The following is a 57,671-nucleotide window of genomic DNA, read 5'->3' on the forward strand; positions in this document are numbered from 1 at the left end:
TCGACCGGAGCAACCGGCTCGACCGGCGCCACAGGTGCAACCGGTAATACCGGAGCAACTGGCTCGACCGGATCGACAGGTTCGACCGGCTCTACTGGGGCAACAGGCTCTACAGGTTCGACAGGCTCAACCGGAGCCACCGGTCCGACAGGTGCGACTGGCTCGGGCGGCGGGACCGGTGACCGCGACCATGGCAATAACGGTGGCGGCAACGATCCTGATGGAAGCGACAGCAGCAACCCAGGCAAGGGGCATGGCAATGACGGGTCCGACAACGATGGTTCGCCAGGTAACGGCAACCACGCCAAGGTCTCGGCCGATACGCTCGGACTCAAGGACTCCAAGCAGTTCTTGCAATCGGGCCCGACCACCAGCAGCGACACCGATAGCCAAGCCTCGTTCCGGCAGCTTGTTGGCCTGGCTGGGGGTTCGGTGACGAGCGATCTCTTGAACGTTCTCAATACGATCAAGGGCCTTAGCCCGAACCAGAACAAGACATCCGGTGCAACGTCCGACTTGACTTCTGACAAGGGCAAGCAAGGCGCCGGATACGCTAACACCGACGACACGCTGAAGAAGGCAATGAAGGATATTCTGAAACCTAATGACTGAGTCCAGGTTGAAGAAAGAACGCGCGGCCCTTGCGGGAACGCAAGTGCCGCGCGTTCACCATTTCCAGGCGGGCAAAGGGCCCGTGCGGCTGGCCTATTTGGAATATAGTGCGTTTTGTCAGCAGTCCCGGCTGGGACGGCTTGCCCGGAGCATCCTTGAACCCTCGCTTGTGGGCCGGAGGGGAAGTGCATGGTGAGCATACCTCTGAACGCCGATGCACGGCCAACCTCGATCCGCGTGGACGCGGAGGCGACGGGCAAGGTTGGCAGCCAGAGCGAGGCGGGGAGGGCACCCGGCGGACCCGCCGAGTTCGACCGGATTGCCCCGCGCCTCAAGGCGGTGCTACGCGTCGCCCGCTACCATGGCGTCGAACTCGACCCGAACGAGTTCAAGGTGGCGAGCGCAAGCCCGGTTCCAAACGCGACCGATCTCTCGCAATGGGCCCAGAACGGCGGCATGTGGTCGCGTGCGCTCCGCATCCGCTGGTCGCATCTTCTGCGCTTCGAGCACACGGGACCGGTCGTCCTGCTGTTCAATGACGGTGGCGCAGGTCTCCTCACCGGGGCCAGTCCAGAGCGGAATGTCGTCTTCCTCAAAAGTGCGGATGCGCCCGAGGATGCCGAAGCCATCGCCATCGACGAGTTGCGGCTGTCGCAGGTGTGGGCGGGTGAGGCCGTGCTGTTGCGTCCAGCGCGATCCTATATCGCGGCCGATGCGCCTTTCACCCTCGGTTGGTTGATCGACCTGGTACGGTTCGAAAGCCGTTCTATGCGTGACATCGGTATCGCCTCGTTCACGCTCAGCCTCCTTACCGTTCTGCCGCCTCTCATGGTCATGACACTGGTCAACAAGGTGCTGCAGTTCAACAGCGTTTCAACCCTCGTGCTCCTGTCGGCCGCAATTGCCGTCCTGTTCGTTTACGAGACGCTCCTCGGTCACGCCCGACGGCTGATCATCAACGTCGTCGGCGCCCGCCTGGATACCAAACTGAACTTGCATGTTTTCAGCAGGCTCCTGCGTCTGCCACTTGATTATTTCGAGCGTCATCCGGCCGGCGAGACGATGTACCATCTCGCGCAGATCTATCGCATCCGCGAATTCCTCACCGGAAAACTCCTCAGCACGTTCCTGGATCTGATCACGCTCTGCGTGCTGATCCCGGTGATGTTCTATATCAACGCCACGCTGGGCTGGATGGTGCTTGCCTGCGCGGGCGTGATTATGTTGATCATCTTCGCCTTTCTCGCGCCGTTGCGCCGCCGCTACCAGCAAGTGGTCGATGCCGAGACCTGGAAGGCGGCGGCGCTCGGCGAAACCGTCGTCGGCATCAAGACGGTGAAGGCGCTCGGTCTCGAACCGCAACGCAGGGCGCTTTGGGACGAGCGGGTGGCGGAAGCGGGCAGGGCGCGCCTTGCCTTCGGGCAGCTTGCCAACTGGCCGCAGACGCTTGTCACGCCAATCGAGCGTGCGATGGTCCTCGGCACCATGCTGATCGGAGCTTATCTGGCGATGAGCGACACGTCTGGCTACATGGTCGGCAGCTTGTTCGCATTCATGATGATCGCCCAACGCGTCGCACAGCCTCTCGTCGGTCTTGCTCGACTGGTCGAGGACTTCGAGGAGGTAGGGGCGGCAATCAGCGAGGCAGGATCCGTCCTCAACCGGCCCCTGGAAAGCAGTTCGAATTCCACAGGTCTGAGACCGAAGCTCGTTGGCGAGATCAGTTTCCGTGATCTGACCTTCACCTACATCGGCACCAACACGCCAGCGCTTGACCGGGTCAACTTCGACATTCCAGCAGGGACGATGTTCGGCATCGTCGGGCGCAGCGGTTCGGGGAAATCGACAATTGCGCGGCTTCTGCAGGGGATCAATCGCGATTACAGCGGTTTTCTCAAGCTGGATGGCGTCGACCTCAAGGAAATCAACCTGCGTCACCTTCGCCAGGGGCTCGGCGTGGTCCTCCAGGACAATTTCCTTTTCCGCGGGTCGATTCGAGACAACATCATCGCCGGGCGCCCCGGCCTGACCCTTTCCGACGCCATGCGAGCCGCTCACCTTGCCGGCGCCGAAGAATTCATCGAACGCATGCCCAACGGCTATGACACCTATATTGAGGAAGGTTCGCCCAACCTGTCGGGTGGTCAAAAGCAGCGGCTGGCGATTGCGCGCGCGCTCATCCACGATCCGACCGTCATGATCCTTGACGAGGCGACCAGCGCGCTTGACCCGGAGAGCGAGGCGGTGGTCAGCGCCAATCTCATGCGCATCGCCAGGGGCCGCACGATGATTATTGTTTCGCACCGGCTTTCCTCGCTGACCGAATGCGACCAGATCCTGGTCATGGATCAGGGCCAGGTCCTCGATGTCGCGCCGCATGCGACCCTGCTCGAACGATGTGCGCTCTACCGCCAGCTTTGGATGCAGCAGAACCGGCATCTTGACAACCGCCAAGCTCGTCTGGCCGCTGTGCCGCCGAGACTTGTGTGAGCATCGGCTTCGGGGCGCCCATGAGCAGCATCACCCATTCCAGTCTTCCCGTCCGGCGCCGGACAGAGCCGAGCGATCCGACGATGCCCGTCATCCTGGAATTCCAATGGCCGTCGACGGCCATCGCCAATGCGCCCGTCCCACGAATGGCGCGCGGCATGGTCTGGATCATCTCAAGCATGGTCGTTGCCCTGATAACACTCTCAGGGCTCATACCGGTCGATCAGGTCGTCTCCACCAGAGGGCTCGTGGTGTCGCAATCGCCGAATATTCTGGTGCAGCCGCTCGAGACGGCGATCGTCCGCTCGATCGAGGTGCGCGAAGGACAGCGCGTGCGAGCCGGTCAAACGCTTGCTCGCCTCGACGCGACCTTCGCCTCCGCTGACCTTGCTGCGCTGACGACACAGGTCTCGACACTTGAAGCCGAAGTGGCCCGTTTGAAAGCGGAAGCCGACGGAAAGCCCTTCAGCTATGACGGTCTGGACCCGAGTTGGACCCTGCAGGCATCAATCTTCGATCGTCGAAAAGCCGTCTACGACGCCAAGCTGTCGAGTTTTGACCGGCAGAGCGATGAACTCAGTTCCGTGATCTCGCGTTCCCGGTCCGATGCTGACGGCTACCGCCAGCGACTGGCCGTCGCGGCTTCGATCGAACGGATGCGCAAGCAACTGGAAGCAAGACAGGTGGGCAGCCGCCTCAATACGCTTCTGGCCGAGGACAACTGGGCAGAGATGTCCCGGGCGCTCGGCAACGCCGAGCAGACATCGGAAGCTGCCAAGCGACAACAGGCGACGGTGGCCGCCGACCGCGATGGCTACATCCAGAGCTGGCGCGCGGAAGTCTCGCAAGGCCTGTCGGAGGCGGGCTCGCGTATGTCCGATGCCCGTGAGCTTCTCAACAAGGCAAAGCTGCGTAAACAGTTGGTTGAGCTGAAAAGCGATGCAAACGCCATCGTTCAGTCAGTGGCGAAGGTTTCCGTCGGGTCGATCCTGCAATCGGGTGATCGGCTGATGACCCTGGTGCCGGACGACGCGGTGCTTGAAATCGAAACGAACATTATCGGCCGTAGCAGTGGGTTCGTCCACGTCGGTGACCCCGTGGCCATCAAGTTCGACACCTTTCCATATTCGCAATATGGCCTCGCGCATGGCACTGTGCGCACGGTGAGCCCGGATTCCTTCTCGGCCCGGGAACAGGCGCGCGACCCGAACAGCTCGTTGGCCATGCTGCCCCCGGACGCTGACCTGTTTTACCGCACGCAGATTTCCATCGACGAGGTCGCCCTCCATGGCGTGCCCGCAAGTTTCACGATCGTCCCTGGCATGCCGGTAACCGCTGACGTCAAGGTCGGCCGCCGTACCGTGCTCAAGTATATTCTCGGCGCCATACTCCCCCTAGGCCAAGAAGCGATGAGGGAGCCATAGGCTCGGGCGCCGTGCGCGACAAACGGAGGTATGCGTTCTCGCATCGATGGCAATCCTTGACCGCCTGACTGCTTACGGTCCACCAGCGCTGGTATTGCGCCGGGCGATCCAGCTTTCTGACAGCGGCAAGCCTTTAGAAGCCTTTCCGCTGCTGGCAATTGCGGCACGCGCCGGGATTGTCGAGGCCGAATACCGCGTCGCTCGTTGCTATCTCGAAGGTTTGGGTGTGCCGCCAAGCCGGTCGGAAGGCGCGCGTTGGCTGCGGCGAGCGGCCGATCACGGCAGCCCCGATGCCCAGTCGCTCCTCGCCGCGCTTTACGTGGCTGGACTGGCGGCGCAGGAGCCCGACGGCAATGGCTTGGAATCGCAAAGCTTGTTCGAACGGGATTCCTCGCGGGAGCCGGAATTCGCGGCAGCGTTCGGGCTCGCGAAAAAGGCAGCCGAAGCTGGCTCCGCAACCGGGCAGGCAATTCTCGCCTATATCCTTAGCAGAGGCCCCGAAGCGATGCGGGACCTGGATGCGGCGCATGGCTGGTATGAGAAGTCTGCGGCAGCCGGCTGCCCTGAGGGATGCCTGGGCCTTGCTCTTTCCCTCGCCCGGCGCGGGCAGCCTGCGCAGACGGCCAAAGTTGCCGCCGAGGTTCGACGCGCTGCCGACGCCGGTCTGCCAACCGCAATCTACCTTCTTGGGGTCCTGACTGAGCATGGACGCGGCATGCCAGCTGATCGACCGGCAGCCGCGCGACTGTATCAGCTTGCCGCGGAGAAAGGCTTGCCCTCAGCCCAATTCCGGTTCGGATCGGCTCTCATCGAGGGTGGCCTTGCAGGTCAAGATATCGCCGCCGGCGAGGCGTGGATGCGGCGGGCCGCATTGGCAGGAAATATTGAGGCAGCCTATCGTCTGGGCGATCGGCATGTGAAGAGATCGCCGCCAGACTATGCGGACGCCGCAACATGGTACCGACGGGCGGCAAATGCCGGCCATCAGGCTGCTGCCCGTGCGTTGGCATCGCTTTATCTTTCCGGAAACGGTGTCGCACGGGACGTCGAAGAGGGAGCGCGCTGGCTGCGTACGTCCGCAAATGCGGGAAATCAGCAAGCGCAGGTCGACTTTGCCAATCTGGTTATCGAAGGAGCAGGCGAGCCTGGCGACCGCGCCAGCATCGCTGGATGGTTCGAGGCGACCGCCTCATCGGGCGATCTGATTGCAGCGTTCAACCTCGGCCTCTGCTTTGCCGAGGGCGTCGGCGTGCGAAAGGACGAGGAGCAAGCTGCCCGATGGGTGAGGCGGGCAGCCGAAGGCGTGGCCGATGCGCAATATGCCTACGCGCGAATGCTTCAGGATGGGCGCGGCGTGGCTGCCGATCTGAAACAAGCCCGTTGCTGGTTTGAGCGGGCGGCCAATGCTGGCATGGTCGACGCGCAGGTGGCATTTGCCGAAATGCTTCTCAACGGACGTGGCGGCGCCTGTTTGCCTCAGGCTGCCGCGCAGTGGTTCAAGCGGGCAGCCGCAGCCGGGCACGCCGGGGCTATGTTTGCGATCGGTGCCCAGTACGCGAATGGCCAAGGTCTGTCCTTCGACCCGGTCGCAGCGCAGAAATGGTTCGCGGCCGCCGCCGAGCGGGGACATGCCTATGCCCAACTCATGCTCGGGGGCTATCTCTGCAATGGTCGTGCCGGGGAACACAACCCGGTAGCAGGCCGCCTTTGGCTCGAGCGAGCATTTGCGCAGGGTGTTCAGGAAGCCGCGAATGAACTCTCATAGTTTGCCTCGAAGGCTGGCTCTGCGGGGGCCATAGGTCTGGTGGAAGAGCTACGCTCTGTTTAGGATCCGAGCAGCGAGCACCAATTATCGCTCCTGATTGTGGTCCTCAAATTGTGCCGAGCGGACTCGCCGCTGCAGCGGAACGCCAAGGACGGTATCGCTTAGGCAACCGCGAAGAGATCGCGCCAAGAAACCGAGATTGAATTGGCCGGCGCCTGGCCGGCGGACGCCAGTCGGGATAGGGAGCGGGCCAGACGGAACAGATCCGCCGCCGGAAAGTGGATGCTGCCCGGGAAAGCCCGTCCTCGATCTTGCCCGATGGCCGCTACCGGGGAACAAGATTTGCCGGGACGTCTCAACCGTCGACATATTCCTGCTCGAATCCAGCAAACTTAGTCAGGCCCTGCTGATCGAGCACACGAACGTGGCCCTGCCGAAATTCGAGAAACTTGCGCTCGCGCAGTTCCCGCAGCATCCGGTTGACATGAATGGGAGTGAGTCCCAGTGCGTCCGCCAGATCGTACTGCGTGAGAGGGCATTCATAGCTGTTGCGCGTGACAGAGCCGATTCGTTCCAGACGCGTCATCAGTTCGAGGAAGAGATGCGCCGTCCGCGCCAAGGCGCTGCGTCGTCCCACATTGGTGAGATGTTGAGCGACAACCGCTGCATTGTGCACGAGGGTTTCGAGAACAAGGGAGAACAGATGGGGCGACTGCATGGCCGCAGCGGTAAATGTCTTGGTCGAAGCCACCAGAACTGAAATTTCGGTTTGAGCCACAAACGTTTCAAGAGCCCTGCCCGAGTAGGACTGAGGTAGGACGATGTCGCCTTTCAGTGCAAAATCTAGAATCTGTCGCTGCCCGCCGGCAAGTTCATGAGAAAGGCACCCCCAGCCCGACTCGACAATGAACATGCGATCGCAATCCTCGCCCTGATTGACGATGACCGTCTCCGCCAGATAGCGCTTCGGCGTGAATCCCAGCCTTTTGATCAGCGCCGTATCGTCCTCATACGACAGGCTTTTTTCATTCACGCGCAAAAATGGATGTGGCATCATTCAGAAGCAACCCCGCCCAACTACTGCCCGAACTACCTCCCTCCCATACACCGTATATTAAAATTGATGTGAAGAGTATCCTCCAATGCACTATCGATGACGTGGCAATTTCGGTTGAAGATAACAGGTTTCCCGGTCGGCCAATGGGCGACCGGTTTAAGTCTTATTTCTCTTGAAATTTTCCCGCATGGAATCAACTATTTCGCTGGCGATGAGGCAGCTACGATTGTCCACTTGCTCGGCGGCATTTCGTAACGTCATCGACGCGTCCTTAAGTAGCCCTCTAATCTCTGCTGCTGACAACAGCTCGGATGCTTCGAATTCCAGCAGCATGGATTCACTCACGTGCAGCGCGGCAAGCGCCACCGCTCTTGGCCTTGTGGCAAGCAGCTTCAGAAGGTCACTGCTGGGTCTGGCACGGACTTTTTTTTTGCCCATCGCTGGTCTCAACCGTTCGGACAAGATGGTTCATGTCTCAAGTTACATGCCTTGACGAATTAACCGCATTTCCATGATCGGGAGAGGTCGTTCAATGTCGCGTCAGGCATCTTCCCAAAGCATACTATCCCGCTTTGCGGCAGCGACACAGAGGCAAGGGCTACCGAATTTGCCGTAGCTACCATCACCTTGGGTACCTTGCTGATAAGCGGCGCAGGAAGAAGCATGTCTATGACCGAACCGTGGGGGGCATGATGGCAGGAATGCGCATGCGGGGGTTGTGTGCGGGCAATTTGCTTCGGTGGTAAGCCGGCCTGGCTACTCCCTAAGGCTGTATGGAGATTGGTGCACCCTCAGGTGATACTGCGACGATGAACCGGACGTTCTACGCCAAGCTCTATCACATTGACGGCCTCGCGCGCGCTATCGGCTGGAGGAAACTGGTCTCAGTACTGCTTCGCCGCGCACTCGGGATCGGCTCGGCGATGAAAGTTCGCTGTGGCGATCATGAATTGCTGATCAGGCCTACCGACAGCGACTTGTTTGTCATGTCACAAATTTTTGGGCACGGCGAATATGAAATTGGAAAGGGTGGACAGAGCGCGCTCAACCGGCTCGCGGCAGGATGGAGACGGAGGGGGATCATACCCGTTATTGTGGATGCCGGCGCTAACGTTGGCTACTCGTCGATTTTCCTCAGAGACCAGTATCCTGATGCTGTGGTGATGGCCATCGAACCGGATCGCCAAACGCATGAAGTCTTACTCTCGAACTGCGCCGGTCTAGAGCGGATCATGTCTGTCTACGGCGCACTCTGGTGCCACGAGGGCGAAGTTGCACTTGTCAACAGCGAGCGCCCATCGTGGGCACGGGGCGTGGCAGACGGAGAAGGCGTGCCGTCGGTCACCTTACGGGGCCTTCTTGCCAGACTGCCCAAGGCGAAATTGCTGATGCTTAAGATGGACATTGAAGGCGCGGAGCTGGAGGCAACGCGAGACTGCGGCAAGGTCCTCAAGCATGTGCCGTGCATCATCGTGGAACCACACGACTTTATGTTTCCCGGCCGAGGCTGCCTCACTTTCGTCTACTCGCTTTTGAGCGGAAGGAAGATCGACAGCCTCGTCAACGGCGAGAACCTGATATTCATTGCCTCGGAACTCCTGGCGGCACCGGCAGCCTCACGGCGGCCGACGACCGGGGGAAAGCGAGCGTTGCCGGTGCGCGCGGCCAAGGCTGTGCCTTAGCGGCCACGCCAGGGGCCGATATCTGCGGTCGTCAAGGTTCGGTGCAGACGACCTTCGCCAACCACGGTTCGGCACGAACACCGTATCTCAGGATCGTCGCATCAGGAGCGACCCAGTACCTGCCTCAAACCCGTCTTGCTCACGTCCGAAGCAGGAAGCGGGAAAGGTTCGACTTGGCCTGCGGTCTTGTCCAGATACTGCATCAATGCCGTCACCAGATGGTAGAAGATGCTCGCCGGCACCTCCGTTGCCAGTGACCTTCCGCGCTCGTCAATCCTGTCGATCCACAAGCCAAGCGGCGCGGGATCGATGTGCCATCTGAACAGGCGCGCGACACGGGCTTCGATCTCAGCTTTCAGGTCAGGCCCGCCAATGCCATCCAAGGCTACGGCTGCCTTGACGGCTTCGCATTGCGGCCAGCTGCGGGAGAGCCGGTCGAGAGGGATTCCCTGCCGCGATACGGCAGCAAAAGCCAGACCTGTTGTCCGGTTCAATCCACTGGCGACCGCCGATGAATAGAGCTTCCTTGCGTAGGCGACCAAGTCTTTCTGGCCGCTCGCTCGTGCGAAATCGACAAGGAGCGAAGCCCATTCGAAGTGATGCCCCGGTTCGGTCCACTGTCCTTCATCTCCCTGCGACGGCAACCAATCGGCGTCGAAATGTTCCCCAACCGTCCAGCTTTCCTGGTCGAAGAAATGGCTCCGGAAGAGATCGATGATGCGTGCTGCCCGACGCAGATATTCACGGTCGCCCGTGGCGCCATACCAGGCAAGAAATGATTCCAGCATGTGCATGTGTGGGTTCGAAGACCGCGCACCGTTCCAGCCGGGGCTCTCGAGGAACCCGGTCAGACTGTCGTGCTCGAGATGGGCGTCGATGAAATGAAACGTCTGTTGTGCCAGTTCCAGGGCATCGTGATGTCCGCATCGGTGAGCTTGAGCCAGCGCCAGGAGCACGCAGGCATGGTCGTAGGCGTCCTCGGTCGGGTCGGCCACGCTGCCGTTGGCATTGAGAGTTCGCACCCACCCGCCGCGGTTCGTGCGGCCGAATCTTGCGATGAAGTCGATACCGTGGTCGATGAGCTTGTCCGCCGGACCAGTCCAGCCACGTTCCTTGGCGACTGCGAAAGCGTAAATCTGGCGAGCGGCAGTGCGCATGCGCTTGGGTTTGCCCAATGGCCTCGCATCGAAGCCCAGGGCCTCATGGAAGCCGCCGTAAACATCGTCGACGCCAGCGGTGGACCACAGCGGCAGGGTTTCCTCGAAGAGCCAGTGCTCCACGCGCCTGCGCCATGAGCCACTGATGATGATCCGGTCTTCGGAGGCAGTAAATTTCGTTTCGAGGCGTCCGCTCTTCTCCAGCTGTTCGACGATTTTTTTCACGTTCTGGCTGTGGCTGACGGGTGCGACGAATACCGCATCTGGCGTCGCCACGATCGCAACATCCTTCATCCCGACGACGGTCAGCAGTCTGCCCTGGCTTCTGAAGTAAGAGTCCTGGCAATCGATGGCGACGATATCGCCCATTGTGACATTGCCGTTGCTGTCCGTGGGGCTGGCCTCCATTAGGGATTGCCATGAGCCAAGGTCGGTCCAGCGGAACGAGGCCCTAACCATTGCGATGTCGCGCGCATGCTCCATGATCGCGTAGTCGATCGAGGTCGAGGGGACGGCCAAGTAGAAGCCTTGTGTCAAATAAAGGCCCGAGACGTCGGTCCGCGCTCCCTTGTAAGCCCGTTCCGCGGCGTCCCAGATGTCGGGCTGGAACTCGAGAAAAGCCTCCCGCATGGTGTCGGCACGAAAGAGGAAAATGCCGGCGTTCCAGTAGAATTGTCCCGAAGACATGTATTTGCGAGCCGACTTGGCGTTCGGCTTTTCGACAAAGCGCGAAACCGAGGCTACTGCGTCAGCATCTGCCGTAGTCTCAATGTAACCATATCCGGTTTCGGGATGCGTCGGCTTGATCCCGAACACGATGATCTTTCCTGAATCGGCGGCAGGCACGCCGGCCTTGACGGTTTCCCAGAATTGCGTTGTCGTCGAGATCTGATGGTCGGAGGGGACCACGAGCACAAGGGCGTCGGCTCCATATTCGGAGATCGTTTGCAGGGTGGCTATGGCGACGGCGGCCGCGGTATTGCGGCCGACCGGCTCGAAGATCGGTCTGCCGCCGTTCAGGCCGAGCGCAACTAGGTCCGAGATAACGCGCTCGGCATGCCGTTCGGAGGCTATCAGGTAGATCGGCGTCTCTCCGTCCGGCCGCGCCTTAAGGCGACGAACAGTCTTGGCAAGCATAGAGCCATCCCCCGAAAGATCGTGGAATTGCTTGGGGTTGTCTTCGCGCGAGAGCGGCCACAGCCGGGAGCCGACCCCCCCGCTCATGACAAAACTTACGATCCGGTCAGACATGGTCCAATTCCTCTCAGAATGTCTGGTTGTAGGCTCCGACCTCTGGATTGCGGCGCAGCACGCCATCGAGAGCCTCGAACATCTCGCGACGCCGCTCTGGCGACACAGGGCTTTCCACAACCACGACGATCTCCGGTTTGTTCGACGACGCCCTGACGAGGCCCCAAGTGCCGTCCTGGGCAACGACACGCACCCCATTGACCGTGACCAGATTTGCCAGGGGTTGGCCGGCGAACGCGGTGCCGTCCGCCTTCATTTTCGTGAGTTCCCCGACAACGTTCGCGACCACGCCGTATTTTACCTCGTCCGGGCAGTGGGGCGACATGGTCGGAGTACCGAAGGTCAGCGGCAGATCGCGGTAAAGATCCGCGAGTGTCTTGCCCTGGTTACCGTCGAGCATCTGACAGACGGCGGTCGCCGTGACGAGCGCATCGTCGTAGCCGCGTCCAATCGGCGGATTGAAGAAGAAATGCCCCGACTTCTCGAAACCTGCGATGGCATCGAGTTCGGCAACGCGCCTCTTGATGTAGGAGTGCCCGGTTTTCCAGTAATCCGTCCTTGCACCGTTTTGCACGAGGATGGGATCGGTCATGAAAAGGCCTGTCGACTTGACGTCAACGACGAAGACGGAGTTCGGATACAGCCTGGAGATGTCGCGTGCCAGCATGACGCCGACCTTGTCTGCGAAAATCTCGTTGCCCTCGTTGTCGACGATGCCACAGCGGTCACCGTCGCCATCGAAGCCGAGCCCCACATCGGCACCCGTTTCCCGAACCTTGTCCCGGATCGCGTGCAGCATCCGCATGTCTTCGGGATTGGGGTTGTAACGCGGAAACGTGTGGTCGAGCTCTGTGTCAAGCGGGATGACTTCGCAGCCGATTCCTTCCAGCACCTGCGGTGCAAAGGCGCCCGCAGTTCCGTTGCCGCAGGCGGCTACCACCTTCAGACTTCTGCCGAGCCTCTTTCCGGCGGTCAGATCTTCGATGTATCTTTCGCGAAATCCGGGCACGAATTCGTAGCTTCCCCCGCTCATGAGATCGAAATCGCCGTCGAGCACAAGCGCTTTCAAAGCTGTCATCTCCTCAGGCCCGAAGGTCAGTGGCCGTTGCGCTCCCATCTTCACTCCGGTCCAGCCGTTCTCGTTGTGGGAGGCCGTCACCATGGCGACCGAAGGAACGTCGAGCGCGAACTGGGCAAAATAGGCCGTGGGCGAAAGCGCCAGGCCGATATCCTTGACGCGCGCCCCGGCCGCCATCAAGCCGGAGATCAGCGCCATCTTAATCGCCATCGAATAGCTGCGGAAATCATGGCCGGTGACGATGTCGGGGCCTACACCCATTCGGTGGATCAAGGTGGCGAGCCCCATGCCGATCGCCTGCACGCCCATCAGATTGAGTTCTGGTTCTGTCTCGGAGCCTTGCCGCCCGAACCACCAGCGCGCGTCATATTCTCGAAAGCCTGTGGCTTTGATCAGGGCACTGGTTTCGAAGGCGAATGTGTTTGGACTGGCCTGTCCGACTATGTTCACGGTCACGATTTCCGCTCCGCAGTTGCGCAACAGTGGTAACACGCGCCGGACGCGGCCGCCTTCATGAATTCGAGTAGCCCTAACGGCCTAGTTGCCACCCCCTCATCCAATATGAGCATGCCCGCCGATGACCGAAAGGATGTCTCGTCCAAGCATGAAGGTCTTGTATTCTGCAAGGTGCGTCCGCTCGGGCGCAACGAGAAGATGGGCTGCAACATGGCGCTGACCGCATTCAGGTTCCCGTTCGGCCAGAATGTTGACGAAAGGCGGTTCAGTCGCCTGACCCGTCTTCTCGAGGTTATTCAGGTGGACATCGAGAAGGAGGTCGCCGCACTGCGTCCGTGCATGGAACGGGTGACGGACTGTGCCGCGTTCGCCCTTGAAGCGATGGAAAATGGCGAGAGTCCCGAATGCATGTCCGCGAAGATCGATACTCTCGAACAGAACCTGGCGATCATCCGCGGACGGCAGGCCTTGCTGGAACAGGAGACGTCATTTGTCGATGCGGCGAGAGCAGCGCTGCCGCGCGTTCTATCGCCCCACGGGTCCTAAGTTCCGCAACGCCAATTGGCGGCATTTATCGCCCGGAGCACCTTCCGCAGGAGTGGGATCGCGGGCCTCGGTTTTCAATGCAAAGCCTGGCCGAAAGACGGCGCCTGCATTGGGCGGGCTGCTCTGGGTTTATGCCTGCAGGAGAAGCTGAATGAATCGCATGTTCACCAATCAATGGCCCTCGACGACGGACCAGCAGGCTTCCGCCGGCCAAGAGTTCATTGGCCTCTCAGACATTGCCGAATTTCTGCGCCGCTACGCTGGAACTATCATTGCCTGCCTTGCCATGGCTCTCTTGTTGGGGGGGTTTTACAATTCGAGCACCGACCCCACTTTCATCGCCAGCGCGCAGATTCTGATCGAGCCGAAATTGCCGCAACACCTGCAGGAGGGCGGCGAAGTGAATCTGTCACTGGATACCGCCCAGGTGGAAAGCCAGATCGCTGTAATGCAGTCGGAAAAAATCGCAGCGATGGTGCTCGACCAGTTGAAACTCGTCGACGATGCGCAGTTCAATCGTTCCCAGTCTCCGACTTTGCGGGACAGATTGAGGAAGACCGGAGCTGTCCTGCTTGACGCCTTAGGGCTGCGGAAAAGCGCCTGGCTGCAGCATTTCGCTCTTAGCGAGCCTGCCGCACCCCCCATGCTGACCGATTTTCAGAAGTTCCGTCGGAGCATGTTGGTTTTCCGCAACGGCCTCGACGTCCGCAGAGTCGGCGTTTCCTACGCGATTGACATATCCTTCACTTCTCCTGATCCCGAGGGCGCAGCCAGGATTGCGAACGCCACGGCCGATGCCTTCGTGCGTGAGCAGATCGAAACCAAGACTGACGCAGCCAAGGAAGGAGGCGCGTGGCTGGAAATGCGGCTTCAGCAGCTGCGAACTCAAATGAATGAGGCCATGGCAAAAGCGCAGCAGTTCCGGTCACGGCACGACTACAGCGTCGGCATTGAAGCCAAAGCAGACGGGACGAGTGCTGAGCCGACGCTCGAAGAACTTGAGGTGACGGCTGAAACCTACCAGAAGATGTACGAGAGCTTCTTGCAGGCCTACACCAACTCGGTAAGCCAACAGTCGTATCCGGTTGCCGATGCAAGGGTCATCACAGCTGCGACGGCGCCGCTCAATCCGAGCGCTCCAAGGCCGAAGTTGATGCTGGCCTTCGCGGTGGTTGCCGGTCTCATTTTCGGTATTGGACTTGCGTTTGTAAGGCACGCGTTTGACTGGACCATAAGGTCGCCACGACAGATCCGCGACAATCTGGGCGTCGAATGCCTCGGAGAACTGCCACCGATCGGCAGAAGATCGGGCCTTGTCGACCAAGTGGCAAGATCTCCGCAATCCCGATACAGCCATAGCCTGAGAAAAGTGCGAACCGAGATAAGCCTTGCGGAAACCAGCCGCCCGATCAGGTTTCTTGGGTTGACTGCCGTATCCAACGACGGTTCGAAGAGTTCGGTGGCCAGCAATCTCGCTACGCTCTACTCGATGTCGGGCCTGAAGACGCTGGTGATTGACGCCGACATCCGGCGCCCGACCATGATCCCCTCTCGGCTTCTGAGCCAGTCGGGAGCCCTCGACCTACCGTGCCAGGACCCTGTCCGTCTCAACATCGTTCGTGCTGCGGGGCGGCCGTTCGACATCCTTTCCAGTTCGACCGTGGACGCCAGACACCTCCTGGCGCCTAGCAAGATGGAGGCGTTCCTCTCGGAGCTAGCCGCTAGTGACCTTGCCGCCAACGGACTTCCTGCCTACGACATTGTCATACTCGACCTGCCGACGCTTGCCTCGGGTGCCGACGAACTGATTGTCGGATCTGTCCTGGACGGCGTGGTGATCGTTGCCGAGTGGGGCAAGACACAGGTCCAGACGCTGCAGGAACTTGTCAAGACGTTGCAGGCCTGCAGGACCCCGATACTAGGCGTACTCTTGGCCAGGGTCCGCGCGCCCAAGCGCCGCAAAGCATGAAACCGTAGCGAGACATTCTCCTTCGGAAGTTGCAAAAAGTCTAGGAGGATCATTCCTTGGGATTAGGGGGATAGCCCCTGAGCGTCACGCTACCTCCTTTGCCCTTCTTGTCGACAACCTCCGACCTTGGAAGAGTGCAACAACAAGTCGAAACAGCGATTGTTCCATGACAACGAACGCCTTCGAGTCACATCAGGCAGCCCCGATCTGGGTTCAGCCATCTCTGCCCCCGTCCGACAGCCGAACGGCAGTCCTGCACGTCCTTCCCGCATCCGACAACAACGGTGCCGGGGCAGTGTTGACGGACCTTTCGCCCGCGCTCAGCTTGGGAACGACGAACCCTCCTGTGGGCGGTCTCCTGAAGCGCATCATGGATCTGGTAGTCGCATTCACGGCGCTTATGGTTGCCGCGCCGGTAATGATTGTCGTTGCTCTGCTGATCAGGATGACGGCAGGAGGCCCGGCAGTGTTCTCGCATAGCCGCATCGGCTTTGGCGGAAAGCCATTCGATTGCTACAAGTTCCGCTCGATGGTCACCAATTCGGACGAAGTTCTGAAGTCATTTCTCGACAGCAACCCTCAAGTCAGGTTGGAATGGGAGGAGACCCGCAAGATCAGGAACGACCCCCGCGTCACGGTGCTTGGGTGGATGCTGCGTAAGTCGAGCCTCGACGAACTCCCGCAATTGTTCAACATCATCCGCGGCGACATGAGTTGTGTGGGTCCAAGGCCCATCGTCAAGGACGAACTAAAATGCTACGGCGACCACTTAGGGGAATACCTTCGGGCAAAGCCCGGGCTCACCGGTCTGTGGCAGGTGAACGGAAGAAGCAGCATGGACTACGCCAACCGCGTGAAGCTGGACTGCCAGTATGTGCGGAACTGGTCGGTCTGGCTCGATATCGTGATCCTGTTCAGGACGGTTTTCGCAGTCATACGTTTCGACCGGGCTTCCTGAAGTCCCGCCGTGTCACCTTTCCTTGCGCTTCCGGTGGACGGACAGGGACAGACCGATGATATAGGCGCCAGCCAAGACGAATGACAGTATCAGGAACTTAGTGACGGTCACGTAGCCCGGCAACCCGAGCCCATTCCAGGCAAAGCTTCCGACCACAAGCAGCGCAGTCGCCGCGATCAGCGCAGGAGCCTTGAAGCGCAGTCCCATCAGAACGCCTGCCGCCGATATAGCGATTACACTCATGAGCACCGACATCTCCAGTGATACCCGCAGGAACTGATCGCCTCACTGCGGCAGGGAAGGCATCGTCAGCGTGCCCACTGATATGCGGCCTCAAAGTGCAAGGCAAGTGCCGCCGGAAATTGCTAGCATGGTCGGCCAGATCATTGAACTTGAAGCGAACCAGTTCAAAGAAAGGTGCGCGGCGGTTTTCCGTGTGGAACAGCAGAAAAACAAGCACCTGCAGCGAGCTGGCAGCTCCGCCCACTCTGAACCGCTCTGGCCATGACGCCGGCGCGTTCTTTACCCGTCCAGGCGGCCACCAACGGTCTCGGGTTCGGAGGTCATGTCGAAGGCGTTGCGAGCCGGCACCCGCGCCAATCATGAAGCCTGTCAATTGGTACCTTGAACAGAAACCGACCCTGCCTGGACGTCGTCCTCTACAGGTAGAGCAGCCAAGCCGGACGGCGGGGCGGGGATATCGATCTTCACGGTATCGCCTGGCTCGATCGGCGTCGTTTCCTCAGCCGTGAGTTCTTGCGAGCCGCTGTCCGTCGTCCTCACGATCTTGAAGATGGGCTTGGCCCTTTCGGCGCGCTCTCTAAGGGCGAGCAGAGCAGGGGCCGTGACCTCGGTATCGTGCAACAACTGCACCGCGGTGTTGGCCTTGCTGGTCACTTCATTGAGCTGCAGTTGCGTCTCGCGCAAGGCAGCAGCGACTTCGCTGGCTTGGCTATTGCCGAGGTTGAGGATCTCGATGTCGGTCTTGCTTATCTCCTGCCTGACTCGCAAGAGCGAGGTCTCGGCAACCAACCTGTCGCTCTGCATCTGTGCGACCGTTCCCTGTAGAGAGAGTTCCCGCGGTGCAACCGCCAGCCCCTTCTGGACAAGGGCCGAAACACCCGCGAGTTCCTTCTGGATAAGTTCGATCTGTTGGTCGTGGAAGGCCATCTGCTGGCCGAGCGAGGTCAGTTCCTTTTCGAGGAAATCCTTGAGTTCGCGCAGGGCACGGAGTTGCGTCGCCATGGCGTCCTTGCGGACGGCGAAGATCTTGCGCTCCTGCTCCATCGCCACCGCGACCGTCTCGTTCGAAGCTCTGTCCTTCAGTTGCGCAGGGAAGGCGATGTCGTCGCTGCCAGCTAGTTCTGATTCCAGCCGTGCTTTGCGAGCGAGCAGACTGACGTTGCTCAGCGCCAACAAACCCACATCGCCCTGACCCACGATGACTTCACGCTCGAGCCTCGACATGTCTTCCTCGCGTGTTCGCAGGCCGCCGGCGATTCCCAGCGCCTGCAGCACCGTCAGCCCGGGCCTGTAGGGGAACTCGCCTGGCTGCGTGACGTAGCCGACAATGTAGAACGGCCTGTACTGGACAATCTCGACAGCGACATCCGGCTGGCGGCCGAGGCCCATGTGCTGCATCAGGCGGTCGCCGATCGCGCGGGCGAGGTCGCCGGGGGCGGTGCCCTGCGCGCGTATCTGGCCGACAAATGGAAGGAAGAGCGTGCCGTCGGCACCGACGACGAAACTGTCGTTGAGAGCCGTCCATTCGAAGATCACGTCGCGTGATGCGCGCCATTCGTAGACCTTGAGCCTGACCTTGTCCTGAGGTCCGAGGAGGTACTCGGCAGCCACCGTCGGCAAGGGGCAGGCAGCCGCCAACAATGAAGCCGCCGCCACTGTCACAAGCCATTTCCGCATTGTCTTCCCACCTTCAGATTTTCAGGATGTATTCGGGTTCGATTCGTCCCATGGCGATGTGCCGGATCGCCAGCATGTTACCCCTGAGCCTGCCCCTGCGATCGATATACGGCTCAGGCCGCAGGCTCTTTGCGAGATTCGCGGCGATATTCCTGAGCATCAGCGGAAGAGCGAAAGAGGCCGGAACGGAGCCCTTCCTGATCAGATAGATCGCATTCGCAACCTGGGAGTAGCCGAACCGCTCGCCGCTGACCCGCCCTGTCTTGATACCGAGATGGACGCCCGTGATCGCGGTCACGCAGACCACGCGGCCTTTGGATCTCATTTGGCTGGTGAAGTCGATGTCTTCCTGCCAGCCGTACAAGACCAGGCGCTCGTCGAAGCGCAAATCGCCCACAAGCGAGGAACGCAAGGACATGTTGCATCCGTATGCTCCGACATGGTCGACCACCGGCGGTCCATCATGTTTTTTGCCCTCGTTTTCCCGCAAGGCGGCTTCGGCATTTTCCCAGGTGAGGCCAGCATTTGTGGCACCGTCCCTGACGACCGTGCCCATCACCACCGCCCATCCGTCATTTTCCACGAAAGCTTTCTCGACCTGCTGCAGATATTCGGCGGACGGAACGAAATCATCGTCGAAGAATGTGATGATGTCGAAGCGCCCCAGGGAAGGTACGAGAGCCCTGTTCCGCTGGGCAGCCAGTCCTTTCGGTCCGAAAACGAGTGACACCTGGAAAGGACAGCTTTCCGGCAGGTCGACATGCGAGGCGTCGGGCGCCGACACTATGACCTCATCAGGAAGCCTCGTCTGGCCGCCCAAATATCCAAGCAAACGCCCGACCTGTCCGCTGCGGCCAAGCGTCGGGATGATCACTATGAGTCTCATGCTCGATCCAGCTTCGGTTCCGCCGAAACCTAGACCGACGAGTGGACCGACACAGCCTGCATAAAAGGAGACGGGAGGAGCCTGGCGTACCGCCGGACACAGGCTTTCGGAGTATCCCGGTGACGGACCACATCCGCAAGTATTAGATGGCCATGCGCCCGTAGCGGTGTGTAGCCGATCGGACAGCTTGCCGGAGCAACGACATGGAATGGAGACTGCCAGCCTTATGAGGCTAGGGGGAACCATGCTCCACGAACGCTCTTCCGATTTGGCCGTCGCTGCCAAGATCGACGTATCCATCGAAGAATTGCCGGCCGCGCCGGGGCCCGGCTTCGACAGCAATGCCAGGATAGCGATCGTTCATGACTGGTGCCCGAATTTCCGGGGAGGGGAAAGGGTTCTTGCGCAAATCTGCAAGCAGTTCCCCAACGCCGAAGTCTTCACGCTTTTCGATTTCCTGCCACAAGAGGTGAAGGAGCAATATTTCCACGACGTGGAATTCCATACGTCTGCGGCCAACCGGATCCCGATGGTCCATAAATTCTATCGATCCCTCTTCTTTTTCTGTCCCTTTCTGATCGAGCAATTCGACGTGACGGGCTACGACGCGGTGATCTCGTCGTCGGCCGCCTTCTCGCGCGGCGTCATCACCAGGCCGGACCAGCCGCATCTGTGTTATGTGCACAGTCCCGTCCGCTACGCCTGGGATGAACAATTTTCCTATCTTCAGCAGGGACGGCTTGGTTTCGGCCCCAAGGGAATGCTCTATCGCTACATGCTCCATCGCCTGAGGACATGGGATACGAGAACCGCGCACGGTCCGGACCTGATGCTGGCGAACTCGAATTATGTCCGCTCCCGTATCCAGCACATTTACGGGCGCCAGGCGCGCGTCGTTTTCCCCCCGGTCACACTGGGCGAATTGCCTTGTGTGGAGGATAAGGACGATTACTACGTTTCAGCGTCCTTCCTCGCCCCCTACAAGCGCACCGACCTTGTCATCCGGGCCTTCAACGAAATGCCGTCGCGGCGACTGGTCATCGTTGGCGAAGGGCAGCAATCAGCCTGCTTGCGGGCGCTTGCCGGTCCCAACGTCACCTTCTCGGGCTACCTGCCCCGGAAAGACTATGTGGACACCCTGGCGCGGGCGAAGGCGATGGTGTTTGCGGGCTGCGAGGATTTCGGCATAGCGCTGGCCGAGGCACAGGCCTGCGGGACGCCGCTGGTCGCCTTCGGTCGCGGCGGCGCCGTCGACATCGTACAGCGGCTAGGATCATCCTCCGAGCCGACAGGAGTGCTGTTCAAGGCTCAAACGGTCGATCACCTCAAGCAGGCAGTGGAACGGTTCGAAGAGAATAGCCATGCCATTGCGCCGCGCGCTTGCGCCAGAAATGCAGGACGTTTTTCAGAAGAGAACTTCGACCGCGCGATCCTGGAATCGCTAGACGCCGTCCAGGCACTTCACGAGATCATGTGAATTCGGGAGCCCTGACGATCTTCGTTTCCGTATCGACGCCGTCTGCGGCCGCCATCGCCTGGAGATAACGCAGGCCCGTCGCCCTCCAGCTGTATTCCGCGGCTCTCGCCTTTCCCTTGCCCATCATCTGAGCGCGCAGGGCCTGAGAAGTGCGAAGCTGCACGAAACTGTCGAACCATGCGTCCTGGTCGTCTGGGGATGCAAACAGCGCTGCATTGCCGCAGACTTCAGGCAGGCTGGCGCGGTCTGAAACCACGACAGGACAGCCGACGGCCATCGCCTCGAGGGCTGGGAGACCGAAGCCCTCCGTGAGCGAGGGGAAAGCCAGGCATAGCGAGTCCCCGAGGAGGGCCGCCAACTCGCCATCCGAAATGCGGCCGAGCCAGTGGATGTTTCGCGCTTCGGTCCTGGCGGATCCTGACCTAAAGACGCGCGAATCCGACATGCCGACAATCGCGATTCTGAGTCCGGCTTCGCCAAGACGATCAGCCATGTTCAGGAGGAGATCCAGATTCTTGTGAGGTGCGGCACTGCCGATCAGGACAACGGTTTCCCGCGAGGCCGCCAGCCGCGTCTGTGCTGAGTGTTCAGGCTCCCACCGCAAGGCATGCTCATGGCCGTTCGGCGCCACGAAAGCCCGCTCTGCCGGGATGACGTCGCGGCGAACCAGTTCATCCAAGGAGTAGTTGGAAACGGTCGAAATACCGCACGCCGTCTTGCCGAGGGCGGGCAACAGATTCCTGTAAAGAAGTCTGAAGGCAAATGAATAGCTCTGCGGGGCATTCCAGACGTTTGCATCATGGACGCAGACGATATGCTTGCGGGAAAGCAGCGGCCCTGTGTTGCAGAGGCTGAGCAGTCCGCTGCCATCGAGGGATGAGGGGAGCTGCACCTGTTCCCAGGCATGCCCGTTCATGCCGCCGATCTCCCGACGCTCGATGCAAGCCAGGGGGAAGTCTCCGGACCCTGGAGGGTGGAGCAGTGCAAGCTCGAGGCCGCGGGTCAGCGGGTTCTGCTCGGCCAACAAGGTGTCGAGCGCGCGCACGACCTCGCGCGCGTAACGCTGAACGCCTGTCGTCGGCTGCGAAAGAAACCGCCCATTGATCGTCCAACGTCGCGCCATGTCGTCCCCCTTGGAACTTTCAGTGTGGAACCGTCAAGACGCCAGGTCACCATGGCCATCGGGTCATTCGGCTAAGTGGCAATCATCCGGATTGGCGACGTCGGACAGCGTACCTACCTCGAACGTTTAAGGGCCTTGGTGTTCCTGGGAATGCTAGTCTGCCTAGGGTGCCGGAAGGTCGGGGAAGCTGGACATGGCCAAGCTCGGGTTCGATACGAGGCAGTCGCCGCAACCAAGATCGGCCTGGCCGGCGAACAGACACCGTGCCGACACGCCCTTGGCCAGATCCGCTGTCGCCGGCGCCGACTTCCTGATCGGCCATCCCGCTGCGGTGTGCGCGGACCGGGAAGCGCCGAGACGGCGCTGGACGATAAATGGAGACTTCACGACGCTTCGGCCAACCGGTGTGGCCCGTTACGCCCGCGAGGTCACCTTGGCTCTCGACGCCCTCATTTCAGAAGGGCATCCGCTCGGTCGGGACCTGGAGATTGATCTCGTGGTGCCGCGTCCGCTTTCGGAACCTTTGCGCCTCGATGCCATCCCCGTCCGGGTCGTTCCTGAATTCAGCAGGCCGCGACTGCCGCAATTTTGGGTGCAGGCGCAGTTGCCCTGGCATGTGCCTGGAGGATTGCTGAGCTTCTGCAATCTCGCTCCCGTCGCGCTGAGGCGCCAGATCGCGTGTATCCATGACATGCACACAAGGCTCATGCCGTCGAGCTACGCGCGAGGATTCCGCTGGGCGCACCGCTTGATCCTGCCGGCACTTGGCAGGCAGGCCGCCCGCATCACCACCGTCTCGCAACTCTCGCGCAGCCATCTGATCAAGTTCGGAATCGCGCCAGAAGAAAACATCGTCGTCACCTACAACGGCAGCGACCATGCGAACAGGTGGGATGCGGCGAGATCAACTCTGGCCGTCGACCGGAGCAGGCCGTATGTCCTGTGCTTGGGGAGGCGGGACCAGGAATATAAGAACATGGGGCTTCTCGCCAAGCTGGCCCCACACCTCGACGCGATGGGTCTTGATCTGTGGATGCCAGGCGATGTCGACGAGGCCACGCTCCTGAGGTACATCCCGCAAATGCCCGGAAACATCGTCCTTCCTGGCCGCATAGGGGACGACGACTTCAAGAAGGCGCTCGAAGGCGCCCTGTGCTTCCTGTTCCCGTCACGGATCGAGGGCTTCGGGCTGCCGGCGGTCGAGGCGATGGCTTCGGGCTGCCCGGTCGTGGCCTCGACCTCGCCATGTCTTCCCGAAATCTGCGGGGATTCGGCCCTCTATGCCGATCCCGACGACGTCCAGTCATGGGCCGAAGCCATCCGCCTGTTGATGCTCGCCCCAGACTTGCGGCAACGTTTGGTTACCAAGGGGAACGCCAGGGCGAGCAGTTATTCCTGGCGGTGGATAGCGTGGAAATACCTCGAACTCATGATTCAGGTCGACGCCGATTTCGGGGAGTTCGGCAGTTGAGTCGCGGCAAGATTGCGGATTGATCTCAAGGTGAGCGCGATGAACGAACGGACCCTGCCCTCGGGTCTACACGCCGCGGGCGGACGGGCACACGGCAATACGTTTGTCTTCGACAACTCGCTGTCTATCCTGAACCGGACCGGCGCCTACCACATTGCCAAGGACCTGATCCGGGAATTCGTTCCTGGCTGGGCGGGAGTCCGGTACTGGCGGCTGGGTTCTTTCGCTCCTGAAGGTCTTGTACGCAAGATAGTCGCCCGGCTGATGATGCTGGAAATCAACTGGCTCGGAGATAGCGAAGCGTTCCTGATCCGTGACAGGGTCGGCGCATCCGGCTTCCGGCTATTTCTGGATCCGCTGTACGTCCTTAGGTCAAGCCTGACGGAGAACGATATCGTCCTATGCCACGATGTCGGCCCGCTGACGCACAGCGACCTTTATGACGAACGGACTTGTTCAAATTACCGCCTGGCCTACGAAAAGATCCGGTGCGTGAGGCCCGGCGTCGTTTTCGTCAGCAATTTTTCGGCGAGCCACTTCGAGCTGCTTTTCGGGTCCGATTTCCGGTTCCTGAAGACAATCCCCCTTTACCTGCGCACCGAACTGTTCGATGGCCCCGCGGAGGCAGTCCCAAACGCAAGCGGTCCGTTCTTTCTTACCGTCGGCGCGTTCGAAACCCGCAAGAACCAGATCGCCGCCTTGAGGGCGTATCGGGACGGCGAATTCCATCGCCAAGGCTTCGGATATATCCTGTGTGGATCGCGCGGTGCCGGCCATGCAGAGATCGCGGAACTTGCGGCGACCGTGCCTGGCGTGAGGCTCATGGGGTACGTTCCCGACGCGCAGCTGCGTTGGCTCTATGCAAATGCCGAGGCATTTGTCCTGCCAAGCCTTCTCGAAGGTTTCGGGATGCCGGCACTGGAGGCCGCCTATATGGGCCTGCTGCCGATAGTGTCCAGGGGCAGTGCCCTTGTCGAGGCTGTCGGAGGCGTGTGCCTGCAGGTATCACCCCACCATCCCGCCGCGATTGCAGACGCCATGGGCAATGCGCTTTTGCGAAGTCCTGCAGAGAAAGCGCCAACAGGCCGCTTGCTGCGCGACACGGCGGCCGCCGCGACCAAAGAGCGGTTCTTGCAACAATGGAAGGATTTGCTGATTACGGGGGGCTAGAACTGACGCGATCTGAGTGTTTGGACAGCGCCGACAATCATGCCGCAACTGCATCGCGGAAAGTTCGTCCGGCATTCACAATTTCGTCCGACAGTGGGTGGCGGGTCACGAAAACTCCAGCCAGCCAGCCGGCCGCTGCAAGGCCGCCAGCGAAGATCGCCTGTCCCACGGAGAGGTCGAAGCGGAGCCCGCCAGCAATGATCGTGGCCAACGGGCCGAGCATGGTCAAAGCGGCAACGATGCTGCTCTTTCGGACAGCGACAACTATTTCGTTCCACCCCACCGAGAGTCTGCGACGTACGAAACCCAAGGACACAAAGGCCTGGAAGGGCACAATGACCATCAGGCTCAAAGCAGCTCCCATTGGTCCGCCAAGCAAGACCGCGGCTGTCATGATGACTGCGGAAACAGGAATGACGATCAATGACCGTACGAACATGTCCTTGATCGAACCCATCGCCGTCATCACGGGATTGTTCAGTTCGAAGCTAAAGGTGAAAAGCGACGCCACGGCAATGACTTGCACCAGCGGTGCGACTTGCCTCCATTGGTGGCCGAGCAGGATGTCCACGGTAGGATATGATAGAACGGCGAGGGCCAGAAGTGCTGGCCAGTGAAGTCCGGTGACGATTTCGAGGGCATGCAGATAGGATCGTTTCAAGTCGCCGCCCTGCCTGGCCGAGACAGCAAAAGCGGGAAGGACGACTGACATGGCTCCGCCAAGGATCAGTTTGTCAGGTGTCTGGCACACAGTCAGACCGCGGCTGAAGAGCGCCGCCGCATGTGGCGACACGACACGGCCCAGCAGTAGCACGGGCAAGGCTTCGTAAGCCCTGTAGAGGAAAACCATCGCGCCATTGTAGCCACCAAAAGCTGCTATTGCGCGCCATTGTTTAAACGTCGGCTTGAACATCCAGAAATCTGGACGGAGCGAAAGCGCCAACAGGGCAGTGACCGCACTGCTCGCCAACCAGGCCCAGGCAAAGCTCATATAGCTGAACCCCGCCAGCGCGAGTGCGATGGTCGCCAATCCGCCCGTCACCGCCCCGGCAATGTTGATCACGGCAACTTTTCCAAAAGCCATTTCGCGGCGCATCAGCGTGATGACTTGGATGGAAACCAACTCGACGAAGAGACACGCGGACACCAGTCGAAGGTAGGGGACAAGTTTTTCTTCATGGAAAGAGGACGCCAATGCCGGAGCGGCTGTGATCAAAAAGGCGGCAATTGCCGCCGTGAGCGCGAGCATCAAGCTGAAAGTTGCGCGAATGTCCTCCCTGCTCAGAACAGGACGCTGGATCATGAAGCTTGAGCTGGCGAATTCCCGCGCCGACAGTGCGATGCCGAGGATTGCCAAACAGATTACCGAAATCCCGATTTCCTCGGGGGTTAGGATGCGGGAAACAGCCGCGATGGTGGCAAAGTTGAAGGCGATCACGATGTAGCGATCACCCGTGCTCAGCAGAAGTGCGCGTTTGACGCTCATGATGGTCCTGAATGCCGGCTAAGAGTGCACAAATGCCGACGATGACGTCTGGGCGGATCCGCCGTTCTCAAGGCAGCAGAACATAGGCCCGCTGTACGAAGTAGAAGCCAAAAGGAGGTAGGTCCTTCCAACATTTGGTTGAGACGGATGACGCCAAAACTCTTTCTCCGATTGCCCGATAGCAGTCGTTGTAATGGAGCCGCCGTTCTGCGCGGCGGGCGAAAGGCTAAGTAATCCCATTCGAAAGAGGTAGTCGGGTGAGGCCGGTCCCCCAATATTGTCAAATTGTTGCGGTCCCTGAGGAGGGTAAAGTTGCAGCCTGATGAAAATCGGGGCACTGACATGTTGAAATGCGCATTGATCGGGGCGGCTTGCTTGCTCGCCACGGTCTCGGCATCCGCCGGCGATCTTGTGTGGGGTGCTAACGGCCACCCGATCACAGCCTATCCAGGCATCGCGATCGAGCGCCAGTTCGACTACCTGGAAGACCTGGGGATGAAGTCCTACCGCGTGAACATCGCCGACGTCTCGTCGGCGGAGCGCCTTGCGGAACTCGTGGCCGAGGGCAAGAAGCACGGAATCGAGGTGTTGCCTGTCATTACACCCGGCAACATCGACTTGGATAAAGACGGAATCGAAGAGCTCTACGGCAAGGCACGCTCGCTTGCGGTCGCATTCGGGTCTCGGTTCAAGGACGATATCCCTGCCTGGGAATTGGGCAACGAGATGGAGAATTACGCCATCATCAAGCCCTGCGAGAGGCGTGACGATGGCTCCACCTATCCCTGCGAATGGGGTCCGGCCGGCGGGACTGGAGTACTAGACTACTTCGGGCCGCGCTGGGCCAAGGTCAGCGCCGTGCTGAAGGGACTGTCCGATGGCATGAGCGAAGTCGCCCCAGGCAGCCGCAAGGCCATCGGTACTGCAGGGTGGGGCCACACTGGGGCATTCGAACGAATGAAGCAGGACGGCATCCATTGGGACATCTCGGTCTGGCATATGTACGGACAGGATCCAGAGCCTGCCTTCAAGGTGCTCGCCAACTACGGCAAGCCGATCTGGGTCACCGAATTCAACAACCCTTACGGCAGCCAACGGAGCGAACGACAGCAAGCCGAAGGGCTGGTGCAGGCGATGATTCGGCTGCGCGAGCTGCAGGCCAAGTACAAGGTGGAAGCCGCCCACATCTACGAGCTTTTGGATGAAACTTATTGGGCGCCCGATTTCGAAGCATCGATGGGCCTGATTCGTCTTGTCGGCGCCGCTGAACGTGGCTGGAGTCCGGCAGGACCCAAAGCCGCTTACATCGCGGTCAGGGACTTAATCCGCGGCCCGCGGTCGCAGCCAAGGCCGCAGCGCGATTGCGATCTGGCGGACGCCGACAAAATCGTGATCGTTACGATGCGCCAGGCGAGTTTTGCACATTGCCTGATATTGGGCCGCAAGGCGAGCGATGAAGACGTCGAACGGTGGTCTGCGGCCCTGGACGAGAGCTTGGCCGATGTGCCCAAAATGATGATCGACCTCATGCATTCGCGAGAATTCAGGAGAAAGTACTCCATCATCGGCCTGAGCGACCGTGCCTATGTCGTCTTCCTTTACCGCCTGCTCATGAATAGGGACGGCGACGGGTACGGGCTGGACATTTACTCCAAACAGCTAAGGGAAGGATCGATGTCGCGGGATACCATTGCCCGCGGCATGATGACCTCCAGCGAGTTCACCGACAAGTATTCCGCCCATCTTGGCGCGAACGCGAAGACGGGTCCTGGCGCCGGCGCGGCGAACTAACCGACAACTCAGATGGAGGTCTGAACCACATCATGGATATACGCTTCTGTGGCTTCGCTTTGTGCCTGCTGGCCGCGATGACCTTCGGCGGCCAGGCATGCGAAATAGCGGCAGCGGCCCATGCCGAAAGACCGTTCCCTCTCCGCGTACAAGCTGGCAAGCGATATCTGCAAGACGCGTCTGGTTGTGCCTTTCTGATGAACGGCGACACAGCCTGGTCGTTGCTCGGCGATTTGAACAACGAGGAAGCAGATGTGTATCTTCGTGACCGACGCGCTCGCGGATTCAACACGGTGCTGATCAACCTCATCGAGCATCGTTTTGCCCGCAACGCTCCGGCCAACGCCTACGGGGACCGCCCTTTCCTTCACGATGGCGACTTCAGCGCGCCCAACGAAGCCTATTTCAGGCACGCTGACTGGGTCTTGCGCAGGGCACGCGATCTCGGTTTCGTGGTGCTGCTTGCCCCTGCCTATCTCGGCTACGGAGGCGGGGACCAAGGCTGGTACAAGGAAATGGCCGCCAGCGGGGAAACAACGCTTCGGGCTTACGGTCGATTCGTCGGACAGCGCTACGGCAGCCTCGGAAACATCGTTTGGGTGGAAGGCGGCGACTACAATTTGCCGAACAAGGGCTTGGTCAGGGCTGTCGCCGAAGGAATCTCGGAAACCGACCCGGATGCCCTGCAAACTGCGCACAACGGGCCCGAAACGGCGGCTGTGGACTACTGGCGCAAGGAACCCTGGCTGTCCATAAACAATGTCTACACCTACCAGCCCGTCCACGCGGCGGCCCTGGTCCAGTACGCCATGAGCGAGATGCCCTATTTCCTAATGGAGAGTGCCTACGAAAATGAATTCGGCGCAGACGCCCATCGCGTAAGGGTGCAGGCCTACCAGGCGATACTTTCTGGTGCTACTGGGCACATGTTCGGCAACAACCCGATATGGCACTTTGGCGGACCCGGCCTCTGGCCAGCCGAAACAAACTGGGAGAAGGCGCTCGACAGCCCAGGGGCGAGGAGCATGCAAACCCTTAACGAATTCTTTTCGTCGATCACCTGGTGGCAGCTCGAACCTGATACGGGGAACGATTTCCTTATCGCCGGACGAGGCAACTATAAGGCCCGGACAATGTCCGCGCGGACACCTGATGGGGTGCTCGCAATCCTCTACCTCCCCAACGGGAGGGGCATTACCCTTGACCTCGCACAGCTAGCGGGGCCGCTGGTTTGGGCTCTGTGGGTCGATCCTTCCACGGGAAGGAGCAAGGCAGTTCCTGGGTCACCGTTTTCGGCGGATGTCAGCTATTTCGCCCCGCCAACGGGCGATCATGCGGATTGGATATTGGAACTTCAATCGCACCCGGTACAAAGCCAATGACGGTCGAGATTGGCGCCGCAGTCAAGTTGGACAGCCTCGCAAGCGCCAACTCAATCAAGGCGGCATCTCACGATCCAAGCGAGCATCCAACTGTCCTGCGTAGGGCGCCTCAAACGATGGTCTTGCTCGGGCTATTCGGCAGCGGCAATCTCGGCAATGATGGGTCGCTCGAGGCCATGATCGGGTTTCTGAGAAGAGAGAGGCCCGAGGCGGAACTTTTGTGCGTCTGCGGTGAGCCTGGCGTCGTCAAACACACATTCGGGATCGAGACTTTGCCAATTCGCAGGAATGGCCCGGCGCGCGGCCTGTCCGGAACGATCAACAGGTTATTCCTGAAGATACCCGGAAAACTCACCGATTTCGCGCGCACGTACTGGCACGTCCGCAAGGCCGACGTGATGATTTTCCCGGGCACCGGAATCCTGGACGATTTCGGCGAAAGGCCGGCGGGAATGCCTTACGACATCCTGAAATGGTGCTTTGCGGCCCGGCTGGCTGGGACGCGCATTGCCTTTGTCAGCATCGGGGCAGGACCGATCAGGAACCGACTGAGCCGCCTTTTGATGATGTCGGCGGCCCGATTGAGCCATTACCGGTCCTACCGAGACCTCCTATCCAAAGAATTTATGGAAAGTGTCGGCTTCGACACCCGTGCAGACGCGATCTATCCGGACCTCGCCTTCGGCCTGCCGGCGCCGACACTGTCTCATCGCGGTCGGCCCGAGGCGCTGAGGGTGGGTATAGGCGTCATGGCCTATCGCGGCTGGTACGGTTTTGCCGAAGGCGGCCAGTCAATCTTTTTCCAGTACATCGACAAACTGGCAAATTTTGTCGTCCATCTCTTGGACTGTGGGCACGACGTCCGGCTTCTTACAGGTGACGACGAAGACCGCATCGCCATCGCTGCGCTCCAGGCGGCAGTGAAGCACATCAGGCCCGAAGCAAAACTGGCATATGAGCGGGTCAATTCGCTGAGCGACGTCATGGGGCAGATGGCGCTGACCGACATCGTGGTCGCAACGCGCTTTCATAATATCGTTTGTGCATTGAAGATGTGCAGGCCGACCATTTCACTGAGTTATGCCAGGAAGAACGACGTGCTGATGGAAGAAATGGGCCTGGGCGGGTTCTGCCAGCATATCGAAACGTTCAATGTCGAAATGCTGGTCGCACAGTTTTCGCAGCTGAGGGCAGCTAGGGAAAAACACGAACAGGCAATCAGTGAGCGGCTAGCCACGTTGCGGAAACAGATCCGTCGGCAGGAGGCGCGCCTGCTCTTTAGCACGATCGCTTGATACGCAACACGCGGTGCTTGGGCGATACGGCTTTTACACAACAGGACCAAGACGCTCCGTCGCGCTTGGATGCGCACTCTCGACGATCAATCGGGATTTCTGGACAACCTAGATTGGTGTCATGCGCTTGTCCCTCGTGGCGCGCCACTGGCAATCGCTAACCGGCATTCATCCGAAAGTTGCGGAGCAGGGGTAGAGGCTACACCCATCGTCTGAAGGTCAACATCGACGCCAAGATGCTAGCCTGCTGTCGGCCCGGCTCGTGCGAGCCGCAATCGTTTCGATGGAGATGACGCTGAAGAAGTCCAGGAGGACACACGCGACCTGGCAAATCCTCATTCATTGGAGATTCTGATTGATGGCTAGCGTTGACATTGTCATCCCCTGTTTCAACTACGCGCATTTCCTGCCGCAATGCGTTCAAAGCGTTCTCATCCAGGGAGTCGAGGATGTTAGGATCGTCATCATCGACAACGCTTCCACTGATAACAGTGTCGAGGTGGCACATCGGCTGGCGGCGCGCGACGGTAGGGTCGAGGTCATTTGCCATCAGGCAAATCTAGGCTCGCACGCCTCATTCAACGAGGGCGTGGATTTGGCGCGCGCCGATTATTTCATGATCCTTTGTGCCGATGATTTGCTCGTCCCCGGTGCCCTTCGCCTTGGGGTAGCGCTCCTCGACCGTTTTCCAGAGGTGTCGTTTGTTTTGGGCAAGCACATGGCACCCTGGGTAGGCAACGACATTCCTGCCCTAGGTGCACACGCCGACGGCTGGACCCTGACGGATGGGGACCGGTTGATCGAGATGTGCTGCCGGAAGATGAAATTCAACCTGACTGCCCACGCAATGCTTGTGCGGACATCCGTGCAGAAAGTAGTGGGCCACTATCGGCCGACCGTCCCGCTGCTCGACGATCTGGAAATGGCGCTGCGCTTGGCCCGCCGCGGACGCGTTGCGGAGCTATCCGTGCCACTGGCGATAATTCGTGAACATACGGCCAATATCTCTCAAGTTATGTGGCAGGACGCACGCCGCAGATTGCAGGAGTATGAAACTGTGTTGGACAGCTTCTTTGCTCACGAAGGTAGCACCATGCCCAACGCACCAACGCTTTGTCGCGCAGTCCGTCGCAATTTGGCTGCGGCCGCCTACTGGTCAGCGATATCGCATCTGATACGGGGCAGGCGCACAGCGGGCGTGGATCTTTTCAAGTTCGGCAGAAGTCTTGATCCGGCCACCATGCTTTTACCGCCGATCCGTCACCTGTTCAGGACCGACGGCTCCCTCAAACGTGCGAGACAGGTCATTCTAGAGGTTCTTGGGGGTACACGCCCTTAGCCGCTTTGCAAAGAATTCAACATTGAAGGGGCCGGGAATGTCGGATTTAAGCGATACTTCGCCAATCGCCGAACAGAGACCAAACGCGAGATCTACTGGAAAGGCAGCAGTAATTCTTCTAACAGATAAGAATTACTTTCTGCCGACATTTGCAGCGGCGTTATCGGCTGACGCAAATACGTTGATGGGCACCCCCATCTATCTGTTCGTCGTCGATGCGGAGGAGGCGTGGTTGCAGCAATTTGGGGTGGCTGTTTCCGGAACAAAAATCTCAATCAGAGCGGCTCGTTTCCCGCAGCTGGCCGAACTCTCCCTACTTCATCGCGACGTCGTCCCCCCCATCGCGCTGGCACGGCTATGGATTGGTTCACTGTTGGGAGAGGATGTCGAACGTTTTCTGTACATCGATGGCGACACCATGGTGGATGACGAGCTCGAGAGCTTATTGGCCATCTCGCCGCCCGAGTCCGGCCTGATGGCGGTGTCGGACTTCATGAGGATATACGTAGACGAACTAAGTTTTTCTAAGCGCAGAGACATTGTCTATCTCAGAAGTTTGGGATGCAGTGCGTCTTTTTATTTCAATTCCGGTGTCATATATACGTCGAAAAGCGCATGGAATTCTATCGCAGCGTCGGCGATTTGTTTTTTACGCGAGCATCCCGACTGCTGCATCGCATCCGACCAAAGCGCGCTCAATCACGCGGCGCGGGGAAACGTCAACTTACTGCCTTTGCGCTACAATTATCAGAGCGAATATATGATGGCGCTCGACCCACGTGAGCGAGGAATCAAGCCGACGATCTGGCACTTCGTTGGTGCCCCCAAACCCTGGGACGCACCAGGCTGGCCCTGGGATAATTATTTCAACAGGTTCTATCGCCAAGCAGAAGTATTGCTCGAAAACTGCCATGTTACACTTCCGGTCCCCCCAAAGGAGCAGGTCGTCGCGGGTCTCGCACACCGGCAACGCAACAGATTTCGCATGAAGTGGGTGTATCCTTGGAGGAGATTTACACGCAGGCAAAAGATCCTATCCTTGCTGTTACAGTGACACGTGTACAGTGACACGTGCGGGCATGCAAAAGTCGAACGGGCGACGCTTCTGTCCGGAGCTCTTGCCGACATCCCACGCGGATATCATGGCCGCTTGCCGCTGCCTGGCGGCGGCTCGGATGAAGCGTTGCGACACCCTTGCGACGGACGTTCCTCTCGCTGCCGTCTTGCGCGCGGGCTGGCCAAGAGAACCGTTCCCAACGCGCGATTAGGGCGGCGATTTCTCCCGAAATCATTGTGGGCCCCAACAGTCGAGCAGGCTAATGCCCGTACACCTAAAGGATAGTGCGCTCAACCTTGTCGCCGCCCTGTTACTCCCATTGCTCCGCTTGCCGGTCAGGCATTGTTTCCCGAAAAGGAAGGGCTGGTGCAATCGCGCCTGGATCGCCTGCGCAAGAGGGCCTGAAAACAGATGCAGATCTCTCCGGTTGGTCTCATCGTCTGCGCCGGAATTCTGCTGACGGCAATTTATTGCCGGGCGCCCTTAATCATAGGACTGCTCGCATCGTTAGCTTTCGGCTCTACAGCTCTGATGACGCTCAGCTCTCTTGGGGGGTCCTCGCCGCTTATCTACACTTTCTTCGGATTCCTTCTGCTGACGGGGGTCGCCGCCAAGAGGCGGATTTTGCAGGACCTCGGTGATGCATTCGGCAAGATCCGGCCCATGTGGGTACTCGTTAGCCTCATGTTTTATGCAGTGGCGGGCGCGTGGCTTTTCCCGCGTCTGTTTGCGGGACAGACTAGCGCTTTCGTCCAATCCAAGACACGCCACGGGGTCGTCATCGAGGCATCACTCGAGCCGGTCTCGTCCAACATCTCGCAAACCGGGTATTTCATTCTTGGCGGCCTCACCGCCATCGCCCTTTGCATCCTGCTTCTGAACAAGGACAGGATGGACGAGATCCGAAGGGGTTTTTTCATCTGGTGCATCTTCCATGTCGCCATGGGATTGATCGACCTGGTGGGCAAGCTCGCGGGAGCTGGGGATCTTCTCCTGATGATCCGGACTGCCAACTACGCGATGCTCACAGAGCAGGTCCAGTCAGGCTTCTTCCGCATTGCCGGAGCCTACTCCGAAGCATCGGCCTTCGGTGGCGTCTCCCTGGCATGCCTTTCATTCTGCTACGTCTACTGGCGCAAGACAGGCTCTCGGCTGGCCCGCTGGCTGTCCGCGGTACTGCTGGGCTTGTTGCTTCTTTGTACTTCGTCGACAGCATATGTCGGCTTGGCCGTGCTCAGCGTTCCCGTAGCATTTTCCCTAGGTCGTTCATTTCTGACCGGTCGCGTTACTGCTGACGAAATCCTGATTGTCGGGCTCGTATTGGCTGGGGTCTGCGCTGTAATGGCAATCATCCTCTATGACGAACGCATCGTCGATCCGATTATTGAGCTCGTCGACTCCACCCTTATCAATAAGGGGAGTTCGGACTCCGGCCATGAACGCGCGTATTGGAATATCAAGAGTCTTCAGTCCTTTGCCGACACCAGTGGCCTGGGCATCGGATTCGGCAGCTCGCGCGCTTCCAGCTGGCCGATTGCGGTGGTCTCGCAACTCGGCTTTGTAGGCAGCCTGATGATGGTAGTGCTTCTGGCTGTCCTTATCCGCGGGCTCGGCGAGCTCAAGACGTATGTCGACCGCGAAACGGATGCCGTGGTATCGTCCGTACGAGCCTGCGCCTTAGCCGGAATCGTTGCAGCTTCCATTTCGAGTGGGAGCGCGGACCCGGGCATCGTTTTCTTCATCGCTCTTGCCGTCATCGCCGCGACTAGAGTCCGCGCCCGCAGGAACAGCCATGCTGTCGCTAGGCAATCACCTGGACAGCACGAACCACCAAGATTGATCGACGATCCGGCTGTCTCCCAACCCGCGAACGTAGGCGGGCTGGCGGCGTCCCGCTCGCACGACCCAACTGACCGGGAATTCATTAGCCTGTTCGACATTATAAGTTTCCTGAAACTGTATGCTCGCTCAATCATGTGTTGCTTGGCGGCGGGTATCCTCGCGGCGGGAATCTACGTTGTCACCACTGACCGCATCTACAGGGCGAGCACTCAAATTCTTATCGAGTCGAACCTCTCCAAGCTCCTCCAGCACCACTCGGGTGAAGTGAACCTGTCGCTGGACAGGGCGCAGATCGAAAGTCGAATCGCGCTGATGAGATCGGAAAAGACCGCCATGATGGTTATAGACGAACTCAACCTGCGGGACGACGCGACCTTCAATCGGCCGCAAAACCCTACCTTGGCGGAACGGTTCGACAGGTTCAGAGCGTTCTTGTCGAAAATATTCAGCTTCCAAGGGACGGAGAATGCCCGCCCCTCCGAGTCGGTTGGCGAAGCAGTGCCGCCCCCCGACGCCGCTGACAGCACGACACCCGAGAGCGCAGACTTCAAGCGCAACCGCCGTACCATGCTGATTTTTCAGAACGGCCTCGACATCCGTCGGCTCGGTGGCTCGTACGCAATCGAAATCTCTTTCCGTTCCCATGATCCCGAATTGTCGGCAAAGATAGCAAACGCCACCGCAAATGCCCTCGTGCTCGAACAGCTGGGGACCAAGGGGGCGGAGGCTCACCAGGATGGCGCATGGCTCGACAAACGTCTGGGCGAACTGCGAAGCCAAATGAACAATGCCACGCAGATTGCACAGGCATTTCGCGCTCGGCACGACTACAGCGTCGCTAGACCAGCCAGCAAAGGAAAGACGAAATGGAACGCAAGCGAGGTCACGCAGAGGCCTTCGCTCGAGGAACTCGACCTGACAGCGGACATCTACCGCAAGATGTACCGCAATTTCCTGCAGGCGCACACCAGTTCTCTGAGCCAGGAGTCTTATCCGATTGCAGACCTCCGGATCATCACACCTGCCGCGCCGCCGCTGTCAGCCGGTCACCCGCGACCCGAGTTGGTGTTGGCTTTCGGCGCGCTGGTCGGCATCATGGTCGCTGTCGGCTTGGCTTTCATCCGCAACCTTTTGGACAGGACCATTCGTTCCTCGCAACAAGTCCGCGAGGAGCTCGGTCTGGAATGCCTGGGTGAGTTGCCGCTATTGGGCCGCAAAGGAAACAGCGGCCGGATGGATGAGGTGACAAGCTCTCCGTATTCGCCCTTCAGCCATAGCCTCAGGCGCGTCAAGACCGCGATCAGTCTAGTCGGGAGCGGCCATTCCATGAAATGGCTCGGCATTACGTCAACAGTGGAAGGGGAGGATAAATGCTCGACGGCAACCAACCTCGCTTCGCTCTATTCGATGTGTGGCCAGCGCGTACTGATCCTCGATGCGGACGCCCCCCATCCGGAGCTGACAAAGCTGCTGCTGGCGCGATCGCCTGCCGCTGGCGAGCACGCCGCGCACACCGCTGCGCCAAAAATAGTATCTGTGCCGAATCGGGAATTCGACATGCTTCTATGCTCGTCTTCTGACGCCTATGAACTCCTCGCTCAAGAGCCCGTGCGCAGCACCTTCAAAGGATTGGAGGCCTACAATATTGTCATCATAGTCCTTCCGTCGTTTACTTCTGGACCTGCAAAGTTGGCGGTCAGCCCAGGTCTGGATGGCATCATCGTGGTCGCCAGATGGGGCAGAACGTATATCCACGCGCTCAAGGAACTCGTTCGGTCGATGCAAGCGAGAAAGGCGCCGATAGCTGGCGTATTAATCACCGGAGCCCCGGTTCAGTCACGAAAGTATCTCGCTGCCTATGGATTGCCCTCGGTCAGGAGGCTTTTCCTCCGAAAGGCTACAACTCTTTTGACGCGCGGATCGGCAATGCGGATAGGAGCCTTATTCTTGGGGCGTATGAGTTAACCGCTGAGCGGTGGGTTACTCCTTTTGTCCTTCTTGCGGTCAAGGCCCGCTTGCGGGAAAAGTTCGTTGCCGAGCATTAGGCGTCGGGCCATCCGCATCGGGACGACGACATAGGGATGTTCCCCTGGCTCCTGTCGCCGGTTGGCGGGAAACGGGCCGACTATATGCCCCCTCCGCTCATGTGAAATGCGGGCCAAGCAGATGCCGAAATAGAACAAATGTCACATTCAATTGACCATAAAAGACGTATATTACGCTCCATTCATTTTGTCATAGTTTCACTTGTCGCCGTTTTAATATTCGCAGCAGTATTTTATGTTAATATGCCTCAGCCGTTAGACGGGGCAAAGAGTACCAAATTTTGGCACTCTTTTATGTGGCGAATACAACTTTATTCGCGCAAGGCGGTTGGCGGAGTTCCGGACTTGACATGGCTGGAACTGCTCCAGATGACGAACCCATCGAGCGGGTTCGTTTTGACTCCAACAGTGACGGAAGGGCGATCCCTGGATGCTGCAGTCATTAATCCTCATATCACTGCGGAGGACCGCGCCCGCGGCGCCGAAATATTTCGCAGGCGCTGCGTTGCCTGCCACGACGGATCCGGCGCGCGCGCTCCCCTGCTTGACGGATCACTCACACATGGCGACAGCGACCTGGCCATTTACAAGGTCTTACGCGATGGCATCGCGGGCACCCCCATGGGTTCCAATGCAGACTTGTCGTTCGGGGATCGTTGGAGGGTTGTAGGTTATATCAGGTCGCTACAGACAGAGGTTTCCGCCAGGAACGTAGACCGCGCGGCTCACCTCGATGTCCACGTGAGCGACGGCGACCTGCTGGCGGCGAATGCCGACCAATGGTTGACCTATTCGGGTTCCTTGGACGGTCGGCGTTATTCGCCGCTTGCCGAAATCACAAAGGAAAACGTGTCCCGACTGAAGGTCCGCTGGATTCATCAGTTCGACACTTCTGATCGAATTATGGAGGCAACGCCACTCGTCGTCGGCGAAACGTTGTTCACCACCGAGCCCCCAGCCAATATTTTTGCCTTCGACACTCGGTCGGGTAACGTCATCTGGAAATACGAAAGACCTGTCCCCGACAACCTGCCGATGTGCTGCGGACGGGTGAACAGAGGACTTGCTGTTTTAGGCAATACTCTCTTTTTGGGCACCTTGGATGGCATTTTGGTCGCCGTCGACGCCAACACCGGAAAGGTCGTTTGGGAAACCGAGGTGGCCAAAGGTTCCGAGGGCTTTACGCTCACCGGAGCGCCACTGGTCGTTAACAAGGCTGTGGTGGTTGGGGTTGCTGGCGGCGAATTTGGCGTTCGGGGATTTCTGGCCGCCTACGATGCGGCGAGCGGCCAACTGTTGTGGAAATTCTATACGATACCGGGCCCTGGCGAGGAGGGGCATGACACATGGGAGGGCCAAGGATGGCAATCCGGCGGCGGCCCAACATGGATCACGGGCAGCTACGATCCCTCGCTCGATCTTCTTTACTGGGGAGTGGGCAATCCAGCCCCTGACTATGCCGGCGAGACACGCCTCGGCGACAATCTCTTCACCAACAGCGTGATCGCGCTGCACGCGAATTCAGGCAAGCTGGCATGGCATTTTCAGTTTACGCCACATGACGAACATGACTGGGATTCCAACCAGACGCCGATCCTTGCCGAACTCAAGGTCCATGGCGTCGACCGGAAGGTGATTTGCTGGGCAAACAGGAATGGCTTCTACTATGTACTCGATAGGGTCACAGGGGAATTCCTCACGGGAGTGGCCTTCGTAGAGCAAAATTGGGCTGAGGGCCTCGACTCGGCAGGGCGGCCGATCATGTCGCGCGGCGTATCGGCCTCGGGACGCCTGACAAAGCCAGGGAGCGGGGGCACGAATTGGCAAAATCCGGCCTTTGACGCGAGCCATCGGCTGGTCTTCGTGCCCACGACCGAGGGGGCATCCATTTTTTCAAAGACCAGTGACAAGGAAGTCGAGCGGGGGCAGGGAGGGCTATATGTTGGGAGCGGAGCCGCGTGGGTTATCCCGCCCGTCCCGGCGGTGCGAGCGCTCGACGCAGCGACTGGTAAGAGGATATGGGAATTTCTCTCGCCCTCGGCAAAGGATATGGGCTACAGCGGCTTGCTTGCGACTGCCGGCGGCTTGGTGTTCGGCGCCTCCGGAGGAGTCCTGTTCGCGCTCGACTCCGCCACCGGACGTGAGCTATGGCGCGCGCGGCTTGGCGGGGAAACGAAAGCGGCTCCGATCTCGTTTATGGTGGACGGTCGGCAGGTCATTGCGATCGCCGCCGGTCGGGGACTGTTTGTCCTTGGATTGTGAGACCAGCCGGAGGCCATGCCTTGGCGTGCCGCAGCCTTGGTCGCTAATTGAAAAACCAAAATTCAGGCGACCTCTGAGCGCGACGCAAACCCCCAAAGGGACTAGGTGCGCACCACTCGAAAGAAGTAGGGGGCGGCAGGGCTTCGTCCAACGGGGCATCCTGATCGCCTATTGGCGTTCTCCCGCACTGTTTTCTGCACAAGTAGCCTCTATCATCATATCTGCTGGAGACGTGTGTGATGAAAGTCATGGTAACCGGCCATCAAGGCTATATCGGCTCGGTGATGGTGCCGATGCTGCTCCGCGCCGGGCATTCGGTGACGGGTTACGACAGCGATCTCTACCGCCGCTGCACCTTTGCTTCGGGTGGGGCGCAGGCGTCCGTTCCCTCGATCCAAAAGGACGTCAGGGATGTACATGCGCGCGACCTGGAAGGCTTTGACGCCGTCATCCACTTGGCGGCTCTTTCCAACGACCCGTTGTCTGATCTCGATCCGCAAATCACCTATGAGATCAACCACAAGGGCAGTGTTCGCTTCGCAAACGCCGCCAAGAAGGCGGGCGTGTCACGGTTCCTTCTTGCGTCATCGTGCAGCAATTACGGCCAGGCGGGAGAGGGAGTGGTTGACGAATCGGGCGAGTTGAACCCGGTCACGCCCTACGGCCGGTCAAAGGTGCTCTCGGAGCGGGATATTTCCGAATTGGCCGACAGCAGCTTCTCTCCAACCTATCTCCGGCCGGCAACAGCCTACGGCGTATCGCCCCGGCTCCGCTTCGATATTGTGCTCAACAATCTGGTAGCCTGGGCCGTCACTAAGGGCGTGATCCTGCTTAAATCCGACGGAACACCGTGGCGGCCGATCGTCCACATCGAGGACATCTCCAGGGCGTTCATCGCCGGACTGGAAGCGCCGCGCGAGATCATCCACAACGAGGCCTTCAACGTGGGACGGACGGACCACAACTACAAGATCCGCGACATAGCCGAGATTGTCGCCGAAGTCGTACCGGGCTGCCGGCTTGAATTCGCGTCGGATGCCGGACCCGACAAACGGTCTTATCGCGTCAACTTCGACAAGATCGCGCGCGCTCTTCCTGCCTTCAAGCCGCAATGGGATGCGCGCAAGGGCGCCGAGCAGCTTTACCGAGCCTACAGCGAGTCGAATGTCACACTCGAGGATTTCGAGGGACCGCGCTTCCAGCGCATCGGCCATATTAGGTATCTTTTGGCCAACGGGCTCCTGGACGAGCGGATGCGGGTCACCAAACCGTCGCGGCAGTTGGAGGCAGCGGCAGGCTAACCGGATGGAACACATAACTCTCGAAGGACTCGGCCGTCCCTCCTCTTCCATCGGCGTAGGCCAGGAAATCCATGCCCTGGCCGAACGTCTCTTTCCGATTTGCAGGAGCATCACCGGAGACGGGGTGCGGCAAACGCTGGACATCCTGTCCGAGCAGGTTGACCTGGACCGCCATGAGATTCCCACCGGCACGCAGCTATTCGACTGGACCGTTCCAAAAGAATGGAACATCCATTCGGCCAGCATCATAGGCCCGGACGGAAAGACGGTCGTGGATTTTGCCGACTCCAACCTGCACATTGTCAATTACAGCTTGCCCTTCAAGGGAATCCTGCCGCTCAACGAGTTGAAGTCTCATATCCATACGTTGCCGGAGCAGCCCCAATTGATCCCGTATCGCACCAGCTACTATGCTGCGACATGGGGTTTTTGCGTAGCCCACGAGCGCGTGGCCACGATGCCCGATGGTCTCTACCTGGTGGAGATCGATGCTGAACTGAAGGATGGCAGCCTAGCTTACGGCGAACACCTGCACCGCGGGCAGACCGAGCGGGAATTCCTTCTTTCGGCACATATCTGCCATCCATCACTGGCCAACGATAACTGTTCAGGCCTGGCCCTGCTCGCTACCTTCGCCAAGAGCCTGAAGGAAAGAAAAACACGATACAGCTATCGCTTCCTGTTCGCTCCGGGGACGATCGGTTCGATCGCCTGGCTGTCTCGCAACGAGGATCAGGCACGTCTCATTGACCATGGCCTGGTACTGTCGTGCCTGGGGGACGCGGGAAGTCCGTCATACAAGCGCAGCCGCCGTGGCGACGCCTTCATCGATCGCGCGATGGCTCATGTGCTGGGGCGGGAAGCCGGGGCAAAATTGATCGATTTCTCACCTTACGGCTATGACGAGCGGCAATATTGTTCGCCTGGCTTCGATCTTCCCGTCGGCATGTTCCAGCGCAGCGTTCACGGCACCTTCCCCGAATACCATACGTCGGCTGACAATCTCGACTTTATCAGGCCGGAGCACTTGGAAGATTCTTTCCGCATCCTCACGGAAGTTATTGACATCGTTGAAGGAGACTGGACCCCGTTGAACCTGTGCCCAAAGGGCGAACCGCAACTGGGCAAGCGTGGCCTCTACGCCGCTCTGGGTGGGCAGCCGTCTTCGGGAGCAACCTCGATGGCCTTGCTGTGGGTGCTCAACCTTGCCGACGGCCGCTATTCGCTTCTTTCGATGGCGGAGCGCTCGGGCTTGCCGTTCAGAGAGCTGGCCGCAGCGGCGAGGCTGCTCGCGGATCATGGCTTGTTGGCCGACGCGGCGCCATGAACGCCGTCCTGCACTTTTGTCAAATACAAATCACGTCTGTATGGCTCGATCTTATTAAGGGATCAGGAGAAAAAGTCGGGATTTGAAGCGTTCGTTCCAGAGCGACGCATCTATACTATCAGCATAGCCCGAAGCACATATGCGGGCCGCTGCTGCTAGCAAGTGGACGGGCCCGGACACCTGCATTCAATTCCGGTGTACGTCGACCCTCCACCATTTGGGCTCAAAGGAACAATGATGCTGAGTCTAGCCGTAGCAAACCGCAAGCTGGTCCCGGAGAAGAGATTAGGACGACACCTTCCGGTGAACTTTTAAGGACGGAGCCTTGGGCTAGGACACCTGCTTCTTCAGCAGCGGCCACGTCCTGTCCCTTTCCGACATCGCCGTCGGCATCAAAGGCCAGCCTATCGAAAAGACGGGGTCGTTGTAGCGGACGCCCGTCGACGCATGGGGCGTATAGAACTGCGATATGAGATACGACACTTCGGTAGCATCCGTAAGGGTCTGGAGCCCGTGGGCGAACCCGGCAGGTATGTAGACCTGCCTCATGTTCTGCGGCGTTAGCTCGAAGCCCAGCCAGTGGTAGCGTGTCGGCGAGTTCGGGCGGAGATCCACCACGACGTCGAAAATCGCCCCGTAGGTGCAGGAGACGAGTTTCACCTCGGCGTAAGGGTCGCTCTGGAAATGCAATCCCCGCAGTGTTCCCTTTTTGACCGAATGTGCGCGACTGTGCTGGACAAAGCGGGCCGCCAGCCCGCAATCGGCCATTTCCTTTTCACAGAACAGGCGCGTGAAGGAACCGCGATCATCAACCACGGACGTCGGCTCGATCAACCAGACGCCCTTCAGCACTGTTTCGGTGAATCGCATGCAAACTAAATCCCAGCAGCCGGGCAAGGACCGGCCGTACGATTGTCGGCACCGCCTGCCAGGGCAGGAAGAGCGACCTAAGCCTTAGCTGGCTTCTCCGATCGCAGTATGCCGGGCCAATCGCATTACCCCGTTGGGAGGTCGCTGCGCGGTCAATGCCATACCCTATCCCTTTAAGGATTAACGCACCAAACGTATTGGCAAATCGAACCCGGAGGGGACCCATCCTAACCTTGTTCGAAATGAGTCCTGCGGAGCGCGGGCGGGCAGGTCAGCCACCCAGCGTCTCCGTTTTTCAAAGGAGCGGGGACGGGATGAATATTCAGGCTGTTGAAATCGCTCGCGATCAAAACATGGCACGCCAGAATGTCAGTTGCAGGCTGTGCGGATCGCGCCTGCGGCACGGTCTGGTCGATCTGGGCATGTCGCCTCCTTGCGAGAGCTTCCTGCAGGCCGGCCAGCTTGACCAGGTGGAACTCTATTACCCGCTCAACGTCCTGGTCTGTGAGCGCTGCTATCTAGTGCAGCTGAAGGAGTATGTGAGCCCCGAGACCATATTCAGCGAATACGCTTACTTCTCTTCCTTCTCGACAAGCTGGGTCGCCCACTCGAAAGCATATTGCGGGGCAATCGCTAAGCGACTTGGGCTTGGCGCCCACAGTTTCGCGGTCGAACTCGCAAGCAATGACGGTTACCTGCTTCAGCACTTCCTGGCACTCGGCGTCCCAGTGCTTGGCATCGAGCCTGCGGCCAACGTTGCGCGCGCTGCGGTGGAAAAGGGCGTGCCCACGCGGGTGGACTTCTTCGGGGCGCGGCTGGCAGTTCAGATGGTGGCCGAAGGACTGCACGCCGACCTGATCATCGGCAACAATGTCTTGGCGCAGGTGCCCGACCTCAACGACTTCGTCGCGGGAATTAAGATCCTGCTCAAACCCGAGGGCGTGGTCACCCTCGAGTTTCCGCACGTCGAGCGGCTGATGATGGAGAACCAGTTCGACACAATCTACCACGAACATTTTTCCTATTTCTCGCTGCTGACGATCGAATTCATGGCGGCCCGGCACGGGCTGCGGCTGATCGACGTCGAGGAACTGCCCACTCATGGTGGCTCGCTGCGGGTCTATCTCGCCCACCAGTGCAGCGACCGGGCTGCGCTTGACAGTGTCGCCGAACTGCTCGATCGCGAAAAGAGGCATGGGCTGACGGAAATGACGACCTACGCCTCGTTCGGCTACAAGGCGCAGCGCGCAAAGCGCGATCTCCTCGCGTTCCTGATTGCGGCCAAGGAAGAGGGCAAGACTATTTGCGGTTACGGCGCGCCTGGCAAAGGCAACACGCTGCTCAACTACTGCGCCATTGGCACCGACTTCCTCGATTTCACGGTGGACCGCAATCCATACAAACATGGCCGCTACACGCCGGGTATGCACATCCCGGTCAAACCGATCGAGGCAATCGAGCAGGCCAAGCCAGACTACATCCTGATCCTTCCGTGGAACCTGAAGGACGAGATCATTCAGCAGATGCACCATGTCGCCGCTTGGAACGCGAAATTCGTGGTGCCAATTCCTTTCGTGACCGTGATCGACCCATCGGAGTTAAGAAAATGAAAGTCGTCCTTTTCTGCGGCGGCCGCGGGACCCGCATTCGCGACTATTCCGACAGCATACCGAAGCCGATGATACCGCTCGGCCAGCAGCCGATCCTGCGCCATGTGATGCAGTGGTACAGCGACTACGGGCACGATGAATTCGTCTTGTGTCTGGGCTACAAGGCCAATGTCATCAAAGAGTTCTTCCTCAATACCCGGCCGCAGACCTTTTGCGATTGCGTCGTCACGCATGGAGGACAGGACGTGAAGCTGCTGGGTGACACGATCAAGGACTGGAGCATTACCCTTCTCGATACGGGCATCTGGCGCAACATCGGAGAACGTCTCTGGGCAGCGAGAGACTACGTTAGGAACGAAAAGATGTTTCTGGCCAACTACTCCGATGGCCTGACCGATGTCGACCTTGACGATATGATCGCGAAATTCGAGGCCAGCAATAAGATCGGCTGCTTCCTCGCCGTGCGCGCGCCGCTGACATACCATTTGGCCGACATCGCTGAGGACGGTCGCGTGCGAGAATTCCGCACGACGGAGACGTCCGAGATCTGGATCAATGGGGGGTACTTCGTGTTCCGCCCCGAAATATTCGACTACATGCGTGACGGTGAGGAACTCGTTCTCGAACCTTTCAAGCGATTGATCGATGACAACATGCTGATGGCATACAAGCACGAAGGGTTCTGGCGTTCGATGGATACACTTCGCGACTGGCAGTCGCTTGAAGACATGGTCGAAAAAGGCGACATGCCCTGGAATATGAGGCTCACCGCCGGGAAGAATAGGCGCAATGTGGTGTTGGCCGCATCATGAGGGGGCTTGGCCTCGCACGTGGCGGAGAGGAACTCTCGATACTCTGCCTTGGAGCTCATTCCGACGACATTGAGATCGGCGCGGGCGGCATGATACTCAGTCTGATCGCGTCGGGGGTAAAGCTGCACGTCTTCTGGTGTGTCCTGAGCGCCGGCGACCAGCGCTCGGCCGAAGCCCGGGCTTCTGCCGAAGCCTTCCTCGAAGGATCATGCTCGTCCACTGTCGAGGTTGCGGATTTTGAGGACAGCTGTTTCCCCGCCCATAGCCGATCGATAAAGCAGCGGCTATTGGACGTAAGGTCAAGGACACGTCCGGACGTGGTGTTGACCCACGCCAAGTTCGATGCTCATCAGGATCATCGGGAGGTCAACCAACTGACCTGGAACGTCTTCCGCGATCATCTTGTGCTCGAATACGAGATTCCGAAATGGGATGGCGATCTTTGCCAACCCAACGCCTACATGCCGCTTACGGCTGACCTGCTGGAACGCAAGATCGGACTCCTTCACGAGCACTTCGGGTCGCAGCGCTCCAAGGACTGGTTCGATCGCGAGACATTCGTCGGCCTTGCACGGTTGCGCGGGATGGAATGCCGGGCACCCGAGCATTTTGCCGAGGCCTTCACGGTAAGGAAGGTCAAAATATTGTAGCGTTTCGCGCACATTTTCGCGAAAAAATGAACAGTGGATTATCGGATGAAACAGGTTGAACTGACTGTGCGATCTGTTAATTGATTCCCTGCCGCTGGGCTAAAACCCACAGAAAATCCTACGGCGTCCTTCCACCATTTCTTTTGAAGTGAAGGGATTTTTGTCAAAATGGGCAATGCGAACGTTGCGCCTGGATTTTTTTGCAGCGAAGCTCGAATAGGAACCGTCGAAGGGGGAGAGGCCGGGGTTCTGGTGTGGAAATCTGACCAGCTGGTCGCCGTCCTTACTCGGATTGACGAGGAAGCCTACAGCACGAAAGGCAAATGGTTCCTCGAGACAGGCTTTGGGCTGCTGAACGGGTTGCACAAGAACTTCGATACCATCGAGGAAGCCGTTCTGTGGGTGGGAAACCACACGTTCCCCGAGCTTGTTGCCACTGCAGATTGATCAGGCGGTTTCCGCAGGCCGTGCGAGCAATCGATGGCTTCGGCCAGTGTGCTGCACCTGTGCTCGCCGATGATAGCTTGCGGCTTGTTGTTCCCGCAACTGAGTAATCCTGTCTCATGACGCAAGGGAACATCGCAGGATTGCCGCGATGGTCGTAGGGGGTCGAGAGGATAAGAAGGCCTCAGAGACGTTAAGATGTCGCCGCGAGCCGGCTTTCGGTTTGCCCCGTGGCCGTTGCATTCGGGACTTGAAAGGTCTCTGAAGTCCCCTTTGCTTCAGCTCGGCTATCACTCATATTGAAACGGCGGAAGACAACCTGTGAGGGACGACCTACCAGGAAGCGGTTTGTTCCCGATTCCAGGGCCTGCGCATACACGGCCAGTGCACCGTCGACGGCCTCTATTGTCTTCATGACGGCGGCATCGTCATGCGTGTAGCTGACGACGAGAGACGGTGTAAGCACTCCACGCCTGATCGTCTCCTGCAGGAACAGCGAGCGATAGGCCTGCGAAGGCTTTCCGTCAGCGTCGAGCGTGGCAAATGCCAGGCAGCAGGGACGGCCGACGACCTTGAAGTGCCTGTCCACCCCATGACGACTGGCAGCCTCTGTAATCCCCTTCTTCAATTTCGTCCCCTGACAGTGCAGGTGTTCGATCACCGGTTCGTTTTGGTAAATCCGCATGTTTGCGATCGCCGCCGCCAGTGCGTGGGTCTCCGCGCCGTGTGTGGTCGACAGGAGAAACACCCTTGGGCGGTCCGTATGCTCGAGGCCGCCAAGGCGCATGTATTCGCGTTTGCCTGCGAGGGCCGAGACCGAAAACCCATTGCCAAGTGCTTTGCCGAAAGTCGACAAGTCCGGCTCTATACCATAGAGCTTCTGCGCACCGGCAGCGTGCCATCTGAACCCGGTGATCATCTCGTCGAATATAAGCAGGGCGCCCTTTTCCCTGCAGAGACGCTGGACTTCAGCGAGGAACCCGTCCACCGGATCGTCACCGCGGGAAGGCTCGAGGATAAGGGCTGCCAACCTGCCGGGGTGCCTGTCGAACAATTCTTTCACGCTAGCGATGTCGTTGTACCGGAAAGAAACGGTGAGCTTTCGGACCGCTTCCGGAATGCCGGCACTCATCGGTGTGGTTCCGATGAACCAATCGTCCGTCGAAAAGAACGGATGATCGGCGCAGCAGGCGACGAGATCGCGACCGGTATAAGCGCGAGCAAGGCGAACTGCCCCGGAGGTCGCGTCGGAGCCGTCCTTGCAGAACTTCACCATCTGCGCCCCGATAAGCTCCAGGAACGTCTCGGCGCAGTCGATTTCGATCCTGGCGGGCCGTGTAAAATTCGAGCCCCCTTGGAGGGTCCTCTCCACCGCTCGGACCACGGGCGGGTAGGCGTGCCCCAGCCCGACCGAACGATTGCCCATGCCGTATTCGATGTACTCGTTCCCGTCGACGTCCCAGACATGGCACCCCAAGCCACGTTCGATGAAGCCAGGCGCCAGGATTGGATACTGGTCCTCGCCTTTCGCGTAAGTGTGGCTACCGCCGGGGATCAGTTCGCGACCGCGTTCCTGCAGGCGGACGGATTTGCGAAAACGAAGGCTTTGCTCGGGCATGCCAACCACTCCATTCCGGCAGCAAGTCTACATGGTCGGCTCAGGATTACGCGTTCGCCATAAGGTCATCAGCTAGCACTTATGGTGGATAGCCAGGAACCGACGTTGCTGCCGCGCAATGGAACCGCTTTTGAGGGGCTACAGGACAGATCATCGCGACAATCCGGGCGGGTCGGAAGCACTCCGCGAATATCTATCTGCAGTACGCTGTCAGAGGGGTCCGGGGCAACGAAATGATCGACGGCCATTTGTCTCGCGTGGCGCCGGCAGTGCGGCAACGCGAAATCCATCGACCTTCGCTGAAATGTTCCGTTGACGAAAAAAAGACGACCCCCCTGGACTGAACCAGGACGGCCGTCTTGTTGATACGATTACTCTTGGCACAGAGGTCCTTCTGCGAAGAGATCGTTCACCTTGTAGGCGACCTCCGTGCGGTTGGTCGCCTTCAATTTCTTCATGATGTTTCGAATGTGAACCTTCACAGTGCTTTCGCGAAGGTTCAGTTCGTGGGCGATGATTTTGTTCGCCTTGCCGCGTCGCAGTGCCTGGGCGACCTCTGCCTGCCTGAGCGTGAACATGCCCGTCAAGGGCCGGGGGTCGCAGTTGCCTGATTTTATCAGGTGCCGCATCGAAAGGACACTACTGGCCGGAACGAAGATGCCTCCGGCTGCAGCCAAGTTGATTGCTTCGACACACACATCGATCCCGACCGAAGTCGGAATGTAGCCGCGTGCGCCGCATTCGAGAGCCGTCAGGACCTGTGCAAGATCTTCGGTGTCGGCCAGGATGACCACCGGGACGGTCTTGAACTCGGACGAAATGTGCTTGATTTCTTCTGCAATGCCATGATCCGTGACCTTCCGGCCGCCGAGGTTGAAGAGTATCGTTGAAAGGGGAGAAGCCGAACCCTTCCTTGTGCGCCATTCTTCGATCGAACCCATCGCGACGACCGCCATGCCCAGTTCATGGTCCTCAAGCGCCGATGCGAGACACTCGCGGTCTAAGGCTCTCCCGTCCAGCATGAGCAGGTATTGCTTACCTGCTTCTTGGTGGAGATTTTGTGTGCCGCTGGACGTAACTCTTGATTGATTTGTCGAACCGTAACTGTGCAGTCCTTCTGTAGAACCCATACCTATACTCACCCTTCCCCAACGAAGGTACCCTGTGGCGCGCGATAAGCGCCCCATTTTTTAGAATTGGAAGTTTTGGTACCCGACCCATTTTCCACGCTCAAGGCTGATTGCTAACCTCGAGCAACGTGGCTGCTGACATTGAAAGCAGCCTCGAGAGTGTAAGAGCTATTTATTAGTGTTCTCTAACATAAGTTAATTTTTTCGGTAAATTTTTACGTTGAGAAGACGGGCCTCCAAACCCGTTTGACCCGCGCGAGCGGCCCGAACTGAGGCGCATGCCCGTGCTGCGCCAGGCTATAGGTATCCTCGCTTACCGGGCACTGTGTCGTTTGCACGTGCTCTTGCGGTTAATTCGGCGGGTCTGTCTCATACGATAGGCGGTAGTTGGGTTTGCTCGCACCTCCTGACAACGCTGCATCATACCTCCAAAAGCTTCGTTGACGACGTATACGCCACGCTGAACACTGGATTTTGCCGGCGTCTGCTCGAGCGTACGCCGCCTGTCTGCGAACAAAATGCGGAGACAGGATAGGGGAGCCACCGCCGCCCAAAACCCCATGGCTCCCCTATCGCTCCGCATGGCGACCCACTTCCGAAATTTGATTTGGAACGGCAAGCGTGATCCACCTGCAGGGCATGGCCGACGTCGGCAGATGAAGCGGTTTATCGTGCCTTCGCCAGACAACGGCCCGGTCTCAGGCGGTCCCCAGGGGGTTGGCTTCACATAGCCGCTGAAAATCCAGAACCGTCCCGTCAGTCTGGATCTCGGCTTCGAATGCCTCGATCAGCCTTTTGGCGGCTTTGCTGGCAATGTGCGAATCGGGGTAAGTTGCCTCCACGACGCGCGCGCGCTCGTAGACTTCCCTGAATTGCCTGACCTGCTTGGGACCGAATACGCGATGTACAACCTGAGTGGTCATACCGCTTCTCCTCCTGGTGGCGGAACTTGAATTAAACTGCCCGTTGCCAAGCGCTCGCATGATTTCATCATCGACACAGGATTTGCAACTGAAAGCCCAACAAGCCTGCGCCGGTATTGTAAGATACCAATTTCCTTGGTCGAGGCGTTCTTTAGTAGCGTTCGCTCGATTGCGAGTTAGCCGTTTGCAGGAGGCAAGGCCGCATGGTGAAGATTGCCAGAACCGCTGACCAGCCTTCGTGAGGCCTCGCTCAAAACAAAAAAGCCAGGAGGCTTTTGCCTATCATCCCGATGCCGCCCAGGGATTACGCGAAGCTGGCGTCGTCATTGGCCAATCGGTGCTGATCGCGGTTAACATCGACTGGGAAGGAGGACGCCAGATTTCAGCGGTTACGGCATCGCTCGCCCCCCCGCCGCAAGCAATCCTCATAATGATGGGGTGGTTGGCGGGCTACAGAGGGGACCCCGTATCCTTCAGAAAAGAGGGGGCGACCAACGATTTCGGGTCGGGGGCGCCGGTCACCCGTAGCACGAGGCCCATGGTTGCTACTCGATGCTCAGGCCTGCCACACGATTCAATTTATGATCGTTCAAGGGGAACCAAAGAGTGCTTAGGCAGAGCGATATCCAATCGGCTGGGGGCTCAACGAAGGCCGGACGAAGCGACTGGCACTATAGGTCGCGGATTTACGATTTTGGTAATCGATGGAGGCCATCAGAGGGAAGGGGAGGCGGTGTTGGTCATCGAATGACACTACATCGCACCGAGCAAGTCGATGTGTTGAAAGCTTCGGCCCGCCTGCGTCGCGCCCAACAACGGAGGCTCGGTCGAAACGGAAAATAACCCATCCGCGCATCCGTTGATATGCAATGCAATCATACCGTCAAAAGGGCTAACTCCGAAATGCAGGAGGGAGAGAACCCACCGCCTTAATCATAATGGAGGAGCCGACACAATCGACATGGCTGTGGTATTTTGTCTGCCGGGTCACGCAAAGGAGCGGTGAGTGGAACAGGTCACGTCTTGCTGGGCCAGTCAGCTGGCGGAAGCACGCCTCAATGGTTTCGTGCCAATCCAACAACAGCGCTCAACGATGGCTGGACTTGAATCCGAGCGCGCCGAGAGGCATGCCAAGGCTTGTGGATTGAGACGGCTTCGGTCCTACGCCCAGTGGCTCGTGCCAGATGATCTGGCCGTGTTCAATGAAGAGATCGATTGTTCCGCAGTCTTCGGGCGGGACGGCAAGTTGCTTGGGAAGAGGCATCCATGGTCTCGGACGGACTAAGGGCTAACGCCGCACGAGCGGCCGAATTTCTGGAGGTGCTGGGCAATGCGCGGCGGCTGCACATTTTGAGCTTGCTGCTCGACTATGAATTGCCGGATCGCAAAATTCGCGAACGGCTTAATATTAGCCGGACAGCCTCGTGGCACCACATAGCCAAGCTCCGGGAAGTTGGGCTCGTAAAAATCCGCCGGGACGGCCGGAATGTATATTTTTCCTCTGAAAATCGAGCGGTACGCGATCTGCTTTGCAAATGGAATGTTATGGTTGCTGTCCAGCAGTCTGGGCAAGCGGCTCCGCTCGGTGGCGGTGCCTTGGCGGTGACATGCCAGGATCTTGTGCACTCGGCCCCCGGTCTGGAAAACCGAGTTTGTCAAAGCGTCAGCGATTCCCGGAGGGACGAGTGATCATCCCCAGGAATCTCGGTTAGACACCGTTGGATCGAGAAGATCACCCGCGCGATTGTTGCCACCCGCCGGTTTTCTCTGCGGCCTCAGCCCCCGGATCGCGAAACGGCTGACGCATACCCTGTGGATTGGCGAATGCCGCCGACTATGGTCGCGCTGACGACGCGCCCGATTGGACGTACTCCGACTTGCGCTATAAACACTCGGTATCCTGCTACTGCCTCAAGGCCGGCATTGAAAAAAATCCTGCCGTCAGTCAGTTGCCAGCGGGTAGGTCAGGTGCGGTGCCACCCCTTAAAATATAGACAGGTTTCTTCGCGTGGAGCCCCATCCATGATCTTTGGGCCGTTGCACGTTGTAAAGTTCCTCAATAGAAACAAAGCCGATCAAATGGGAAACTCGAAATATGCAGAATGACGCTGAAGCACCGCAGGTCCAGTTGTTGCAGCTCACCGCCGACATAGTGGCGGCATATGTCCAGAAGAACGCCATTCCGGCGGCCGGTCTTCCCGAATTGATCGCCAGCGTCAATTCTGCCTTGTCGGGATTGGGTCGGCCGGTGGAAGCGACGCCGCCCGCGTTTGTTCCGGCAGTCAATCCAAAAAAGTCCGTGTTTCCCGATTACATCATCAGCCTGGAGGACGGACGCAAGTTCAAGTCTATGAAGCGCCACCTTGGGTTGCTGGGAATGACACCCGACGAGTACAGAGCCAGGTGGGGGCTCGCCAAGGACTATCCCATGGTTGCACCGAGCTACGCGGCCCAGCGGTCAGCCCTCGCGAAATCCAGCGGACTCGGCCGCAAGCCAACTGCAAAAACGCCGTTGAGGAAAACACCAGCGAATCGGAAAGCTAAGGCCTAACAACAGGTGTCTATCAAAGGCGGCGGGGCAGACTGGATCACAATGCCAGCATCACAATATCGCTCGGCTCCAAAGGCCTGGATACAACATACCGTCCTCTGTTGAACGCGACCGTGAGCCTTTGATTGCCGGCAGCTACAATTAACTATGACCGTCTTGTAATCGATTCTGCCAGAAAAATTGCGTGGGCCTTCGAGTGGATCAGGCATCAGCAGCTCTGACGAAGGGCTGGCAACCGATGATGGTGAGACCACCCGACACTCATTGGGAAACCCCAGGGCGCAGCGTCCAATCTCATATGGTGCGAGGATGGCGGTAGGCTGCGGCGGCTGATCGGCCTCGCAGCTGTTCAGAGACAGGAAACTGCTCCATCCTTTTACCAGTTGCGCCGTTACGGCCGCAGCAATTCAGGGCGTGGTGCCTCCGCGCTCGGCATGTAGACAAGTTTCTTCACCAAGAGACGCATTCATGATCGGCGGGCGTGTTGCCGTCTCTCTTGGTACTTTCGATTTGTGCAAACAATCCATAATTACGATAAGACGTTTCACTATCTCCGTTTCGAGGTCCAATGTCTGAAGTGGACTGGCTGAGCCATCTCCTGCAAATCATCACCGTGACCGGCCAGCTCGAGGTCCGCTGCGCCTATGGTGCGCCCTGGCGCGTTGCCTGGAGCAAAGCTGCCGCGACCGAAATTCCCTACCACGTCATAGTCAAGGGCCGGGCCATTCTCGAGGATCCAGAGACGAGAACAGCGCGGGAGCTGCTTAGCGGAGATATTGTGCTGCTGCCTCACGGCGCGGCGCATGTACTGCACGACGGTAGCGGGCAAACACCAATTCCTACCCAGCAACGCCGGGGGTCAGCCGGATGGATGCTGAGCGAGAATGATGGCGAGGGCGAGCAACTGGATCTGCTGTGTGGGCGATTTTTTATCGCGCCACCCCATGATCGACTGATCCGCAACTACCTGCCCGCCAACCTGGTGACACGCGCTGTGGACAGCCATGGAGAAGACGGCATGGGGTCCGCATCCAACCAACTTGCCGGTCTTGTCGGGCTGATGCGGATGGAGTCCGCCGGTGACAGGGCGGGAGGGCGCGCCATTCTCAACGCGCTTTCCTCGGCTCTGTTCACACTGGTACTGCGCGAGGCGAGCCAATCCGGGAAAGCCCCCGAAGGCTTGTTGGCCCTGGCTGGCCATCCGCGGCTGGCACCAGCAATTGCGGCAATGTTCGCCGATGCGGCACGGCCTTGGAAACTGCCCGATCTGGCTGATTTGTGCGGGATGTCGCGCGCTACGTTCATGCGCCAGTTTCAGGACAAGCTGGGTCGCTCCGCCCTCGACTTGTTGACCGATCTGCGCATGAGTCTGGCCGCCAACGAGTTGAAGAAGCCAGCCATCAGCACCGAGGCCGTGGCCGAGACCGTCGGGTATCAATCCGTTTCGGCATTCCGGCATGTCTTCGCCGAAAGGATGGGGATGACGCCGGGGGAGTGGCGGCGACTGGTGCACAAGGGCGAGTAACGCGCACGGTCTGGGATCGCGAAGGCGCAGTTAGTTTGATCCTTTCGCGCATCATACTGAGCTGAATCAGTCTCGAAATAATCACTCGTCCTCGTAAATTGGGCTCCGCAATCACATGATAAGGGAGCCATCCAATGAACTGCATCGCCACCACCGGACCCGCAACCCGCGTAGCCGCCGAGATCTGCGGGGAGACCGGGAAGAGCGAAAACGCTTTCGCCACGAACGCCGTCATCGAAACGATCCTGAGCCGCAGTGCCGCCAAGTACTACGACCCTGCTGCCACGCTGAGCGACCACCAGATCCGCGACCTGGTGCGTATCGGCACGTCCGCGCCAACCTCCTTCCACCTGCAGAACTGGCGTTTCGTCGCCGTACGCTCGCCGGAAGCCAAGGCCCGGCTGCGTCCGATCGCCTGGAATCAGCCCGCGATCACCGACGCGGCCGTGACCTTCATCATCATCGGCCAGCTGGCCGATGCCAGCACCGTTCCAGCCCGCCTGGCGCCCGTGGTGAAAGCCGGCATCATGCCGGCGCACCTGGTGCCGGAGTGGGAAATCCCGCTCGCGGTCTGTATGACGATCAGCCGCAGCGCCAGCGCGACGAAGGCGTGCGTTCCGCGACCTTTGGCGCCGCGGCGATCATCTACACGGCCCGCTCGCTGGGCCTGGGTTCGACGCCGATGATTGGTTTCGACGCTGAAGCCGTGCACCGCGAGTTCGGCCTGGCCGCAGACGAAGTGCCGGTCATGCTGTTGACCGTCGGACCGGAGCGAGCTGGCAACTGGCCGCAGAAGCCGCGCATGCCGGTGGCCGATGTGCTGGACTTCGCATAACGAAAATCCTGGAATCGCGGGCGCGCGAGAGCTCCGAGGAACCCAGGCAGGGACCTCAAGGTCGTCGTGGAGGACGCGAAGCCGACGCGTGAAAGCTCGAAAGAGCTGCCACGCCCGCTAATTACCCCAACACAAATGTCTGAGGAGACAATTCCCATGAAAGCGATCGTAGTGACGGACCAGGCTGCAGGAGAGGCCGGGATGAAGCTGGTACAGCGGCCCGAGCCGCGGGCGGCAATAAACGATGTTGTTGTGGAGGTTCATGCGGCGGGATTCGTCAACACCGAACTGGAGTGGCCTTCGACCTGGGCTGATCGAACCTTTCGTGACCGGACGCCATCGATCCTCGGCCATGAGCTGGCCGGTGTGGTCACTGCGCTTGGCTACGGCACTACCGGGCTGTCAATCGGCCAGCGCGTATTCGGCCTCGCAGACTGGCATCGCGATGGCACGCTCGCCGAGCATGTCGCCATGGAAGCTCGCAATCTCGCGCCGCTGCCCGGCGACGTTGACTTCACGGTGGGTGCGAGCCTGCCGATCTCCGGCCTGACCGCGTGGCAGGGGCTGTTCCAGCATGGCCGCCTACAGGCGGGGCAAAGCGTGCTCGCGCATGGTGCGGCCGGTGCCGTCGGTTCGATGGTGACGCAGCTTGCAAGGGAGGCCGGGGCTTACGTCATCGGCACCGGACGCACTGCAGACCGCCAGAAGGCGCTCGACTTCGGCGCGAATGAGTTCGTCGATCTCGACAACGACAAACTGGAGGAGGTTGGCGGCGTCGACCTGGTGTTCGACGTCATCGGCGGCGATATCCAGAAGCGGTCCGCGGCCCTGATCCGGGCCGGAGGAACGCTTGTGACAGTCGTTGGACCGACGGATATTCGACCTGCAGATGGCCTGGCGATTGACTTCGTCGTCGAGGCTGATCGCGGCCAGCTATCCGAGATAATTCAGCGAGTGCGGGACGGAACACTGCGGACGAACATCGGCAAAGTCGCGGCCCTCGACGATGCCGTTGCAACTTTCAACTCGAAAGAGCGACGTTCGGGAAAGACGATCATCCGCGTTCGGCCGTGAGGACTCGGGGGAGAGAGGGCAGTTCCTCTTTCTCCTTGAAAGCCTAAGGTCCGCGGCAGATGCCGCAGCGTCAGATGTGATTGCATCTTGGGAGTTCGAGTTCGCTGGCCTCTGCCTGCAGCAATCCCGGTAGCTGGCGAGATTTTGATCCAATACTGCGTTGTTTGTTGAATCTGAAGCCTGGAGGCAAAGACCCAGGCTTGGCGGCGAGAGACGATTAAACATTGATCGATAGCTTTAGACCTTGCTTTGCCGTCGCGTGGTATATGCGCGTAGGCTAATGTCCGTCGGGAGTAGAAACATGCTGAGAATTGTTGGGCGGTTCGCGCGTTCCCATGACGGTTCGATGGCCCCGTTGTTTGTTTTCATGCTGGCGCCCATCATCACCGCCATCGGGTTCTCGGTCGACTATACCAGGGCGGTCCAGACCCGGTCCAACGAGCAGCAGGCGCTGGATGCCGCGGTCCTATTGATCACCGGTATGGACACAACCTCAACGTTGGCGCAGCGCCAGACTATGCTGCAGAATACCTTCATCGCCAACCATGGCCTGGGTACCCCGACACTGAACAGCTTTGTGGTTTCCGCCAATGGCACCGCCACCGCGCAGGCCATGGCAAGTTACTCCATGCCCACCGTGTTCATGCAGATCGCCAGGATCAACACGGTGCCGGTCGCCGTTGGGTCGGCGGCGAGCAAGACGCCGGCCCTGGTGCAGACTACCTTCAAGGTTTCCAAGGTGTCGGGCTGGTGGAACAAGACGATGACGCTCTACGGCACGACATTTGGAGCGACGGTGGCCAAGCCGCTGATGTCGATCGAGTATACCTATAACGGCTTCGGTGATCCGAAAGGCTACGGCACAACGAATGTGTACACAATCACCAACAACGGCGGGGCCGACATCAAGACGCTTGTCCAGTCGCAAGTTTGCACCACCGCCAGCGTGAGCACCTTCACGGGTCTGACTGCAGACGCGATACTCCAGACCAGCGGCACCAAGAAATATTCAACCACTTGCCTCAACACCATGTACCCAGCCAACAGCGCCGGCGCGTCGATCGACGTCAGCCAGATGGCTGGCCTCTCCCTGCAGATGTACGTGCCATCGGGCAACCCGAAGTACCTAAAGTCGGATGATCCGACCACCTCCAACCGACTCTACAGCGGCGTGGACGCGAACAACCTGACCGAGACCCCGACTGGGCAGAAGGTCGACATCTTCACCATCGTGCCTTGTGGTGTAACCAGCTATCAAGCCTGGGAGGACGGCGGCACAACCGTGCCGACGCCGTCTTCAAATGCCGACTTCTTCTACAGCGTCACCGGCAAGTGCGACTTCAACAAGCGCCCCTCGATAACGGCCCTGACACAGTAGGAGGTGCATCTCTTGCCTTTGGAAAGCGGCACGTGCTGCGCGTGTGACAAGACTTGATACCGGGATCACGCTCTTCGGGCAAAGTCTGCCGCGTCCGATCATCCTGGCCCGATAGCATATCAGCGGCTGGTGCATCCGGAAGGCGAGGTGGCGGCGGCGCGCGGCGCCGGAGTGGCGGAAGCGGTGTTCACGACGGCAGCGATCGAGGATGGCGTGGCGGTGAGCCAGTCTCCAGTCTGGTTCCTGCTCTATCGGCAAAGCAATCGCGGTTTTAATGGCACGGCACTTGGCCAAGCGATCTGTGTAGCGGTCGACATGCCGAAGCCAGGCGATCGCCGTAGGCAGTTCCGGGCAGGATTCAAAATTCCCGACGGCCTCGCAACGCCATACTTCAAGGACCGGAACACCGGCGTGCTCAAAGTTGGCACTGCGCAGCGTCGGCCATGCCGACCTGGGCGGATATTGCCTGGCTGCGTTCGCTGACAACCCTGCCGCTTATCCTGAAGAGCATCCTCGATCCTGAGGATGCTGAGCAGGCGATCGGAACGGGTGTCGATGCCATCGCGGTCTCGAACCACGGTGCAGTGGCCGGACGGATTCCCATCATCCATGCTGGCAGCGTGAGCCGTCGC

44 protein-coding genes and 2 pseudogenes (1 of these 46 running past the window's edge) are annotated in these 57,671 nt (G+C 59.3%); 33 read left to right on the forward strand and 13 right to left on the reverse strand.

Annotated features, from left to right (window positions below):
• The 4 genes and pseudogenes from LB559_RS30160 to LB559_RS30175 form a co-directional block, all read left to right on the forward strand.
• A pseudogene (locus LB559_RS30160) lies at positions 1-612 on the forward strand (hypothetical protein); the annotation flags it as partial.
• A 189-nt stretch (positions 613-801) separates the two neighbouring features.
• Positions 802-3,102 (forward strand): peptidase domain-containing ABC transporter, encoded by a 2,301-nt coding sequence (locus LB559_RS30165; RefSeq protein ID WP_224675676.1) that lies wholly within the window; start codon positions 802-804, stop codon positions 3,100-3,102.
• Between the two features lie 20 nt (positions 3,103-3,122).
• Positions 3,123-4,526 (forward strand): HlyD family type I secretion periplasmic adaptor subunit, encoded by a 1,404-nt coding sequence (locus tag LB559_RS30170; RefSeq protein WP_224675677.1) that lies wholly within the window; start codon positions 3,123-3,125, stop codon positions 4,524-4,526.
• Between the two features lie 46 nt (positions 4,527-4,572).
• A complete protein-coding gene (locus LB559_RS30175) occupies positions 4,573-6,291 on the forward strand; it encodes a tetratricopeptide repeat protein (RefSeq protein WP_224675678.1) in 1,719 nt (572 codons plus the stop codon).
• Between the two features lie 355 nt (positions 6,292-6,646).
• Here the strand turns inward: LB559_RS30175 and LB559_RS30180 are convergent, their stop codons facing one another.
• Positions 6,647-7,348, reverse strand: a complete 702-nt coding sequence (locus LB559_RS30180; protein WP_224675679.1) for a Crp/Fnr family transcriptional regulator — start codon at positions 7,346-7,348, stop codon at positions 6,647-6,649.
• A gap of 156 nt (positions 7,349-7,504) precedes the next feature.
• Positions 7,505-7,786 carry a hypothetical protein gene (locus LB559_RS30185; protein WP_224675680.1) on the reverse strand — a complete coding sequence of 94 codons (282 nt, stop codon included), beginning with the start codon at positions 7,784-7,786 and terminating at the stop codon, positions 7,505-7,507.
• Between the two features lie 371 nt (positions 7,787-8,157).
• Between LB559_RS30185 and LB559_RS30190 the strand changes: the two genes are divergently transcribed.
• Positions 8,158-9,030, forward strand: coding sequence for an FkbM family methyltransferase (locus tag LB559_RS30190; protein WP_024505424.1), 873 nt, complete (start codon positions 8,158-8,160; stop codon positions 9,028-9,030).
• Between the two features lie 101 nt (positions 9,031-9,131).
• Here LB559_RS30190 and LB559_RS30195 read toward each other — a convergent pair whose 3' ends face one another.
• On the reverse strand, positions 9,132-11,438 hold the full coding sequence (locus LB559_RS30195) for a mannose-1-phosphate guanylyltransferase/mannose-6-phosphate isomerase (protein ID WP_224675681.1): 2,307 nt from the start codon (positions 11,436-11,438) through the stop codon (positions 9,132-9,134).
• A gap of 13 nt (positions 11,439-11,451) precedes the next feature.
• Positions 11,452-12,972, reverse strand: a complete 1,521-nt coding sequence (locus LB559_RS30200) for a phosphomannomutase/phosphoglucomutase (RefSeq protein WP_224675682.1) — start codon at positions 12,970-12,972, stop codon at positions 11,452-11,454.
• Between the two features lie 111 nt (positions 12,973-13,083).
• Between LB559_RS30200 and LB559_RS30205 the strand changes: the two genes are divergently transcribed.
• From LB559_RS30205 to LB559_RS30215, 3 genes are all read left to right on the forward strand, one after another.
• The gene (locus tag LB559_RS30205; RefSeq protein ID WP_224675683.1) at positions 13,084-13,518 is read left to right on the forward strand and encodes a hypothetical protein; all 435 of its coding nucleotides are present in this window, start codon (positions 13,084-13,086) and stop codon (positions 13,516-13,518) included.
• A 151-nt stretch (positions 13,519-13,669) separates the two neighbouring features.
• Positions 13,670-15,487, forward strand: a complete 1,818-nt coding sequence (locus LB559_RS30210; RefSeq protein WP_224675684.1) for a GumC family protein — start codon at positions 13,670-13,672, stop codon at positions 15,485-15,487.
• A 166-nt stretch (positions 15,488-15,653) separates the two neighbouring features.
• On the forward strand, positions 15,654-16,445 hold the full coding sequence (locus tag LB559_RS30215; RefSeq protein WP_224675685.1) for a sugar transferase: 792 nt from the start codon (positions 15,654-15,656) through the stop codon (positions 16,443-16,445).
• A gap of 12 nt (positions 16,446-16,457) precedes the next feature.
• Here the strand turns inward: LB559_RS30215 and LB559_RS30220 are convergent, their stop codons facing one another.
• Positions 16,458-16,688, reverse strand: a complete 231-nt coding sequence (locus tag LB559_RS30220; RefSeq protein ID WP_127219079.1) for a hypothetical protein — start codon at positions 16,686-16,688, stop codon at positions 16,458-16,460.
• A gap of 127 nt (positions 16,689-16,815) precedes the next feature.
• On the opposite strand from LB559_RS30220, the gene LB559_RS30225 reads away from it, so the two are divergent.
• On the forward strand, positions 16,816-16,953 hold the full coding sequence (locus LB559_RS30225) for a hypothetical protein (RefSeq protein WP_155924994.1): 138 nt from the start codon (positions 16,816-16,818) through the stop codon (positions 16,951-16,953).
• Between the two features lie 104 nt (positions 16,954-17,057).
• On the opposite strand, the gene LB559_RS30230 is transcribed toward LB559_RS30225, so the two are convergent.
• Positions 17,058-18,344, reverse strand: coding sequence for a polysaccharide biosynthesis/export family protein (locus tag LB559_RS30230; RefSeq protein ID WP_224675686.1), 1,287 nt, complete (start codon positions 18,342-18,344; stop codon positions 17,058-17,060).
• 34 nt (positions 18,345-18,378) lie between these two features.
• Positions 18,379-19,251: a glycosyltransferase family 2 protein gene (locus tag LB559_RS30235; RefSeq protein ID WP_224675714.1), complete on the reverse strand. Its 873-nt coding sequence runs from the start codon at positions 19,249-19,251 to the stop codon at positions 18,379-18,381.
• 244 nt (positions 19,252-19,495) lie between these two features.
• On the opposite strand from LB559_RS30235, the gene LB559_RS30240 reads away from it, so the two are divergent.
• Entirely contained in the window at positions 19,496-20,728 is a 1,233-nt protein-coding gene (locus LB559_RS30240) for a glycosyltransferase (RefSeq protein ID WP_024505416.1), read from the forward strand.
• Here LB559_RS30240 and LB559_RS30245 read toward each other — a convergent pair.
• Positions 20,721-21,851 (reverse strand): glycosyltransferase family 4 protein, encoded by a 1,131-nt coding sequence (locus tag LB559_RS30245; RefSeq protein ID WP_024505415.1) that lies wholly within the window; start codon positions 21,849-21,851, stop codon positions 20,721-20,723. The two genes, LB559_RS30240 and LB559_RS30245, sit on opposite strands and share 8 nt — an antisense overlap.
• Before the next feature lie 193 nt (positions 21,852-22,044).
• On the opposite strand from LB559_RS30245, the gene LB559_RS30250 reads away from it, so the two are divergent.
• Positions 22,045-23,322: a glycosyltransferase family 4 protein gene (locus tag LB559_RS30250; RefSeq protein ID WP_224675687.1), complete on the forward strand. Its 1,278-nt coding sequence runs from the start codon at positions 22,045-22,047 to the stop codon at positions 23,320-23,322.
• A 39-nt stretch (positions 23,323-23,361) separates the two neighbouring features.
• Positions 23,362-24,492, forward strand: coding sequence for a glycosyltransferase (locus tag LB559_RS30255; protein WP_224675688.1), 1,131 nt, complete (start codon positions 23,362-23,364; stop codon positions 24,490-24,492).
• 37 nt (positions 24,493-24,529) lie between these two features.
• On the opposite strand, the gene LB559_RS30260 is transcribed toward LB559_RS30255, so the two are convergent.
• The gene (locus tag LB559_RS30260) at positions 24,530-25,978 is read right to left on the reverse strand and encodes an oligosaccharide flippase family protein (RefSeq protein ID WP_224675689.1); all 1,449 of its coding nucleotides are present in this window, start codon (positions 25,976-25,978) and stop codon (positions 24,530-24,532) included.
• Between the two features lie 312 nt (positions 25,979-26,290).
• On the opposite strand from LB559_RS30260, the gene LB559_RS30265 reads away from it, so the two are divergent.
• The 9 genes from LB559_RS30265 (at position 26,291) to LB559_RS30305 (ending at position 41,619) form a co-directional block, all read left to right on the forward strand.
• Positions 26,291-27,769 carry a DUF4214 domain-containing protein gene (locus LB559_RS30265; protein ID WP_224675690.1) on the forward strand — a complete coding sequence of 493 codons (1,479 nt, stop codon included), beginning with the start codon at positions 26,291-26,293 and terminating at the stop codon, positions 27,767-27,769.
• Positions 27,770-27,801: 32 nt separating this feature from the next.
• Positions 27,802-29,151: a DUF4038 domain-containing protein gene (locus tag LB559_RS30270; RefSeq protein WP_224675691.1), complete on the forward strand. Its 1,350-nt coding sequence runs from the start codon at positions 27,802-27,804 to the stop codon at positions 29,149-29,151.
• Positions 29,148-30,446 (forward strand): polysaccharide pyruvyl transferase family protein, encoded by a 1,299-nt coding sequence (locus tag LB559_RS30275; RefSeq protein ID WP_224675692.1) that lies wholly within the window; start codon positions 29,148-29,150, stop codon positions 30,444-30,446. The genes LB559_RS30270 and LB559_RS30275 overlap by 4 nt, the downstream gene beginning before the upstream one ends.
• Before the next feature lie 358 nt (positions 30,447-30,804).
• The gene (locus tag LB559_RS30280) at positions 30,805-31,785 is read left to right on the forward strand and encodes a glycosyltransferase family 2 protein (protein WP_224675693.1); all 981 of its coding nucleotides are present in this window, start codon (positions 30,805-30,807) and stop codon (positions 31,783-31,785) included.
• 37 nt (positions 31,786-31,822) lie between these two features.
• Positions 31,823-32,839, forward strand: a complete 1,017-nt coding sequence (locus tag LB559_RS30285; RefSeq protein ID WP_224675694.1) for a glycosyltransferase family 8 protein — start codon at positions 31,823-31,825, stop codon at positions 32,837-32,839.
• A gap of 414 nt (positions 32,840-33,253) precedes the next feature.
• Positions 33,254-36,649, forward strand: coding sequence for a GumC family protein (locus tag LB559_RS30290; protein WP_224675695.1), 3,396 nt, complete (start codon positions 33,254-33,256; stop codon positions 36,647-36,649).
• A 425-nt stretch (positions 36,650-37,074) separates the two neighbouring features.
• Entirely contained in the window at positions 37,075-38,991 is a 1,917-nt protein-coding gene (locus tag LB559_RS30295) for a PQQ-binding-like beta-propeller repeat protein (RefSeq protein WP_224675696.1), read from the forward strand.
• A 239-nt stretch (positions 38,992-39,230) separates the two neighbouring features.
• A complete protein-coding gene (locus tag LB559_RS30300) occupies positions 39,231-40,292 on the forward strand; it encodes an NAD-dependent epimerase/dehydratase family protein (RefSeq protein WP_224675697.1) in 1,062 nt (353 codons plus the stop codon).
• Between the two features lie 4 nt (positions 40,293-40,296).
• Complete coding sequence (locus LB559_RS30305) at positions 40,297-41,619, forward strand: DUF4910 domain-containing protein (RefSeq protein WP_224675698.1); 1,323 nt, start codon at positions 40,297-40,299, stop codon at positions 41,617-41,619.
• Between the two features lie 330 nt (positions 41,620-41,949).
• On the opposite strand, the gene rfbC is transcribed toward LB559_RS30305, so the two are convergent.
• Positions 41,950-42,489 (reverse strand): dTDP-4-dehydrorhamnose 3,5-epimerase, encoded by a 540-nt coding sequence (gene rfbC / locus LB559_RS30310; protein ID WP_224675699.1) that lies wholly within the window; start codon positions 42,487-42,489, stop codon positions 41,950-41,952.
• Positions 42,490-42,803: 314 nt separating this feature from the next.
• On the opposite strand from rfbC, the gene LB559_RS30315 reads away from it, so the two are divergent.
• The 4 genes from LB559_RS30315 (at position 42,804) to LB559_RS30330 (ending at position 46,008) form a co-directional block, all read left to right on the forward strand.
• Positions 42,804-44,099, forward strand: a complete 1,296-nt coding sequence (locus LB559_RS30315) for a class I SAM-dependent methyltransferase (protein WP_224675700.1) — start codon at positions 42,804-42,806, stop codon at positions 44,097-44,099.
• Positions 44,096-44,911, forward strand: coding sequence for a sugar phosphate nucleotidyltransferase (locus tag LB559_RS30320; protein WP_224675701.1), 816 nt, complete (start codon positions 44,096-44,098; stop codon positions 44,909-44,911). The genes LB559_RS30315 and LB559_RS30320 overlap by 4 nt, the downstream gene beginning before the upstream one ends.
• A complete protein-coding gene (locus tag LB559_RS30325) occupies positions 44,908-45,561 on the forward strand; it encodes a PIG-L deacetylase family protein (RefSeq protein WP_224675702.1) in 654 nt (217 codons plus the stop codon). The genes LB559_RS30320 and LB559_RS30325 overlap by 4 nt, the downstream gene beginning before the upstream one ends.
• 168 nt (positions 45,562-45,729) lie before the next feature.
• Positions 45,730-46,008, forward strand: coding sequence for a hypothetical protein (locus tag LB559_RS30330; RefSeq protein WP_224675703.1), 279 nt, complete (start codon positions 45,730-45,732; stop codon positions 46,006-46,008).
• Positions 46,009-46,198: 190 nt separating this feature from the next.
• Here LB559_RS30330 and LB559_RS30335 read toward each other — a convergent pair whose 3' ends face one another.
• The 3 genes from LB559_RS30335 to LB559_RS30345 form a co-directional block, all read right to left on the reverse strand.
• A complete protein-coding gene (locus LB559_RS30335) occupies positions 46,199-47,623 on the reverse strand; it encodes a glutamate-1-semialdehyde 2,1-aminomutase (protein WP_224675704.1) in 1,425 nt (474 codons plus the stop codon).
• Between the two features lie 371 nt (positions 47,624-47,994).
• A complete protein-coding gene (locus tag LB559_RS30340) occupies positions 47,995-48,753 on the reverse strand; it encodes a LuxR C-terminal-related transcriptional regulator (RefSeq protein WP_411970134.1) in 759 nt (252 codons plus the stop codon).
• 698 nt (positions 48,754-49,451) lie between these two features.
• Complete coding sequence (locus LB559_RS30345) at positions 49,452-49,676, reverse strand: hypothetical protein (RefSeq protein WP_224675705.1); 225 nt, start codon at positions 49,674-49,676, stop codon at positions 49,452-49,454.
• Between the two features lie 1,266 nt (positions 49,677-50,942).
• Here LB559_RS30345 and LB559_RS33200 point away from each other — a divergent pair.
• The 8 genes and pseudogenes from LB559_RS33200 to LB559_RS32965 all read left to right on the forward strand — a co-directional run.
• Positions 50,943-51,365 (forward strand): ArsR/SmtB family transcription factor, encoded by a 423-nt coding sequence (locus LB559_RS33200; RefSeq protein WP_224675706.1) that lies wholly within the window; start codon positions 50,943-50,945, stop codon positions 51,363-51,365.
• Between the two features lie 406 nt (positions 51,366-51,771).
• On the forward strand, positions 51,772-52,227 hold the full coding sequence (locus tag LB559_RS30355) for a MucR family transcriptional regulator (protein ID WP_027163549.1): 456 nt from the start codon (positions 51,772-51,774) through the stop codon (positions 52,225-52,227).
• A 568-nt stretch (positions 52,228-52,795) separates the two neighbouring features.
• A complete protein-coding gene (locus LB559_RS30360) occupies positions 52,796-53,752 on the forward strand; it encodes an AraC family transcriptional regulator (RefSeq protein ID WP_224675707.1) in 957 nt (318 codons plus the stop codon).
• Positions 53,753-53,886: 134 nt separating this feature from the next.
• Positions 53,887-54,587 (forward strand): annotated as a pseudogene (locus tag LB559_RS30365) (nitroreductase family protein).
• Positions 54,588-54,743: 156 nt separating this feature from the next.
• Positions 54,744-55,661 (forward strand): NADP-dependent oxidoreductase, encoded by a 918-nt coding sequence (locus tag LB559_RS30370; protein WP_224675708.1) that lies wholly within the window; start codon positions 54,744-54,746, stop codon positions 55,659-55,661.
• Between the two features lie 301 nt (positions 55,662-55,962).
• Complete coding sequence (locus LB559_RS30375) at positions 55,963-57,039, forward strand: TadE/TadG family type IV pilus assembly protein (RefSeq protein WP_224675709.1); 1,077 nt, start codon at positions 55,963-55,965, stop codon at positions 57,037-57,039.
• Positions 57,040-57,186: 147 nt separating this feature from the next.
• Complete coding sequence (locus LB559_RS32960; RefSeq protein ID WP_318014192.1) at positions 57,187-57,522, forward strand: alpha-hydroxy-acid oxidizing protein; 336 nt, start codon at positions 57,187-57,189, stop codon at positions 57,520-57,522.
• On the forward strand, positions 57,483-57,671 hold the 5' portion of the coding sequence (locus LB559_RS32965; RefSeq protein ID WP_263499184.1) for an alpha-hydroxy-acid oxidizing protein. Its footprint extends 183 nt past the window's final position; 189 of the gene's 372 nt are visible here — the first part of the coding sequence; its start codon is at positions 57,483-57,485; the stop codon falls past the right edge of the window. Before LB559_RS32960 ends, LB559_RS32965 begins: the two co-directional genes overlap by 40 nt.

The organism is Mesorhizobium sp. BR1-1-3 (genome assembly GCF_020165455.1).
GTDB lineage: Bacteria > Pseudomonadota > Alphaproteobacteria > Rhizobiales > Rhizobiaceae > Mesorhizobium > Mesorhizobium ciceri.

Excerpts from the sequence above, each read along its gene's own strand:
- LB559_RS30165 (WP_224675676.1), top strand. The coding sequence starts at position 802 with ATGGTGAGCATACCTCTGAACGCCGATGCACGGCCAACCTCGATCCGC.
- LB559_RS30170 (WP_224675677.1), top strand. The coding sequence starts at position 3,123 with ATGAGCAGCATCACCCATTCCAGTCTTCCCGTCCGGCGCCGGACAGAG.
- LB559_RS30175 (WP_224675678.1), top strand. The coding sequence starts at position 4,573 with ATGGCAATCCTTGACCGCCTGACTGCTTACGGTCCACCAGCGCTGGTA.
- LB559_RS30180 (WP_224675679.1), bottom strand. The coding sequence starts at position 7,348 with ATGATGCCACATCCATTTTTGCGCGTGAATGAAAAAAGCCTGTCGTAT.
- LB559_RS30185 (WP_224675680.1), bottom strand. The coding sequence starts at position 7,786 with ATGGGCAAAAAAAAAGTCCGTGCCAGACCCAGCAGTGACCTTCTGAAG.
- LB559_RS30190 (WP_024505424.1), top strand. The coding sequence starts at position 8,158 with ATGAACCGGACGTTCTACGCCAAGCTCTATCACATTGACGGCCTCGCG.
- LB559_RS30195 (WP_224675681.1), bottom strand. The coding sequence starts at position 11,438 with ATGTCTGACCGGATCGTAAGTTTTGTCATGAGCGGGGGGGTCGGCTCC.
- LB559_RS30205 (WP_224675683.1), top strand. The coding sequence starts at position 13,084 with ATGCCCGCCGATGACCGAAAGGATGTCTCGTCCAAGCATGAAGGTCTT.
- LB559_RS30210 (WP_224675684.1), top strand. The coding sequence starts at position 13,670 with ATGAATCGCATGTTCACCAATCAATGGCCCTCGACGACGGACCAGCAG.
- LB559_RS30215 (WP_224675685.1), top strand. The coding sequence starts at position 15,654 with ATGACAACGAACGCCTTCGAGTCACATCAGGCAGCCCCGATCTGGGTT.
- LB559_RS30220 (WP_127219079.1), bottom strand. The coding sequence starts at position 16,688 with ATGAGTGTAATCGCTATATCGGCGGCAGGCGTTCTGATGGGACTGCGC.
- LB559_RS30225 (WP_155924994.1), top strand. The coding sequence starts at position 16,816 with ATGGTCGGCCAGATCATTGAACTTGAAGCGAACCAGTTCAAAGAAAGG.
- LB559_RS30235 (WP_224675714.1), bottom strand. The coding sequence starts at position 19,251 with ATGAGACTCATAGTGATCATCCCGACGCTTGGCCGCAGCGGACAGGTC.
- LB559_RS30240 (WP_024505416.1), top strand. The coding sequence starts at position 19,496 with ATGCTCCACGAACGCTCTTCCGATTTGGCCGTCGCTGCCAAGATCGAC.
- LB559_RS30245 (WP_024505415.1), bottom strand. The coding sequence starts at position 21,851 with ATGGCGCGACGTTGGACGATCAATGGGCGGTTTCTTTCGCAGCCGACG.
- LB559_RS30250 (WP_224675687.1), top strand. The coding sequence starts at position 22,045 with ATGGCCAAGCTCGGGTTCGATACGAGGCAGTCGCCGCAACCAAGATCG.
- LB559_RS30255 (WP_224675688.1), top strand. The coding sequence starts at position 23,362 with ATGAACGAACGGACCCTGCCCTCGGGTCTACACGCCGCGGGCGGACGG.
- LB559_RS30260 (WP_224675689.1), bottom strand. The coding sequence starts at position 25,978 with ATGAGCGTCAAACGCGCACTTCTGCTGAGCACGGGTGATCGCTACATC.
- LB559_RS30270 (WP_224675691.1), top strand. The coding sequence starts at position 27,802 with ATGGATATACGCTTCTGTGGCTTCGCTTTGTGCCTGCTGGCCGCGATG.
- LB559_RS30275 (WP_224675692.1), top strand. The coding sequence starts at position 29,148 with ATGACGGTCGAGATTGGCGCCGCAGTCAAGTTGGACAGCCTCGCAAGC.
- LB559_RS30280 (WP_224675693.1), top strand. The coding sequence starts at position 30,805 with ATGGCTAGCGTTGACATTGTCATCCCCTGTTTCAACTACGCGCATTTC.
- LB559_RS30285 (WP_224675694.1), top strand. The coding sequence starts at position 31,823 with ATGTCGGATTTAAGCGATACTTCGCCAATCGCCGAACAGAGACCAAAC.
- LB559_RS30290 (WP_224675695.1), top strand. The coding sequence starts at position 33,254 with ATGCAGATCTCTCCGGTTGGTCTCATCGTCTGCGCCGGAATTCTGCTG.
- LB559_RS30300 (WP_224675697.1), top strand. The coding sequence starts at position 39,231 with ATGAAAGTCATGGTAACCGGCCATCAAGGCTATATCGGCTCGGTGATG.
- LB559_RS30305 (WP_224675698.1), top strand. The coding sequence starts at position 40,297 with ATGGAACACATAACTCTCGAAGGACTCGGCCGTCCCTCCTCTTCCATC.
- rfbC (WP_224675699.1), bottom strand. The coding sequence starts at position 42,489 with ATGCGATTCACCGAAACAGTGCTGAAGGGCGTCTGGTTGATCGAGCCG.
- LB559_RS30315 (WP_224675700.1), top strand. The coding sequence starts at position 42,804 with ATGAATATTCAGGCTGTTGAAATCGCTCGCGATCAAAACATGGCACGC.
- LB559_RS30320 (WP_224675701.1), top strand. The coding sequence starts at position 44,096 with ATGAAAGTCGTCCTTTTCTGCGGCGGCCGCGGGACCCGCATTCGCGAC.
- LB559_RS30325 (WP_224675702.1), top strand. The coding sequence starts at position 44,908 with ATGAGGGGGCTTGGCCTCGCACGTGGCGGAGAGGAACTCTCGATACTC.
- LB559_RS30330 (WP_224675703.1), top strand. The coding sequence starts at position 45,730 with ATGGGCAATGCGAACGTTGCGCCTGGATTTTTTTGCAGCGAAGCTCGA.
- LB559_RS30335 (WP_224675704.1), bottom strand. The coding sequence starts at position 47,623 with ATGCCCGAGCAAAGCCTTCGTTTTCGCAAATCCGTCCGCCTGCAGGAA.
- LB559_RS30340 (WP_411970134.1), bottom strand. The coding sequence starts at position 48,753 with ATGGGTTCTACAGAAGGACTGCACAGTTACGGTTCGACAAATCAATCA.
- LB559_RS30345 (WP_224675705.1), bottom strand. The coding sequence starts at position 49,676 with ATGACCACTCAGGTTGTACATCGCGTATTCGGTCCCAAGCAGGTCAGG.
- LB559_RS33200 (WP_224675706.1), top strand. The coding sequence starts at position 50,943 with ATGGTCTCGGACGGACTAAGGGCTAACGCCGCACGAGCGGCCGAATTT.
- LB559_RS30355 (WP_027163549.1), top strand. The coding sequence starts at position 51,772 with ATGCAGAATGACGCTGAAGCACCGCAGGTCCAGTTGTTGCAGCTCACC.
- LB559_RS30360 (WP_224675707.1), top strand. The coding sequence starts at position 52,796 with ATGTCTGAAGTGGACTGGCTGAGCCATCTCCTGCAAATCATCACCGTG.
- LB559_RS30370 (WP_224675708.1), top strand. The coding sequence starts at position 54,744 with ATGAAAGCGATCGTAGTGACGGACCAGGCTGCAGGAGAGGCCGGGATG.
- LB559_RS30375 (WP_224675709.1), top strand. The coding sequence starts at position 55,963 with ATGCTGAGAATTGTTGGGCGGTTCGCGCGTTCCCATGACGGTTCGATG.